54 protein-coding genes, 1 tRNA gene and 2 pseudogenes (1 of these 57 running past the window's edge) are annotated in these 57671 nt (G+C 38.6%); 30 read left to right on the top strand and 27 right to left on the bottom strand.

The features are described 5' to 3' along the window. Nucleotides 1-348, bottom strand: a 348-nt coding sequence (locus J582_RS10345) for a DUF1289 domain-containing protein (protein WP_032047830.1), incomplete at its 3' end; no start/stop codon positions are given. A 111-nt stretch (nucleotides 349-459) separates the two neighbouring features. Between J582_RS10345 and J582_RS10350 the strand changes: the two genes are divergently transcribed. After that, entirely contained in the window at nucleotides 460-1392 is a 933-nt protein-coding gene (locus J582_RS10350; RefSeq protein ID WP_031981732.1) for a rhodanese-related sulfurtransferase, read from the top strand. Nucleotides 1393-1514: 122 nt separating this feature from the next. Here J582_RS10350 and J582_RS10355 read toward each other — a convergent pair whose 3' ends face one another. Continuing rightward, entirely contained in the window at nucleotides 1515-2039 is a 525-nt protein-coding gene (locus tag J582_RS10355) for a YecA family protein (protein ID WP_001274941.1), read from the bottom strand. A 73-nt stretch (nucleotides 2040-2112) separates the two neighbouring features. Next, complete coding sequence (locus tag J582_RS10360; RefSeq protein ID WP_000099358.1) at nucleotides 2113-2319, bottom strand: PA3496 family putative envelope integrity protein; 207 nt, start codon at nucleotides 2317-2319, stop codon at nucleotides 2113-2115. Between the two features lie 358 nt (nucleotides 2320-2677). On the opposite strand from J582_RS10360, the gene rpoD reads away from it, so the two are divergent. The 6 genes from rpoD (at nucleotide 2678) to J582_RS10390 (ending at nucleotide 9236) form a co-directional block, all read left to right on the top strand. After that, complete coding sequence (gene rpoD / locus J582_RS10365; RefSeq protein WP_004712253.1) at nucleotides 2678-4564, top strand: RNA polymerase sigma factor RpoD; 1887 nt, start codon at nucleotides 2678-2680, stop codon at nucleotides 4562-4564. A 97-nt stretch (nucleotides 4565-4661) separates the two neighbouring features. Further along, complete coding sequence (locus J582_RS10370; protein WP_002051390.1) at nucleotides 4662-4949, top strand: YbeD family protein; 288 nt, start codon at nucleotides 4662-4664, stop codon at nucleotides 4947-4949. A 183-nt stretch (nucleotides 4950-5132) separates the two neighbouring features. Beyond that, on the top strand, nucleotides 5133-5786 hold the full coding sequence (lipB, locus tag J582_RS10375; protein WP_022575744.1) for a lipoyl(octanoyl) transferase LipB: 654 nt from the start codon (nucleotides 5133-5135) through the stop codon (nucleotides 5784-5786). 80 nt (nucleotides 5787-5866) lie between these two features. Beyond that, entirely contained in the window at nucleotides 5867-6400 is a 534-nt protein-coding gene (locus tag J582_RS10380; RefSeq protein WP_002051257.1) for a hypothetical protein, read from the top strand. Nucleotide 6401: 1 nt separating this feature from the next. After that, the gene (locus J582_RS10385; RefSeq protein ID WP_031981729.1) at nucleotides 6402-7586 is read left to right on the top strand and encodes an iron-containing alcohol dehydrogenase; all 1185 of its coding nucleotides are present in this window, start codon (nucleotides 6402-6404) and stop codon (nucleotides 7584-7586) included. A 264-nt stretch (nucleotides 7587-7850) separates the two neighbouring features. Next, on the top strand, nucleotides 7851-9236 hold the full coding sequence (locus tag J582_RS10390) for an APC family permease (protein ID WP_081404822.1): 1386 nt from the start codon (nucleotides 7851-7853) through the stop codon (nucleotides 9234-9236). 37 nt (nucleotides 9237-9273) lie between these two features. Here J582_RS10390 and J582_RS10395 read toward each other — a convergent pair whose 3' ends face one another. Then, the gene (locus tag J582_RS10395; RefSeq protein WP_002051305.1) at nucleotides 9274-9834 is read right to left on the bottom strand and encodes a flavodoxin family protein; all 561 of its coding nucleotides are present in this window, start codon (nucleotides 9832-9834) and stop codon (nucleotides 9274-9276) included. A gap of 115 nt (nucleotides 9835-9949) precedes the next feature. Between J582_RS10395 and J582_RS10400 the strand changes: the two genes are divergently transcribed. Continuing rightward, a complete protein-coding gene (locus tag J582_RS10400; RefSeq protein ID WP_016803845.1) occupies nucleotides 9950-10330 on the top strand; it encodes a winged helix-turn-helix transcriptional regulator in 381 nt (126 codons plus the stop codon). Nucleotides 10331-10388: 58 nt separating this feature from the next. Here J582_RS10400 and J582_RS10405 read toward each other — a convergent pair whose 3' ends face one another. The 7 genes from J582_RS10405 to rplU form a co-directional block, all read right to left on the bottom strand. Next, nucleotides 10389-10862, bottom strand: coding sequence for a tRNA (cytidine(34)-2'-O)-methyltransferase (locus J582_RS10405; protein ID WP_002051239.1), 474 nt, complete (start codon nucleotides 10860-10862; stop codon nucleotides 10389-10391). Between the two features lie 76 nt (nucleotides 10863-10938). Beyond that, on the bottom strand, nucleotides 10939-12312 hold the full coding sequence (gene cysG / locus J582_RS10410; RefSeq protein ID WP_031981726.1) for a siroheme synthase CysG: 1374 nt from the start codon (nucleotides 12310-12312) through the stop codon (nucleotides 10939-10941). A 67-nt stretch (nucleotides 12313-12379) separates the two neighbouring features. Beyond that, on the bottom strand, nucleotides 12380-13651 hold the full coding sequence (gene serS / locus J582_RS10415; RefSeq protein WP_004712237.1) for a serine--tRNA ligase: 1272 nt from the start codon (nucleotides 13649-13651) through the stop codon (nucleotides 12380-12382). 118 nt (nucleotides 13652-13769) lie between these two features. Next, a complete protein-coding gene (locus J582_RS10420) occupies nucleotides 13770-14558 on the bottom strand; it encodes an RsiV family protein (protein WP_031981725.1) in 789 nt (262 codons plus the stop codon). A 132-nt stretch (nucleotides 14559-14690) separates the two neighbouring features. Next, nucleotides 14691-15386: an outer membrane lipoprotein chaperone LolA gene (gene lolA, locus J582_RS10425; RefSeq protein WP_002051355.1), complete on the bottom strand. Its 696-nt coding sequence runs from the start codon at nucleotides 15384-15386 to the stop codon at nucleotides 14691-14693. A gap of 240 nt (nucleotides 15387-15626) precedes the next feature. Further along, nucleotides 15627-15884, bottom strand: a complete 258-nt coding sequence (gene rpmA, locus J582_RS10430) for a 50S ribosomal protein L27 (protein WP_000201632.1) — start codon at nucleotides 15882-15884, stop codon at nucleotides 15627-15629. An 18-nt stretch (nucleotides 15885-15902) separates the two neighbouring features. After that, nucleotides 15903-16214 carry a 50S ribosomal protein L21 gene (gene rplU, locus J582_RS10435; protein ID WP_000271409.1) on the bottom strand — a complete coding sequence of 104 codons (312 nt, stop codon included), beginning with the start codon at nucleotides 16212-16214 and terminating at the stop codon, nucleotides 15903-15905. A gap of 96 nt (nucleotides 16215-16310) precedes the next feature. On the opposite strand from rplU, the pseudogene J582_RS25875 reads away from it, so the two are divergent. From J582_RS25875 to J582_RS10475, 9 genes and pseudogenes are all read left to right on the top strand, one after another. Continuing rightward, nucleotides 16311-16610, top strand: a pseudogene (locus J582_RS25875) (hypothetical protein). Between the two features lie 46 nt (nucleotides 16611-16656). Beyond that, entirely contained in the window at nucleotides 16657-17634 is a 978-nt protein-coding gene (sdsA, locus tag J582_RS10440; RefSeq protein WP_002051259.1) for an All-trans-nonaprenyl-diphosphate synthase, read from the top strand. Nucleotides 17635-17648: 14 nt separating this feature from the next. Further along, nucleotides 17649-19709 (top strand): site-specific recombinase, encoded by a 2061-nt coding sequence (locus J582_RS10445; RefSeq protein ID WP_004885469.1) that lies wholly within the window; start codon nucleotides 17649-17651, stop codon nucleotides 19707-19709. Between the two features lie 184 nt (nucleotides 19710-19893). Beyond that, nucleotides 19894-20520 carry a phosphatase PAP2 family protein gene (locus J582_RS10450; RefSeq protein WP_002051172.1) on the top strand — a complete coding sequence of 209 codons (627 nt, stop codon included), beginning with the start codon at nucleotides 19894-19896 and terminating at the stop codon, nucleotides 20518-20520. 24 nt (nucleotides 20521-20544) lie between these two features. Beyond that, nucleotides 20545-21795 carry a multidrug efflux RND transporter periplasmic adaptor subunit AdeI gene (gene adeI / locus J582_RS10455; protein ID WP_002051558.1) on the top strand — a complete coding sequence of 417 codons (1251 nt, stop codon included), beginning with the start codon at nucleotides 20545-20547 and terminating at the stop codon, nucleotides 21793-21795. Nucleotides 21796-21807: 12 nt separating this feature from the next. Beyond that, the gene (gene adeJ, locus J582_RS10460; RefSeq protein WP_004885467.1) at nucleotides 21808-24984 is read left to right on the top strand and encodes a multidrug efflux RND transporter permease subunit AdeJ; all 3177 of its coding nucleotides are present in this window, start codon (nucleotides 21808-21810) and stop codon (nucleotides 24982-24984) included. Beyond that, the gene (adeK, locus tag J582_RS10465; protein WP_002051147.1) at nucleotides 24984-26438 is read left to right on the top strand and encodes a multidrug efflux RND transporter outer membrane channel subunit AdeK; all 1455 of its coding nucleotides are present in this window, start codon (nucleotides 24984-24986) and stop codon (nucleotides 26436-26438) included. The genes adeJ and adeK overlap by 1 nt, the downstream gene beginning before the upstream one ends. Nucleotides 26439-26547: 109 nt before the next feature. After that, nucleotides 26548-26898, top strand: coding sequence for a YbjQ family protein (locus J582_RS10470; protein WP_002051367.1), 351 nt, complete (start codon nucleotides 26548-26550; stop codon nucleotides 26896-26898). A gap of 7 nt (nucleotides 26899-26905) precedes the next feature. Continuing rightward, complete coding sequence (locus J582_RS10475) at nucleotides 26906-27340, top strand: YbjQ family protein (protein ID WP_002051467.1); 435 nt, start codon at nucleotides 26906-26908, stop codon at nucleotides 27338-27340. On the opposite strand, the gene J582_RS10480 is transcribed toward J582_RS10475, so the two are convergent. Genes J582_RS10480 through J582_RS10490 form a run of 3 tightly spaced genes read right to left on the bottom strand, consistent with a single transcriptional unit; the run spans nucleotide 27337 to nucleotide 29335 of the window. Continuing rightward, a complete protein-coding gene (locus J582_RS10480) occupies nucleotides 27337-27771 on the bottom strand; it encodes a nuclear transport factor 2 family protein (RefSeq protein ID WP_002051296.1) in 435 nt (144 codons plus the stop codon). The genes J582_RS10475 and J582_RS10480 overlap by 4 nt on opposite strands. Nucleotides 27772-27825: 54 nt before the next feature. Then, a complete protein-coding gene (locus J582_RS10485) occupies nucleotides 27826-28632 on the bottom strand; it encodes an SDR family NAD(P)-dependent oxidoreductase (protein ID WP_002051112.1) in 807 nt (268 codons plus the stop codon). Nucleotides 28633-28657: 25 nt separating this feature from the next. Next, complete coding sequence (locus tag J582_RS10490; RefSeq protein ID WP_031981722.1) at nucleotides 28658-29335, bottom strand: hypothetical protein; 678 nt, start codon at nucleotides 29333-29335, stop codon at nucleotides 28658-28660. 196 nt (nucleotides 29336-29531) lie between these two features. Here J582_RS10490 and J582_RS10495 point away from each other — a divergent pair, with 196 nt between their 5' ends. After that, entirely contained in the window at nucleotides 29532-32411 is a 2880-nt protein-coding gene (locus J582_RS10495; protein WP_031981721.1) for a valine--tRNA ligase, read from the top strand. 64 nt (nucleotides 32412-32475) lie between these two features. Here the strand turns inward: J582_RS10495 and J582_RS10500 are convergent, their stop codons facing one another. The 3 genes from J582_RS10500 to J582_RS10510 all read right to left on the bottom strand — a co-directional run bounded on the left by J582_RS10500 (nucleotide 32476) and on the right by J582_RS10510 (nucleotide 35213). Next, nucleotides 32476-33054, bottom strand: a complete 579-nt coding sequence (locus tag J582_RS10500; protein ID WP_031981719.1) for a methyltransferase domain-containing protein — start codon at nucleotides 33052-33054, stop codon at nucleotides 32476-32478. Nucleotides 33055-33191: 137 nt separating this feature from the next. Then, nucleotides 33192-34208, bottom strand: coding sequence for a hypothetical protein (locus J582_RS10505; RefSeq protein WP_031981717.1), 1017 nt, complete (start codon nucleotides 34206-34208; stop codon nucleotides 33192-33194). Nucleotides 34209-34307: 99 nt separating this feature from the next. Then, nucleotides 34308-35213, bottom strand: a complete 906-nt coding sequence (locus J582_RS10510) for an AEC family transporter (RefSeq protein WP_031981716.1) — start codon at nucleotides 35211-35213, stop codon at nucleotides 34308-34310. A gap of 116 nt (nucleotides 35214-35329) precedes the next feature. On the opposite strand from J582_RS10510, the pseudogene J582_RS0104555 reads away from it, so the two are divergent. The 3 genes and pseudogenes from J582_RS0104555 to J582_RS10520 all read left to right on the top strand — a co-directional run bounded on the left by J582_RS0104555 (nucleotide 35330) and on the right by J582_RS10520 (nucleotide 38664). Next, a pseudogene (locus J582_RS0104555) lies at nucleotides 35330-36213 on the top strand (LysR family transcriptional regulator). Nucleotides 36214-36518: 305 nt separating this feature from the next. Continuing rightward, on the top strand, nucleotides 36519-37706 hold the full coding sequence (locus J582_RS10515) for an ammonium transporter (RefSeq protein WP_031981714.1): 1188 nt from the start codon (nucleotides 36519-36521) through the stop codon (nucleotides 37704-37706). Nucleotides 37707-37965: 259 nt separating this feature from the next. After that, a complete protein-coding gene (locus J582_RS10520; RefSeq protein ID WP_022575733.1) occupies nucleotides 37966-38664 on the top strand; it encodes a phosphatase PAP2 family protein in 699 nt (232 codons plus the stop codon). Here the strand turns inward: J582_RS10520 and J582_RS10525 are convergent. From J582_RS10525 to J582_RS10545, 5 genes are all read right to left on the bottom strand, one after another. Continuing rightward, the gene (locus J582_RS10525; RefSeq protein ID WP_032047832.1) at nucleotides 38661-39995 is read right to left on the bottom strand and encodes a two-component system sensor histidine kinase PmrB; all 1335 of its coding nucleotides are present in this window, start codon (nucleotides 39993-39995) and stop codon (nucleotides 38661-38663) included. The two genes, J582_RS10520 and J582_RS10525, sit on opposite strands and share 4 nt — an antisense overlap. Nucleotides 39996-40020: 25 nt before the next feature. Beyond that, nucleotides 40021-40695 carry a DNA-binding response regulator PmrA gene (locus tag J582_RS10530; RefSeq protein WP_002051287.1) on the bottom strand — a complete coding sequence of 225 codons (675 nt, stop codon included), beginning with the start codon at nucleotides 40693-40695 and terminating at the stop codon, nucleotides 40021-40023. Nucleotides 40696-40709: 14 nt separating this feature from the next. Further along, nucleotides 40710-42359: a phosphoethanolamine transferase gene (locus tag J582_RS10535; protein WP_022575731.1), complete on the bottom strand. Its 1650-nt coding sequence runs from the start codon at nucleotides 42357-42359 to the stop codon at nucleotides 40710-40712. 187 nt (nucleotides 42360-42546) lie between these two features. Next, nucleotides 42547-43854 (bottom strand): DcaP family trimeric outer membrane transporter, encoded by a 1308-nt coding sequence (locus J582_RS10540; RefSeq protein WP_016805257.1) that lies wholly within the window; start codon nucleotides 43852-43854, stop codon nucleotides 42547-42549. A gap of 541 nt (nucleotides 43855-44395) precedes the next feature. After that, nucleotides 44396-45643 carry an MFS transporter gene (locus tag J582_RS10545; RefSeq protein WP_031981711.1) on the bottom strand — a complete coding sequence of 416 codons (1248 nt, stop codon included), beginning with the start codon at nucleotides 45641-45643 and terminating at the stop codon, nucleotides 44396-44398. A 127-nt stretch (nucleotides 45644-45770) separates the two neighbouring features. Here J582_RS10545 and J582_RS10550 point away from each other — a divergent pair, with 127 nt between their 5' ends. The 4 genes from J582_RS10550 to J582_RS10565 all read left to right on the top strand — a co-directional run bounded on the left by J582_RS10550 (nucleotide 45771) and on the right by J582_RS10565 (nucleotide 48832). Beyond that, entirely contained in the window at nucleotides 45771-46397 is a 627-nt protein-coding gene (locus J582_RS10550; RefSeq protein ID WP_004885444.1) for a lysophospholipid acyltransferase family protein, read from the top strand. 67 nt (nucleotides 46398-46464) lie between these two features. Continuing rightward, nucleotides 46465-47382: a patatin-like phospholipase family protein gene (locus J582_RS10555; protein WP_004705841.1), complete on the top strand. Its 918-nt coding sequence runs from the start codon at nucleotides 46465-46467 to the stop codon at nucleotides 47380-47382. A gap of 105 nt (nucleotides 47383-47487) precedes the next feature. Next, entirely contained in the window at nucleotides 47488-47949 is a 462-nt protein-coding gene (locus J582_RS10560) for an NfeD family protein (protein WP_004885442.1), read from the top strand. A 28-nt stretch (nucleotides 47950-47977) separates the two neighbouring features. Then, nucleotides 47978-48832 (top strand): SPFH domain-containing protein, encoded by an 855-nt coding sequence (locus J582_RS10565; protein WP_002051299.1) that lies wholly within the window; start codon nucleotides 47978-47980, stop codon nucleotides 48830-48832. Nucleotides 48833-48901: 69 nt separating this feature from the next. On the opposite strand, the gene J582_RS10570 is transcribed toward J582_RS10565, so the two are convergent. The 3 genes from J582_RS10570 to prpF form a co-directional block, all read right to left on the bottom strand. Continuing rightward, the gene (locus J582_RS10570) at nucleotides 48902-49270 is read right to left on the bottom strand and encodes an MmcQ/YjbR family DNA-binding protein (RefSeq protein WP_004885440.1); all 369 of its coding nucleotides are present in this window, start codon (nucleotides 49268-49270) and stop codon (nucleotides 48902-48904) included. Between the two features lie 59 nt (nucleotides 49271-49329). Then, nucleotides 49330-50241, bottom strand: coding sequence for a polyprenyl synthetase family protein (locus J582_RS10575; protein WP_000097114.1), 912 nt, complete (start codon nucleotides 50239-50241; stop codon nucleotides 49330-49332). Between the two features lie 159 nt (nucleotides 50242-50400). Continuing rightward, complete coding sequence (gene prpF, locus J582_RS10580) at nucleotides 50401-51588, bottom strand: 2-methylaconitate cis-trans isomerase PrpF (RefSeq protein ID WP_004885439.1); 1188 nt, start codon at nucleotides 51586-51588, stop codon at nucleotides 50401-50403. A gap of 378 nt (nucleotides 51589-51966) precedes the next feature. On the opposite strand from prpF, the gene J582_RS10585 reads away from it, so the two are divergent. Then, entirely contained in the window at nucleotides 51967-53322 is a 1356-nt protein-coding gene (locus J582_RS10585) for an amino acid permease (protein WP_002016863.1), read from the top strand. 97 nt (nucleotides 53323-53419) lie between these two features. Here the strand turns inward: J582_RS10585 and nudC are convergent, their stop codons facing one another. Beyond that, entirely contained in the window at nucleotides 53420-54199 is a 780-nt protein-coding gene (nudC, locus tag J582_RS10590; protein WP_031981710.1) for an NAD(+) diphosphatase, read from the bottom strand. A 288-nt stretch (nucleotides 54200-54487) separates the two neighbouring features. On the opposite strand from nudC, the gene J582_RS10595 reads away from it, so the two are divergent. Beyond that, nucleotides 54488-56011, top strand: coding sequence for a cryptochrome/photolyase family protein (locus J582_RS10595; RefSeq protein ID WP_031981709.1), 1524 nt, complete (start codon nucleotides 54488-54490; stop codon nucleotides 56009-56011). 4 nt (nucleotides 56012-56015) lie between these two features. Beyond that, nucleotides 56016-56156, top strand: a complete 141-nt coding sequence (locus tag J582_RS25890; RefSeq protein ID WP_077162469.1) for a DUF2256 domain-containing protein — start codon at nucleotides 56016-56018, stop codon at nucleotides 56154-56156. A gap of 85 nt (nucleotides 56157-56241) precedes the next feature. Here the strand turns inward: J582_RS25890 and J582_RS10600 are convergent, their stop codons facing one another. Beyond that, complete coding sequence (locus tag J582_RS10600) at nucleotides 56242-56496, bottom strand: TIGR03643 family protein (RefSeq protein ID WP_032047833.1); 255 nt, start codon at nucleotides 56494-56496, stop codon at nucleotides 56242-56244. 314 nt (nucleotides 56497-56810) lie between these two features. On the opposite strand from J582_RS10600, the gene J582_RS10605 reads away from it, so the two are divergent. Both J582_RS10605 and J582_RS10610 read left to right on the top strand, forming a co-directional pair. Further along, nucleotides 56811-56883, top strand: a tRNA-Arg gene (locus tag J582_RS10605). Nucleotides 56884-57035: 152 nt separating this feature from the next. Next, on the top strand, nucleotides 57036-57671 hold the 5' portion of the coding sequence (locus J582_RS10610) for a tyrosine-type recombinase/integrase (RefSeq protein WP_171073042.1). The gene runs 708 nt beyond the window's last position; only the first 636 of its 1344 coding nucleotides appear in the window; it begins with the start codon at nucleotides 57036-57038; its stop codon lies off the right edge, out of view.

Consider the following 57671-nt stretch of genomic DNA (forward strand, 5'->3'; position numbering starts at 1 on the left):
AATACCCAAACCACTTTCAGATGCAAGATGCTTATTTTTTTCACATATTTTTAAGGCATGATAGAGTTTACGGCCTTTACTCGCCCCTTCCATTAACCGAACACGCTTACTTAATATAAACCCTTCCACATGCTGGATATTTGCCTGTGGCAACATAGGCACCAAAATTTGGTCTAATTGATCATCTAAGCGCTTCCAGACAGCTAAACGCTGCTCTACTGTATAAGTATTCCATTGAATTACTTCATGGTTAAAACGGCGACAACCACGACATACTTGATCACCAAAAACTGTTGAACAACGCCCTGCACATGGGGTGAGAGAGAGCGTTCGATGATCATTACTCAAAACAAACTCCTTAAATAAACCATATACTTTTTATGGTTTTCTCGCTTATTACAAATTTTCGCGCTAAAATACGCGCCTTAAATTTCTATCTTAATACATTTGGAGTATTCCATGAACGCTACTGTAGAACAGCTTGCACCTGTAGAACAGCAAGCGACCGCAGGTTGGGTTGTTGCAGCACTATATCAATTTAAAGAAGTTCAAGATCCGGCCGATCTTCAACTACGTCTTTTAGACTTAGTGAAAACAATTAACCTTTGCGGAACTCTGATTGTAGCAGGTGAAGGAATTAATGGTACGGTTGCAGGAGACCGTGAGGCAATTGATACTATTCATCAATTTTTATTAAATGAAGGCTTCAATGCTATGGAATACAAAGAATCCCATAGCTCTGACAAACCTTTCCGTAAAATGAAAATTAAGCTTAAAAAAGAAATTGTGACTTTAGGTGTAGAAGTAAAACCTCGTGATTTAGTTGGTCACTATCTTGATCCTAAAGAATGGAATGAGCTTATTGCACGCGATGATGTCATCTTAATCGACACACGTAATGACTATGAATACAAAGCCGGCACTTTCAAAGGTGCAATTGACCCTAAAACAGAAACATTCCGCGAATTTCCTGAGTACGTAAAAAAAGAATTAGAACAACATAAAGACAAAAAAATTGCGATGTTCTGTACTGGTGGTATTCGTTGTGAAAAATCAACTTCTTTACTTCTTCAAGAAGGATTTAAAGAGGTTTATCACCTAAAAGGCGGTATTCTCAAATATTTAGAAGAAACACCAGCTGATGAAAGTCTTTGGGAAGGTGAATGTTTCGTATTTGACGGACGTACTGCGGTAACTCATGGAGTCGAAGAAGGCGCAAACATTAAATGTCATGCTTGTGGCTGGCCTTTAACTCCTGAAGAATCAGCGCTACCAAGCTATGAACATGGTGTTTCTTGCGTATATTGCATCGATAAAACGACAGAGAAACAAAAAGCTGGTTTCCGTATGCGCCAGTCACAAATTGCTGCTGCTAAGCGTAAACGCCTATAAAATTAAAAAGTAACTTCAAAAGGCATTTAGTTTTCTAAATGCCTTTTTTTGTTTCTACTAAATAAGTGCTAATAATAAAAAACGCCCTAGAAAGGACGTTATTTATTATTTCTTCTAATAAATTAATTTGGAGTATGGTACATCAAATATAATTCATTCAAATTATCTGGAATTTCTTCTGCCAGTTCATCCATTAACTGTCCATTGCGTCGGAAAGACTCCATTTGTGGATCTTCTTCATCAATTCCACTAAAAACCATGATCGGTAAAGTCAAATCAACCAATTGTTCTTCATACTCAGGAGCAAACCATGCTTCTTCATTTAAGAACATTGCATCAACAAACCCTACACTCCAATCGCCTAGGCTTGATTCAACATCAGCTTCTTCAACTTCAAATGGAAATTCAATCCCATTTTCATTTGCTAAATCTTGACGAATCGACTCTAGCCAAACCTTGATTTGCTGAATAATTTCTGCCGGAACCTTTTTCTGGTTACCTTCGAATAATTCATCTAACCAGCGGTCAAACTGAGGGCCTACTGCAATTGCACACAAAAAACCATGAGTTGCAGCAAAGTCTAAACCATACTCATTGTGGTCTCCATCTAGATATTCACTTAACTGGTCTAAATCTAATGCACTCATTGTGTTACCTGACTTTAAAAAGAAATTGACGATAGCATAGCACTTAAGCCGACGATGCCCTATTTAGTTTTGATTAGTCTTCATCATCAAGATCATCATCGTCTAAATCATAATCGAAATCTTTTAACTCACGCTCTAAACGGCGCTGTGCCAATAGATCATCAATTAATCTACGTTTTTCCAACGATTCTTTTGCACTGATTTTGCCTGATGACTCATCAAAACCGACATCATCATCATCGCCGTAGTTATCATCTAGTTCAAAATCTGTAGAAGACACTAAAACTACCTCATAATGAAAAAATGTGAATGGGTCTAGCCGCTATTTATCTGTCTTACTTTTCCTTGTCAAGTTTTATTTATATTTTTTTCATTTAATTGCTCATTTGTACTTTTTTTCGCCCAAAAAATTGTGTATTTATAAAACAGCACAGTCTTTTGATAATCGAAGATTTCTACAAATTTTTCTATGATTTAAACTTGAAAAAAATGATTTTAGCCCAATATTCAAAAAATAGTCGTGAATTCAAAGATATTTTTTATTTAACGGTCACCGATCAAAGCCGAAACATTTCAAGCAAATTGTGCTATCATGCACGGTTTTTCACTGCCACAGATTCAACAAAGAGTAAGCAAAGATGAGCGATATGCATTCCCCTACTTCTCAAGTAGCGGCTCTGATTAGCCGAGGCAAAGAACAAGGTTACTTAACTTACGCTGAGGTTAACGATCATCTGCCGGACTCGATTACTGAAAGCGAACAGATTGAAGACATCATCCAGATGCTTCAAGACGTTGGTATTCCTGTACACGAGCGTGCACCTGAATCTGACGATACCATGTTCGGCGAGTCAGCTGACGCAACTGATGAAGTTGCTGAAGAAGAAGCTGCTGCCGTACTTGCATCTGTTGAAAATGAGCCTGGACGTACGACAGACCCTGTACGTATGTACATGCGTGAAATGGGTACAGTAGAACTATTAACCCGTGAAGGTGAAATCAGCATTGCCAAACGTATTGAAGAAGGGATTCGTGATGTCCTGAACTCAATCGCTTACTGGCCAAATGCTGTTGAAGTTGTATTAAAAGAATATAATGATTTTTTAACTGGCGAACGCCGTCTTGCCGATATTTTATCTGGCTACCTCGATCCTGAAACTGATGAAGATATTCCTGAAGTTTTAGAAGAAGTTGAAGAGCTTGAGGAAGAAGACGAATCATCTACAAAGTCAACGAAAGAAGTTAAGCTTGATGATGACGATGAAGAAGAAGAGTCTGAAGGTGATGATGACTCTGAAGGCGATTCAGGCCCAGACCCTGAAGTTGCAAAAGTTCGTTTTGCTGAGTTAGAAGCTGCATGGGCTCAAACTAAAGCTGTGATTGAAAAACATGGCCGTAATAGCCCTGAAGCAAATGAAGCTCTTGAGTCTTTAGCAACTGTATTCATGATGTTTAAATTTACTCCACGTTTATTTGACATCATTTCAGAAATGATTCGCGGAACTCACGAGCAAATCCGTGCCAACGAACGTGAAATTATGCGTTATGCAGTGCGTCGTGGCCGTATGGATCGTACTCAATTCCGTACATCTTTCCCTAAACAAGAATCTAATCCAGCTTGGTTAGATGAACAAATTGCTAAAGCTCCTGCAGAAATCAAAGCTCATTTAGAAAAAGTTCGTCCAGATGTCTTAGCATTCCAGCAAAAGATTGCAGATATTGAGAAAGAACTTAATTTAAGCGTTGCTGAAATTAAAGATATTTCTAAACGTATGGCGATTGGTGAAGCTAAAGCACGTCGTGCGAAAAAAGAAATGGTAGAAGCTAACCTTCGTTTGGTAATTTCGATTGCGAAAAAATACACCAACCGTGGTTTACAGTTCCTTGACTTGATTCAAGAAGGGAACATTGGTTTGATGAAAGCCGTAGACAAGTTTGAATACCGTCGTGGTTATAAATTCTCGACTTATGCAACTTGGTGGATTCGTCAGGCAATTACCCGTTCTATTGCAGACCAAGCACGTACAATTCGTATTCCTGTACATATGATTGAAACGATTAACAAGATTAACCGTGTCTCTCGTCAGTTATTACAGGAAATGGGCCGTGAACCTACTCCAGAAGAGTTGGGCGAACGTTTAGAAATGGACGAAGTCAAAGTTCGTAAGGTTCTTAAAATTGCTAAAGAACCAATTTCAATGGAAACTCCAATCGGTGATGATGAAGATTCGCATCTTGGGGACTTTATTGAAGACCAGAACATCACTTCTCCAATTGATGCTGCGACTTCAGAAGGCTTAAAAGAAGCAACTCGTGAAGTTCTAGAAAACTTAACTGAACGTGAAGCTAAAGTATTGAAAATGCGTTTTGGTATTGATATGCCAACCGATCATACTTTAGAAGAAGTTGGTAAACAGTTTGATGTAACACGTGAACGTATTCGTCAAATCGAGGCGAAAGCATTACGTAAATTACGTCACCCTTCTCGTTCTGAACACTTGCGTTCTTTCTTAGAGAATGACTAAGTTCTGAAATCTTGAAATTTCGATACTAGTCCCCATTTAATAGAAAGAGCTACAAACGCCTGCGATGATGCAGGCGTTTCACATGATGAGGTTACTTATGTTAGACCGCACTCCATCTCGCGAACTCCGTGAAGACCTTTGGGTATTTCCAATGGACTATCCAATTAAACTCATTGGCGATGCGGGTGAAGAATTACGTATAGCTGTAGTTGATATTCTAGTAAAACATTTTCCTGACTTTGACCAATCAACGTTAAAAGTACAAGAATCTCGTACAGGCAAATACCATTCATTAACCGCACAATTACGTTTTGATGAATTGGAACAAGTTCATGCTTTATATGCAGACTTGGCTGCTTGTCCGCAAATAAGAACTGCACTTTAATTTTAAGATGCCATGACAACTTTAATGTCGTGGCATTTTTATTTATATCAATCTTATTATAAATAACGATAAATATTTAGAACCGTTTAAGCAAAATACTTTAAACTCATCAAGAGCATACTCTCATAACTCAAAGTTGAGAGACTGCCCTTCTGTTTAGTACATCGCACAGGAAAATGTTTAATGAGCCTTGATAAACCCACTTTGATTATTCGTCAGTGGAACGATTTACAAGATTATCAAAGCAAATTCGAATTGATGAAGAACCTGACCAATCAACGTGATGAAAACACACCCGACGAGCTATGGTTGCTCCAGCATCACGAAGTATTAACTCAAGGTCAAGCTGGAAAACCAGAACATATTCTAATTCCATCCAATATTCCTGTAGTTCAAACTGATCGTGGTGGACAAGTGACATGGCATGGACCTGGTCAACTGGTGGCTTACTTTATGTTTGATCTTAATCGGCTAAAGTGGAATGTGCGTACATTGGTTAGTTTTGCTGAACAATTTATGATTGATGTTTTAAAGAAATATAATATTGAAGCATATGCAAAACCTGATGCTCCAGGCGTATATGTAAATGATAGAAAAATTGGTTCCTTAGGTTTCAAAATTCGTCGTGGTCGTAGTTATCACGGTTTAGCCCTAAACTTGGACTGCGAATTAAATGGGTTTCAAACCATTAATCCATGTGGTTATGCAGGTTTAGAAATGGTTCGCATACAAGATTTAGTGACTCCATATCCATCATTTGAGCAACTTTGTCAGGACTTTATTGAGTATATTAAGGCTTCTGGGTACTTTAATGACCCTGAAGTCAAAATTGAATAAATGATTTTGAGATGGAATAAAAATAGATTAGAGTAATTACTCTAAATTTGCTTTTGCATAATTTTAAGAAGGGATAGCAAGTGATTTCGACAAAAGCTGTAAAGCCCACTCTGCAACTTGCCTACGTTAAGCTCATGATGGATGTTGTTGGTCGTGGCTTAGTCATGGCGAGTCAAGTAGATAGTGAAATACAAGAGGAAGTGTCCAAATTTCCTGTTCACTTTGTACTTTCAATGAATGTCTTCCCAAATGGACCAGCATTTTTTGCCCGAGTGACAGAGAACAAACAATTAGAGCTGCTAAAAAGAGCGGAAAAAAAACCTGATTTAACCATTACATTTAAGCATGTAACTCATGCATTTTTGGTTTTCTCATTTCAGGAAAGCACTGCTCAAGCATTTGCAAACGATCGAATGATTGCCGATGGTGATGTATCCGCAGCAATTCGTCTAGTACGCTGCCTAAACAAAATGGAATCTCTCATTTTACCGAAATTGGTAGCTTCACTCGCAGTTAAAGAATACCCAACCGAACTCACCCTAAAAGAAAAATTCAACGAAGCTGCAAATATTTATTTAAAAGTAGCTAAGTCTTACTTCAAGCGGAGCGCATAGCATGGCTAAACCATATTACGAATTCTTTTGTCCTGTAAAAGTCATTGCCGGTAATGCTGCTTTAGAACATATTCCGTTTGAACTCGCGACTTTAGGGGCAAAGCGTCCGCTTATCATTACCGATAAAGGCGTTCGCGCGAATGGCTTACTCAACCCTATTGAAGCTGCATTTAGCACGACTGATGCTGTCATTGGCCATGTTTTTGATGATGTTCCACCAGACTCAAGTCTTGAAGTGGTTCGTCTTGCAGCAGAAGCTTATCGTACAAATAAGTGTGACGCGATTATTGCTGTTGGTGGTGGCTCTGTTATTGATACCTCTAAAGCAACCAATATTTTAGTCTCTGAAGGTGGAAATGACCTTCTTCAATATTCTGGTGCACATAACTTACCAAAACCATTAAAGCCATTTTTTGTGATTCCAACCACATCAGGTACAGGTTCAGAAGTGACTATGGTTGCTGTGGTTTCTGACACACAAAAGAATGTGAAATTGGCATTTGCCTCATATTATTTAATGCCACATGCTGCAATCTTAGATCCACGTATGACATTAACTTTGCCACCTCACTTGACGGCAATGACTGGTATGGATGCGTTAACACACTGTGTGGAAGCGTATACTTGTATGGCTGCTAATCCACTCAGTGATGCCTATGCAAGTGCGGGTATCAAAAAGATTAGTGAAAATTTATTTAATGTTTTAGAAAATCCAAATGACTCACAAGGCCGTTTAGAACTCGCACAAGCTTCTACAATGGCAGGTATTGCATTTTCTAACTCGATGGTAGGCCTTGTGCACTCATTAGGACATGCATTAGGTGCAGTTGCTCACCTGCCCCACGGTTTATGTATGAACCTATTCTTACCTTATGTGCTTGAATACAACAAACAAGTCAATGGTCAGAAAATTGGTGAATTACTATTACCTCTAGCTGGTGCAGATATCTATGCGCAAACTCCAGCAACCCAACGTGCAGATAGAGCAATTACAACTATTTTAGCAATGCGTGATCGCTTATTTAGCTTAACCAAGTTACCACGTACCTTGCGCGAAACTGATAAGGTTACTGAAGCACAACTTGATGAAGTTGCAGAAAAAGCACTAAATGATGGCTCTATTATTTACAACCCTAAAGAAGCAAGCTTAAAAGATATACGCGAGATCTTACAAAAAGCTTGGTAATTTAAGTTTTAGCTATCTAAAGAAAAATCTAAGGGTCTGATTTTTATGATAAATCAGACCTTTTTTATATCTATGAATTTTTATTCATCATTTTCTTTGGAAATATGGCAAAAAATTTGCTAAAAAATCCACGAAAGTACTGACAATTTGCATCAATTTAGGATAGATTGGCGCACTTTATCTTTTATGTAGGGGGGATCGTTCGTCTCAAACGATCCTTAACACCAAGCTGATCCTTGATCAACGATTATGAGGATAACGCCGTTGACAAACTTATCTGGGACTAAACCAACAGCTAAACTTCAAAAGAATCTTGTGCTATGGCACATCATTATTATTGGTTTAGCTTATATTCAGCCATTAACTTTATTTGATACTTTTGGTTTAGTATCAGAACGAAGTGGTGGTCATGTACCTACTTCTTATATTTTTGCGTTAGTTGCAATTTTATTGACGTCGATCAGTTATGGACACATGATCAAACGCTATCCTTCTTCAGGATCGGCATATACCTACGCCCAAAAGTCAATTCACCCTAATGTTGGTTTTATGGTGGGTTGGTCATCTTGGCTAGACTATTTACTTTCACCACTCGTCAATATCATTTTGGCCGATATTTATTTAAGAGCATTGTTTCCGGAAGTAAATAATTGGTTATGGGTTATTGGCTTAACTGCATTAATGACTGTGATTAACTTATTTGGCGCACGTTTCGTTGCTCGTTTTAACAGTACAATTGTAGTTATTCAACTTGGTGTTATCTTTTACTTTGTTTATCAAGTATATACCTTGCTTACTCAAGGGGTATATGCTGATGGCACGCTGAATCCAGATAAAGCTGAACTATGGTCACTCACTCCTTTTTGGAATGATATGACTTCTATTAGTGCTTTGATTGGTGGTGCAACAGTACTGTGTTTTTCTTTTACAGGTTTTGATGCTTTATCTTCACTTGCCGAAGAAACAAAGGATGCTGAAAGAACGCTTCCAAAAGCGATTTTCTCAACAGCATTACTTGCTGGTGTCATCTTTATTATAAGTACTTACTTTATCCAGTTATATTTTCCAAGTAACCCAAATACTTATTTTAAGCCTTTAGATGAATCACAACCTGTGATGGTTGCAGCAATTGGCAGTATTGCCTTTAAAACGTTAGTTTTATATTTTGCTGTAGTTGCAGTTATGGCATCGGGTATTTCAGCACACGCTGGCGTATCTCGCTTAATGTATGTAATGGGTCGTGATGGGGTTATCAATAAAAAGTTATTTGGTCATATTAGCCCAAGACTACATACACCAACTTACAACATTCTTATCGTTGGTGTAGTTGCATTGTCTGCTGGCTTTTTAGACCTTGAACATATTGTTAACTTAATTAGTTTCGGGGCCTTAACTGCTTTTAGTTTTGTGAATTTCTCAGTAATTTCGCGTTATGCGCTTAGAGATGGTAAAAACAAATCTATTAAAGATATTATTAATTACATTATCGTACCAACGCTTGGCTTTGCCAGCGTGTTCCTAATGTGGTTGGAGATCGACAAGCTTGCTTTACAAATCGGCTTGGCTTGGGCAGTGGTTGGTGTAGGTTATCTTGCTTACAAAACCAAAGGCTTTAAATACAATGCTCCTCAACACAACGAGCATGAATAATAAAAAAGGCGCTTAAAGCGCCTTTTTTATGGACTTATTATCCAAATATTTTATTTACAATACCTTGTACGCGTTTTGCATAAAGTTTTGCTGTTTCCAAATCCCCTGTTGGAATCTCATCTACACTTGCGTCTGATGGCGACTGAACAAGTAAACCTACTGAACCACCTAGGTTATTAACATCTTCACGTTTTGCATTTTTAGTATTTGCTGGTAACAGACCCAAGCTCACCCAAATACCACCGTGTTGTGATGCTAAAGTTTGTAATTGGATAAGCGTAACTTGCTTATCACCATTTAGACTTGCACTGTTGGTAAAGCCTGCAAATACTTTATCTTCCCAACCACGTGTAAACCAAACTTTTGAAGTTGCATCAGCAAATTTTTTAAACTGCCATGGAGCTGTACCCATGTAAGTCGGAGCACCGAAAACAATACCTTTTGCATTGTTTAATGTTTCCCAATCTTGCTCAGTAATATTACCTTCCTGATCAATCTGGATAAGTTGAGCATTAATTTCATTAGCAAAAGTTTCAGCAACTACTTTCGTGTGGCCATAACCAGAGAAATATACAACCGCAATATTAGAATTAGACATGGGAGAAACCTGTGTTTTATTAAATTCTGTTTTATGATATATTTTAGAAACTAGGTGTCAATTAGTTACCAATTGGTAACTAGTATATTTTTTTAGAAATAAGTAGGTAAATGGTATGAATGAATGTCTAAAATACAATATTTTTCAACAACATTGCCCTGCTCGTTTATTTTTTGAAAAAATTGCAGATAAGTGGGTTTTACTCATCTTAAATATTCTTGAGGAAGAAACTCAGCATTTCAATTTACTCAAAAAGAATATTCAGGGCATTTCTCCTAAAGTCTTGTCACAAAAATTAAAAATGCTAGAAAGAGATGGTTTTATCGAACGTAAAATTCAAGACACTTCACCCATTCGTGTAGACTACTCACTTACACCATTGGGTCAGAATGTCGCATCAATGGCATTCCAATTAAAAGAATGGGCTGAAACAAACATTGAGCAAGTTTTAGCAGCACAAATTATGTATGACGAAAAAATACTAGAACAAGCTTAAATTAAAATTAGATCAAAAAATAAGGCCACCTAGGGCCTCATTTTTTGTATTTAGGAAACTAACCTAAATTTTTAAAACCTTGCTGACGCCATGCTTCGTAAACAATCACTGCAGTTGCATTAGACAAATTCAAACTTCTAGAGTTTTCAGCCATGGGTAACCGAATCCACTGCTCTTGAGGGAACATCAAGCGAACATGCTCAGGCAAGCCGCGTGTTTCTGGCCCCATCAGTAAAGCCACAGGTCGGTTTAAATCAACTGTATGCGGAGTTGCAGAACCCTTCGTCGTTAGAGGAAAGACATGCTCAACACCTTTTGACTTTAAGTCTGCGAGGCATGCTTCAATATTGTCCCAAATCTGCATTCTTGCCCATTCATGATAATCAAGCCCCGCACGTTTAAGCTTTTTATCATCAAGCTCAAAACCTAAAGGCTTAACCAAATGCAATTGAGCCCCTGTATTCGCGCATAGTCGAATAATATTCCCTGTGTTTGCAGGGATTTCAGGCTCGTATAGAACAACATGAATCACTTAATTACTCACTTAAATTACTTGTTGGTTAGCTTAGGCAATAATTACATCTCTTTTGTAGATAGTAATTGGCCTACTAATTCCACTGTAACTGTTCGCGCAAACGTACGACCTCACCAATAATTGTGAGAGTCGGCGCATGAATTTGATGTTCTGTCACTTTAGATGCAATATCAGCAAGTGACCCCACCACAACCTTTTGTTCAGGGGTTGTACCCTTTGAAATTAATGCGACTGGCATATCTGGACGCTGTCCGTGTGCAATCAGTTGCTCACAAATACGTTCCAAGCCCACCAAACCCATATAAAGAACTAAAGTCTGGTTCTCATATACCAGCTCATTCCAAGGAAGCTCAGGAGAACCTTCTTTTAAATGACCAGTTAGAAAACGTACACTCTGAGCATAGTCACGATGAGTGAGCGGAATACCAGCATAAGCTGAACAGCCTGACGCTGCCGTAATGCCCGGAACCACCTGAAATGGTACACCAGCTTGGAACAATTCTTGGATCTCTTCGCCACCACGCCCAAAAATAAACGGATCACCGCCTTTTAAACGACAAACACGCTTTCCTTGTTGAGCATATTCAACGAGTAAAGCATTGATCCCGTCTTGAGGAACAGAATGATTTGAGCGAGCTTTACCAACATATATTTTTGTCGAGTCTCGACGGCATAATTCTAAAATGGGTTGAGATACCAAACGATCATAAATAACTACATCAGCTTGTTGCATTAAACGCAAAGCTTTTAAGGTAAGCAGTTCAGGATCACCTGGACCTGCACCCACCAAATAAACTTCACCTTTAGGTGCTTTCCACTCCAGCAATGCTTGTTCAAGCATGCTATCTGCAACATCACGATTATCGTTAAAAACCTGCTCTTTTAAGGGACTTGCATACAAGTTTTCCCAAAAAATACGGCGTTCATCAGGATTAGAAATTTTTTCTTTAACCTGATTTCGCCATTTTCCAGAAAATTCCGCTAACTTCCCCATTCCATGCGGAATGGATGTCTCTAACTGTGTACGGATTTGACGAGATAAAACAGGAGACGTCCCATTTGAAGCAACCGAAATCACTAAAGGTGAACGGTCAATAATCGCAGGAACCATAAAGCGGCAATGTGGAATATCGTCAACACTGTTTACGAGTAAATTACGTACTTCGCATTGTTCGAAGACTGTTTTATTGACTTGCGGATCATTGGTCGCGGCAATAACGAGTCGATATGGTGGACTTAAAAACTTTTCAGAGAAAACTTCAACAAAATGCTGACCGCTTGTTGCTGTTACTAATTGCAAAAGCTGCTCTTCAATTTCAGGAGCAACAATATCTATTATTGCCCCCGCCTTAGCTAATAAGGTTGCCTTGCGTAAAGCAATATGCCCTCCGCCCACAATCAGACAACGTTGCTGCTGCAACTTCAAAGAGATTGGAAAAATATCCACCTTAAACCTCTACATCAATCATCTGATTATGTTTAAGCAAAAAACGTGCACAATTTAGATGCAAAGTTTAGTCAATAAAAGTTGCACCACCCATATATGGGCGTAATACTTCTGGAATCTCGATTGAGCCGTCTTCACGTTGGTAATTTTCCATTACTGCAAGCAAAGTACGTCCTACTGCAAGACCTGAACCATTTAGCGTATGCACTAATTCAGTCTTCTTCTGATCCATACGGAAGCGTGCTTTCATACGACGCGCTTGGAAATCACCCATATTAGAGCAGCTTGAAATCTCACGATATGTATTTTGGCTTGGAACCCATACTTCTAGATCGTAAGTTTTCATCGCACCAAAGCCCATATCACCACCACAGAGCAAAATTTTGCGGTATGGCAAACCAAGTGCCTGCAAAATGCCCTCAGCATGTGCAGTAAGTTCTTCAAGGGCCTGCATAGACGTTTCTGGTTTAACGATTTGCACCATTTCAACTTTATCAAATTGGTGCTGACGGATTAAACCACGTGTATCACGGCCATAAGAACCAGCTTCACTACGGAAACATGGTGTATGCGCTGCATATTTTAATGGTAAACGGTCTGCGTCAATGATTTCATCACGAACAAAGTTTGTGACAGGAACTTCAGCTGTAGGAATAAGGTAGTATTCTTTTTCGCCTTGAAGTTTAAATAAATCTTCTTCAAATTTTGGTAATTGTCCTGTCCCACGAAGTGAGTCAGCATTAACCAAATACGGTACATAAGCTTCTGTGTAACCATTCTTTAGAGTATGGGTATCAAGCATAAACTGAGTTAAAGCACGTTGTAGACGCGCTAAAGGCCCCTTCAATACGCTGAAACGTGAACCAGTGAGTTTGGTCGCAGTTTCAAACTCTAGTCCACCCATCCACTCGCCTAAATCAGTATGATCTTTGATTTCAAAATCGAACTGACGAGGTGTACCCCATTTTGAGATTTCAACGTTATCACTCTCATCCTTACCAGCTGGCACAGATTCATCCGGTAAGTTTGGAATGCTAAGTGCTTTTTGCTCAATCTCATTTTGTAGTTCTGATAAAGCAACTTCAGCTGCTTTAATCTCATCACCAATCGCCTGCATGCGTGCCATGATTTCAGAAGCATCGCCACCGGATTTTTTAATCTGACCCACTTGTTTAGCACCGGCATTTCGCTCTGCCTGTAACTTTTCAGTTTTTGATTGCAAGTCTTTACGGCGAGTCTCTAAAGACGCCCATTCTTGAACGTCTAACTGAACACCACGTTTTGCCAAAGCTGCATTAACGACTTCAATATTATTTCTGAGTAACTTAGGGTCGATCATAATTAATCATAATATGGGTAAAAAACTGGCTATAGTGTAAGCCCTTAACACTAAAAAATATAGTGATCATCTTCATATCGAATAGCTTTCACACAATTCTAAGAAGAGACCTCATATTTTACATGTTGTAGTTTGGCACACTCGGGAAATACTCAGGTTTAATGAACTTAGCTGCCTCAGAATATGGCAGTGTTAATTCAGTCATTCCTTCTGCATAAGAAGCTAACTCATAGACAGGATAGACAAAAACGATCCCATTGGCACCATAATAGTAATTATCACTTAGTTGCAGTTTTTCACGGCTAATATTGTGGTCTTGAAGCCAGTTCGTATTCGCATCAAAAAGTGCATCAACGAGTTGCTTTTCAACATCTGGCTTAAGGAGTTCCGCAACAGTAATGTGTTTTTTATTTAATAAATCAAAATTTACAAATTCTTGATGAGACATGCCATGTGCTGCACCCGCAGAGTATGAGTATGTCTGTAAGGCAAAGGTTGCAAGATTATAATTTTGTCCCAAATAACGGACATAAATTGCACTTTGACTTGAGCTCGGCTCCCCTTCTGGTACCTCGACAGGTTTATCAGCCAAGTTTGCAAAAGCATTCGGGTCTGCTTTTTTTATACGGTTCGTAAAATAATCATTAATCCATTTTTGGTTGGTTTGTACTGTCTGAAAATCATATTCAGTACAGCCATCTTCAAGACAAACTTTAGATTTTGGTAATTTGACTGGAATTACTTTTGCCTGAATCACTGGAACTTCTGCTTGTTTTTGTTCTTTTACTGAAGCACTAGATGCAGGTTGCTCATCTTTAGCTGCAGATTTTGGCTGACAACCACTTACTGCCGCCATGGCAGCCACCATAGGAAGAATGAAAATAATTTTCTTATCGTAAAGTCGCATGTTAATCCCCGTGTAATCTGTTTTATCACTATACAAAGCGTAGGAATAAGACGGGGTTAAAAAATGTATCTAGGATTGATATATAAAAAGAAAGCCACCCTTTTAGGTGGCTTTCTTAACGAAGCACAATAATTATTGATCAATAATATCTGTGCCTTTTGGTGGTGTAAAATTAAAAGTTGAAGCTGGAATTGAGGCATTCACTTTTACATTATTAAATTTCACGTAAGTGGTTTGACCTAAAGAATCTTGTAATACCATTAACGTAGGTGCTTTGTTGGCACCAAAACTAATAGTTAAGCTTTGGAAAGCTCCATCTTCTTTTTTCGGGAATAAAGTGAAATATAATTTAGATTTATCTGGCTGAGTCACTCGGTAAGACTTCATGATTTGACTAGTATTACCAGAGAGCAATAAAGCTGGAGTATCGGCTACTTGCGAATCTAAGCTTTGACGTACAGCTTGCTGTAAATCGGGGTCATAAATCCATACTGTTTTACCACTTGTCACAATAGTTTGTTTAGACGGGCTCACAGTTTCCCAATAAAATTTCCCCGGACGTTCAACTTTCATTGAACCTTTAAATGTCTGGTTCATATGCTGAGCACCTAAACCTTTTTTCTGTGCTACAGCTTTTGTATTTGCTTTGGTTGTTTGTTCAAAATCAGCAGTTAAACGCTGTAATCCTGATAACTGATTTACCAGGTTCCCAATTGCCTGTTGCTCCGGTGCTGCTACTGGTGCAGCAAACGCTGTAGTACTCATTACAGGAGCAAGCACTGAGGCGCTGAGTGTAATAGCACACATGGTTTTACGAAGCATATTCATGTCATCACCTTTTTAGTTGCTGTAAGATAACTTGTTCGCTTTTAATTTAACTCAGCCAAACAAGCTCTTCATTCAAGACTCATATTAACCGACAAACTCTGTGCTAATCATTGAGAAAATAAGATATTTTGTTATGTTGTTCATATAGTTTGTAGAATTTCATTCATCATGATGAAGATAAAATTAATGAAATTCCATAAAAAAAGCCCACAAAATGTGGGCTTTTTCTTAAGCTAAAACTTAAACAGTTTCAACTTTTACGTAGCGACGGCCAAATTGACCTTTCACTTCGAATTTTACTACGCCGTCAGCAGTAGCAAATAAAGTATGGTCACGGCCCATACCAACATTTGCACCAGCGTGGAATTCTGTACCACGTTGACGAACGATGATGTTACCAGCAGTTACAGTTTGACCACCGTAAACTTTAACACCTAACATTTTTGGGTTTGAATCACGACCGTTCTTCGTCGATCCACCGGCTTTTTTAGTTGCCATGTCTCTTACTCCTCGTGATTAGCCTGAAATACCAGTAATTTTCAACTCAGTGAACCATTGACGGTGACCTTGTTGCTTACGGTAGTGTTTACGACGACGCATTTTGATAATGCGGATTTTGTCGTGACGACCATGACCAATCACTTCTGCAGTTACTTTAGCGCCAGCTACAACTGGAGCACCGATTTGAATGTTGTCACCGTTTACAACCATTAATACATCATCAAATGTAATAGTTGCGCCAGATTCAGCCTTCAATAATTCAACTTTAAGGGTTTCACCCTCAACTACACGGTGCTGTTTACCACCGCTTTGGATTACTGCGTACATAACGTACTCCAATCAGCCCGTGTCGTCGTGCCGATAAAGGGATATATCGATCTTAAAACGAACGCCACTGGGGTTATACAAGGCGATAGATTTTAAGTGAAATTTGATCAAACGACAAGTGCTTTATCTTTATCTGGGCAATAGAGACCGCTATTCTTACATAATAAAAACAGCTTAAATTCGAATTTAGTACTTTTCATTGATTCTGAATGAAATTTAAAATACAGTTCCAAACACAACTTGCAACAAGAACAAGCTGTATTCATGTTGACGTTATTAAAATTTATTGTTTTGTCGGAAACACACCGTTTTGCCGAAATAAAGAACAAAGAACTCTTCATGAACATACAAATGATTCATATCAATTGCTTGTTTCCCTGTTTAATGCACTTTTAATTGATACACTAACGCCACTTATCACCAATACGGGGTTTTTCTTCATATGGTCATCGATTTTAAGCAAGACATTCTCGCTCCTGTTGCTACAGACTTTGCTGCGATGGATCACTTGATTAATGAAGGAATTAGCTCAAAAGTCGGCTTGGTCATGTCAGTGAGTAAACATGTCGTTGAAGCTGGCGGCAAACGTATGCGCCCAATCATGTGCTTACTTGCAGCACGAGCTTGTGGTCTGGACAACATGCAAAATGCACAGCGTCTGGCTGCCATTATTGAAATGCTTCATACCGCAACTTTAGTGCATGATGATGTGGTCGATGAATCGGGGCTTCGCCGTGGTCGTCCTACTGCCAACGCAACTTGGAACAACCAAACTGCCGTGTTAGTGGGTGACTTCCTTATTGCTCGCGCTTTTGACCTATTGGTTGATTTAAACAACATGACCTTATTAAAAGATTTCTCAACAGGTACATGTGAAATCGCTGAAGGTGAAGTATTACAGCTTCAATCTCAGCATCAACCGGATACAACCGAAGAAACATATTTAAAAATTATTCACGGGAAAACTTCTCGTTTATTTGAACTTGCAACTGAAGGTGCTGCCATTTTGGCTGGGCAAGAAGCTTACCGTGAACCTTTAAGATTATTTGCAGGTCATTTTGGAAATGCATTCCAAATTATTGATGATATTTTAGACTACACTTCAGATGCTGAAACATTAGGTAAAAATATTGGTGATGATTTAATGGAAGGTAAACCGACTTTACCGTTAATTTCAGCATTAGCACATTCAACTGGTGAAGAGCACGCTATTATTCGTCGTAGTATTGCGACAGGTGGGGTTGACCAATTAACCAGAGTAATTGAAATTGTGCAAAAGTCTGGTGCTTTAGATTATTGCCAGCGCCGTGCCCAAGAAGAAACAGAAGCAGCACTGCAAGCCTTATCAATCTTGCCTGATACACCTTATCGCCAAGCATTGATTAACCTCACTCGGCTTGCATTACATCGAATACAGTAGATATTATTTTGCCTATGCATATAAATTTTTCAGATCATTTTTTAAAAATCCAGAAACAGCTTGAAAACCCTCAAGCTGTTATCGACGAAAATATCCTCATTGACTTAGTCAATGCCTTACGGCCATCCGATCCTCACGATACGGATGAGATAGAGCAAAAAATACAAGCATTTATTGACAGCTTATTACTTACTCCTACCGCTCCTGCTCTTTTACAAACCTTTTTATTACGTTTAATTAATCAATATAAGCAAGTAAGCTTATATGCCGATAGCGGTATTTTGTCTTTAGATGGTTTCTGGAACCAGCTTGGGCAAAGACTTGGCGGCCATTTTCTACCGCTTATTGAAGATGCAAGCCAACTCAAAATTTTGATTGGAAAAATTTTCTATTTAGAAAGTGATTCAGTCTGGTTAAACAATGTTGATGACAAGGATTGGGCAACCTTATTCGGTCTAATTGGGCAAAGTAATAGTAATGTTGAAGAAAAACATGCCATTCAGCGAGAAATGATCAAGGCTATTACGGTTCTATCTTATCGTATTAGTGGTATTGGGCTTTATCCTGAATTTATTAATGCTCAGCCTGAGCTAACTGAATATGAGTCGCCGTTTTTAGTACAGAACCGTGAAATTATTGAGTTTATCGAAAAATATAAAAAACAAGATATTTCTCAAGATGACACTGTGGTAACTGTACCTCCAGATGCATCTCAAGCATTTGTAATGTTGGAACAATGTCGGGATGTCGTTTTAAAGATACGTCGAGCCACAAAAAGAATTGGTGTGAGTTTAAGTTTGACATATCTATTGTCTTTACTTGAACAATGTTTAGACCGAATTGAATTATTGCTCTATTTGGTTGTTGATAACAGCGAAGGACGTTACGTTTCTTTAGGAAACTTAATTTCGGACTTAACTAAAGCTCATTATAGTGAAAAAAGCGTCCGTTCTTTACTTAGCACGACTAGTGAGCTTATTGCCTTTCAAGTCACAGAAAATGCGAGCCGTACCGGTGAGCACTATGTAAGTACAGACACTAAAGGCTTTTGGGGAATGTACAAAGCCGCTGCCGGTGCAGGTGTCATTATTGCCTGTATGGCAACATTAAAGATTCTTGCTGCACGAATGACGATGGCGCCACTCATGCAAGCCTTTACGTTCAGTATGAACTATTCACTTGGCTTTATTCTGATTCACGTATTGCACTTTACCGTTGCAACAAAACAGCCAGCAATGACTGCTGCTGCACTCGCTGCGACTGTACAGCAACGTAAAGGTTCTAAAACTGCACAAATTGCAGAATTAGCAGCGCTTATTATCAATATTATTCGAACTCAGTTTATTGCTATTTTGGGGAATATCTCGATTGCGATTCCTACCGCTGCCCTCATTACCTTTGCTTGGCAGTTCTATCTTGATGAGCCCTTATTAACCCATACCAAAGCAACCTATTTATTACATAGTTTAAATCCTTTTACGTCATTAGCTGTTCCTCACGCAGCAATTGCGGGAGTCTGCTTGTTTTTATCAGGCCTGATTGCTGGATACTTCGATAACATGGCAGTTTACCGAAAAGTAGGGCCGCGTTTAAAAGCTCATCGCCGACTACGCAATTTATTTGGACAAGAACGTCTTAATCGTTTTGCAGAATATATTGAACGTAATTTAGGTGCACTTGCGGGTAACTTTCTATTTGGTGTCATGCTAGGAAGTATGGGAACAATAGGTTTTATTTTAGGTTTACCTCTAGATATTCGACATATTGCCTTTGCATCAGCAAACTTTATTCAAGGTTTAATGACTATAAACGGTAGTCCAGATATTGGCTTGATTATTGTTTCGTTTTTAGGCGTACTGTGTATCGGTCTCACGAACTTATTTGTGAGTTTCACTTTAACGATTATTGTGGCTCTACGCGCACGCCGAGTTCGCTTTGAACAATGGAAACCTTTGGCTAAACTGGTCATGACCCATTTTCTTACACGTCCGAGCGACTTCTTCTGGCCTCCAAAACAGCCTTTAGAATTAGAAGAAAATGCCCAAGCCAATAGTGGAAAAAAAGCAGAACACTAACTGTTTTGCTTTGTACACAAAATGTGATATCCGTCAATTTTGTTGTGATTGTTTTTCCAAATGTTAAAAAAATTTCAAAATGAATTTACGATGATCTATCAGGCTTGAAAAAAAGTGTACTGGCAAGTACACTTTCAACGGCGTTCAGTAGTACAAAACTACATGAATAAGCAAAGGTGTGTATATGCCCTATCTATTGCTTTGTATTGGTTGCGTTTTTTTAGGATTAGGTATTCTTGGTCTATTTGTGCCAAGTCTTCAATCTTTGGACTTGCTCACCGTTCAAACATTGAGTCACCATCGTTTAGATTATCTTAATACTATAACCACCTTTCTTGCACGCATAGGCGGCATGCCTTTTGTATGTTTTTTATCCTTTCTAATATGTGTATATTTAGCATGGTATAAAAAATATATTACTGTTATTTTCATTAGCTTGGGAGTTTTTGGCAGTATCACCATTGGTTGGCTGCTCAAATGGTGTGTTAACCGGCCTAGACCTCCTGAGGCATATCATATTGTTGAAAGTTATGGTGCATCGTTCCCAAGTGCACATAGTGTTTATGCATCAACACTAGCTTGTCTGGCAATGATTATGTTATGCCGTAAGCACAACATTAACTCTCCTTATATTGTTTTGATCTCCTGTCTTTGGTTTGTGTGTATGGGGCTTTCAAGAATATATGCAGGAGTTCATTTCCCAACAGACGTACTCGCTGGTTGGGGCATTGGTTTTATTTGGATTGCACTGCTTTGGCTCTGGTTATTACAAACACAAAGTAGGTTAAGTAGAAAACAAATATATTTTTAGATTTTATCTAAACGAGGTGGAACAATGATGTCGGCTAAGCTTTGGGCACCAGCCCTTACTGCTTGCGCATTAGCAACAAGTATCGCACTTGTTGGTTGTAGCAAAGGCTCCGATGAGAAACAGCAAGCTGCTGCTGCTCAGAAAATGCCGCCTGCAGAAGTAGGTGTTATTGTTGCTCAACCACAAAGTGTTGAACAAAGCGTTGAGCTTTCAGGCCGTACTTCAGCATATCAAATTTCTGAAGTTCGTCCTCAAACAAGTGGCGTGATTTTAAAGCGCTTATTTGCTGAAGGAAGTTATGTTCGTGAAGGTCAGGCACTCTATGAGCTCGACTCTAGAACGAACCGTGCAACGTTAGAAAATGCAAAAGCATCACTCCTACAACAACAGGCAAATCTAGCTTCACTACGTACCAAGTTAAATCGTTATAAACAACTTGTTTCTAGTAATGCTGTGTCTAAACAGGAATATGATGACTTACTTGGTCAAGTTAATGTTGCAGAAGCACAAGTTGCAGCAGCTAAGGCTCAAGTAACAAATGCAAATGTAGATCTTGGTTATTCTACAATTCGCTCTCCTATTTCTGGACAATCTGGACGTTCATCAGTAACGGCTGGTGCTTTAGTTACTGCAAATCAGACTAATGCGTTAGTGACGATTCAACAGTTAGATCCAATTTATGTTGATATTAATCAGTCTAGCGCTGAGTTGTTACGTTTACGTCAACAATTAAGTAAAGGCAGTTTGAACAACAGTAACAATACGAAAGTAAAATTAAAGCTTGAAGATGGTTCTACCTACCCGATCGAAGGCCAACTTGCTTTCTCTGACGCTTCTGTAAACCAAGATACAGGAACAATTACTTTACGTGCCGTATTCTCTAACCCGAATCATTTATTGCTTCCGGGTATGTATACCACTGCACAAATTGTTCAGGGTGTTGTTCCAAATGCTTATCTGATTCCTCAAGCTGCGGTTACACGTTTACCTACAGGTCAAGCTGTAGCAATGCTTGTTAATGCCAAAGGGGCTGTTGAGAGTCGTCCAATTGAAACCTCAGGTGTTCAAGGACAAAACTGGATTGTGACTAACGGCTTAAAAGCTGGCGATAAAGTCATTGTTGATGGCGTTGCCAAAGTCAAAGAAGGGCAACAAGTAACAGCAAAACCTTATCAAGCTCAACCAGCAAATCCTCAAGGTGCAGCTCCAAATGCTGCGAAACCGGCTCAATCAGGTAAACCTCAAGCAGAACAGAAAGCAGCTTCAAATGCATAAGGGGTAGATTGAATGGCACAATTTTTTATTCATCGCCCCATATTTGCGTGGGTGATTGCATTAGTCATTATGTTGGCGGGTATTCTCACGCTAACAAAAATGCCTATTGCACAGTATCCAACGATTGCACCACCGACAGTCACCATTGCTGCGACTTATCCTGGTGCATCGGCTGAAACAGTTGAAAACACCGTAACCCAGATCATTGAACAACAAATGAATGGTCTCGATGGTTTACGTTATATTTCTTCTAACAGTGCTGGTAACGGACAAGCATCTATTCAATTAAACTTTGAACAAGGTGTTGACCCTGATATCGCACAAGTTCAGGTTCAGAACAAATTGCAATCTGCAACTGCGCTTTTACCTGAAGATGTACAACGTCAAGGTGTAACAGTTACTAAATCTGGTGCAAGCTTCCTACAAGTTATTGCATTTTATTCACCAGATAACAGCCTTTCAGACTCAGACATTAAAGACTACGTAAACTCTTCAATTAAAGAGCCGCTTAGCCGTGTTGCTGGTGTTGGTGAAGTTCAGGTCTTTGGTGGTTCATATGCAATGCGTATTTGGCTCGATCCAGCCAAGTTAACAAGTTACCAACTCACTCCTAGTGATATTGCAACTGCGCTTCAAGCACAAAACTCGCAAGTTGCTGTAGGTCAGTTAGGTGGTGCGCCTGCTGTACAAGGTCAAGTACTTAACGCAACAGTGAATGCTCAAAGTTTGTTACAGACTCCTGAGCAGTTTAGAAATATCTTTTTAAAGAACACAGCATCTGGTGCTGAAGTTCGTTTAAAAGATGTAGCTCGCGTAGAGTTAGGTTCGGATAACTATCAGTTCGACTCGAAATTTAATGGTAAACCAGCAGGTGGTCTTGCAATTAAAATTGCTACAGGTGCTAACGCACTGGATACGGCAGCTGCTGTTGAACAACGTTTATCTGAATTACGTAAGAACTATCCAGCAGGTTTACAAGATAAACTAGCTTATGACACGACTCCATTTATCCGTCTTTCAATTGAAAGTGTAGTACACACATTAATTGAAGCCGTGATTTTGGTATTCATTGTCATGTTCCTATTTTTACAAAACTGGCGCGCAACGATTATTCCAACGCTTGCAGTTCCAGTGGTTGTATTAGGTACATTTGCTGTTATTAATATTTTTGGCTTCTCAATTAACACCTTAACCATGTTCGCTATGGTATTGGCAATCGGTCTTCTGGTCGATGACGCTATTGTTGTAGTGGAAAACGTTGAACGTGTAATGAGTGAAGATCATACTGATCCGGTTACGGCTACTTCACGCTCAATGCAGCAGATTTCTGGTGCGTTAGTGGGTATTACCAGTGTATTGACAGCGGTATTCGTACCAATGGCCTTCTTTGGTGGTACAACAGGTGTAATTTACCGCCAGTTCTCGATTACCCTTGTAACTGCAATGGTACTGTCGTTAATTGTAGCGTTGACGTTCACACCTGCACTTTGTGCGACTATTCTAAAACAGCATGATCCAAATAAAGAACCAAGCAATAATATCTTCGCTCGTTTCTTTAGAAGCTTTAACAATGGTTTTGACCGCATGTCGCACAGCTACCAAAATGGTGTTAGCCGCATGCTTAAAGGCAAAATCTTCTCTGGCGTGCTGTACGCTGTTGTAGTTGCCCTTTTAGTCTTCTTGTTCCAAAAACTCCCATCTTCATTCTTACCAGAAGAAGATCAGGGTGTTGTAATGACACTTGTTCAATTACCACCAAATGCAACGCTTGACCGTACAGGTAAAGTGATTGACACCATGACAAACTTCTTTATGAATGAAAAAGACACAGTAGAATCAATTTTCACTGTTTCTGGTTTCTCATTCACAGGTGTGGGTCAAAACGCTGGTATTGGCTTCGTTAAGTTGAAAGACTGGAGCAAACGTACTTCACCGGAAACTCAAATCGGCGCATTAATTAAGCGTGGTATGGCATTAAACATGATCATTAAAGATGCATCATATGTTATGCCGTTACAGCTTCCTGCAATGCCTGAATTGGGTGTAACTGCCGGATTTAACTTGCAGCTTAAAGATTCAAGTGGTCAAGGCCATGAGAAACTAATTGCAGCACGTAACACTATTTTAGGCTTGGCATCGCAAGATAAACGCCTCATGGGTGTACGTCCAAATGGCCAAGAAGATACGCCTCAATATCAAATTAATGTAGATCAGGCTCAAGCTGGTGCTATGGGTGTTAGCATTGCTGACATCAACAATACAATGCGTATTGCTTGGGGTGGTTCATACATTAACGATTTCGTTGACCGCGGTCGTGTGAAAAAAGTTTATGTTCAAGGTGATGCGGGTAGCCGTATGATGCCTGAAGACTTAAACAAGTGGTATGTACGTAATAACAAAGGTGAGATGGTTCCATTCTCTGCATTTGCTACTGGCAAATGGACATATGGTTCTCCACGTCTTGAACGTTATAACGGCGTATCATCGGTTAACATTCAAGGTACACCTGCACCTGGCGTGAGCTCTGGTGATGCCATGAAAGCAATGGAAGAAATTATTGGTAAGTTACCATCTATGGGCTTACAAGGTTTCGACTATGAATGGACAGGCTTATCACTTGAAGAACGTGAGTCTGGTGCTCAAGCGCCATTCTTATATGCGCTTTCATTGTTAATCGTATTCCTTTGCTTGGCTGCATTGTATGAAAGCTGGTCAATTCCGTTCTCGGTTTTACTTGTGGTACCGCTTGGTGTCATTGGTGCGATCGTATTGACTTACTTGGGTATGATTATTAAAGGAGATCCAAATCTCTCGAATAACATTTACTTCCAGGTAGCGATTATTGCGGTAATTGGTCTTTCTGCAAAAAATGCGATCTTGATTGTTGAGTTCGCAAAAGAGCTGCAAGAGAAAGGTGAAGATCTACTTGACGCAACCTTACATGCTGCAAAAATGCGTTTACGTCCAATTATCATGACAACCCTTGCCTTCGGTTTTGGTGTACTTCCGCTTGCACTTTCAACAGGTGCTGGTGCAGGAAGTCAGCACTCGGTAGGCTTCGGTGTACTTGGTGGCGTACTCAGCGCGACATTCTTAGGTATCTTCTTTATCCCTGTATTCTATGTGTGGATTCGTAGTATCTTTAAGTACAAACCAAAAACCATAAACACTCAGGAGCATAAATCGTGATGCAAAAAGTATGGTCTATTTCAGGTCGTAGCATTGCGGTATCTGCACTTGCGCTTGCTTTGGCAGCTTGTCAAAGCATGCGCGGCCCAGAACCAGTCGTGAAAACCGATATTCCACAGAGCTATGCATATAACAGCGCTTCTGGTACATCTATTGCTGAACAGGGCTACAAACAGTTCTTTGCTGACCCACGTTTGCTTGAAGTAATCGACTTGGCTCTTGCGAATAACCGTGATTTACGTAAAGCAACGCTCAATATTGAACGTGCTCAAGAGCAGTATCAGATTACGAAGAACAACCAGCTTCCAACAATCGGAGCAAGTGGTAGTGCAATTCGTCAGGTTACGCCAAGTCGTGACCCGAATAACCCCTACTCTACTTACCAAGTAGGTTTGGGTGTAACTGCTTATGAGCTTGATTTCTGGGGCCGTGTTCGTAGTCTAAAAGACGCTGCTTTAGATAATTACCTTTCAACACAAAGTGCACGTGATTCGACTCAAATCAGTTTGATCAGTCAAGTTGCTCAAGCATGGTTAAACTATTCGTTTGCAACGGCGAATTTAAGACTTGCAGAGCAAACACTTAAAGCGCAGCAAGATTCTTACAATCTCAACAAAAAACGTTTTGATGTAGGTATCGACAGTGAAGTTCCATTACGTCAGGCACAGATTTCTGTAGAAACTGCGCGTAACGATGTAGCGAACTACAAAACTCAAATTGCTCAAGCACAAAACTTGTTGAACTTACTTGTAGGCCAACCAGTTGCACAAAACTTGTTACCGACACAGCCTGTGAAACGTATTGCTCAACAAAATGTATTCACTGCTGGTTTACCAAGTGATTTGTTAAATAACCGTCCAGATGTAAAAGCGGCCGAATATAACTTAAGCGCTGCGGGTGCGAATATTGGTGCCGCAAAAGCACGTTTATTCCCAACCATTAGCTTAACGGGTTCAGCAGGTTATGCATCAACTGACTTAAGTGATCTATTTAAGTCTGGTGGTTTTGCATGGTCAATTGGTCCGAGCTTAGATTTACCAATCTTTGACTGGGGTACTCGTCGTGCCAATGTAAAAATTTCTGAAACCGATCAGAAAATTGCATTGTCTGATTATGAAAAATCAGTTCAGTCTGCATTCCGTGAAGTTAATGATGCACTTGCGACACGTGCCAACATTGGTGAACGTTTAACAGCTCAACAACGTTTAGTAGAAGCAACTAATCGCAACTACACACTTTCAAATGCCCGCTTCCGTGCAGGTATTGATAGTTACTTGACAGTTCTTGATGCACAACGTTCATCTTATTCAGCTGAACAAGGTTTGTTATTGCTTCAACAAGCAAACTTAAACAACCAAATCGAGTTATATAAAACTCTAGGTGGCGGTTTAAAAGCAAACACTTCAGATACAGTGGTACATCAACCATCAAGTGCTGAACTGAAAAAGCAATAAGCTTTAAATCACATTCTTATAAAAGCTCACTTCGGTGGGCTTTTTTATTGCAACCAATGTGAATATTTTTTATCTTGAAACCTTAATACATTTTGATTGATAAAAAACAATGTTATTAAGTAATTTAGAAAGCGTTCCAGGCCATCAAATTTTAAAACAACTTGATGTTGTATATGGCAGCACTGTTCGTAGTAAACATGTAGGCCGTGACCTCATGGCAAGTTTAAAAAATATTGTAGGTGGAGAACTCACAGGCTACACCGAACTTTTAGAAGAATCCCGCCAAGAAGCAATGGATCGCATGATTGCTAAGGCACAGCAACTTGGTGCTAACGCAATTGTTGGCATTCGTTTTTCAACTTCAAACATTGCCCAAGGTGCTTCCGAGTTATTTGTATATGGCACAGCAGTCGTTGTGCAGCCCCAAGCACCTCATTTACCCGATCCATTTAATGCATAGGTAGAAAATGGACAATCTTATTTTTCAGCTTGTTATTTTTCTTATTCTTTTCAGTATTGGTTGGGCTTTTGGCCGCCATATTGAACGAAAACATTTAAATGAACTTCTAGAAAAAGAGCAACAATTTGCACATATCAGAATTGATACCAATCGTTTTGCAACGAGTGATCAATTAGGCCATTTTATTAGCAGTAATGTAGTCATTTCTCACGACTACTTTAAATATGTACTGGCTTCTATAAAAAATGTTTTAGGGGGTCGGCTGACCAGTTATGAAAGCATTGTTGAACGAGCTCGCCGTGAAGCGATTATTCGTTTAAAACAGCAAGCCCATAATGTGGGTGCTAACCATATTATGGGAGTTCGGTTGAGTACAACCGAACTCGGTATGCAAGGCGGAATGATTGAAGTTTTTGCTTATGGTACAGCAGTCAAAGACTAGCACTGCCCCATAGCAGAAAAGTGAATACGTGGATTGCCAATATTTTTGGTTAAATGTTGGCAAATTCCGGTAATTTTCCATTTGTCCTGTTGTTTTGCCAAAGTAAAATAATAGCGACCAAAAGAATGAAAATAATCATTTTCAGAAAAACGGTAAATTTGATAATTACACTCTAACCATGCTCGGTCTTGTTCAATCCGAACAAGAGGATTACTCAAATTGTGCTGTAGTCGTAAATGCGACAAAGCCTGTTGCCGCGAACCTTTAAATTCATGACAAGACACCACACATAAAGGTTCTCCTCTAAACTGGAAATAGTCCACCTCAAGTTGATCGGCTAACAACTCATCAAACGCATCCCAATTTTTCTGGTCAAAGACCAATTGAAAACGCGTAACAACGTCTAAGATACGATGATAGTCTTGATCCATGGTGAACCTTCTATGTGGGTTTTTCCATCAATTTACCACGGCAAAATCTCTTTTTTATTTCACTTTTGTTTTTCGAATCATTTTATAGAGTAATTTCGGCGACATACGGGAAACCATCACACCTAATTTTTCTTTAGTACCACCTACCACAATATATTCTTGTCCTTGCATTAAAGCCTTAACTGAATGTTCTGCAAAAACATCGGCTTCTAGTCCATTTTCGATTGCTTCGTCTTGATGGCCTTGAGGTTGCCCTGCGCCATTTAACGCATTAAACGAAACATTAGTTTTTACAAAGCCCGGGAAAATAACCGAAACTTCAACACCCTGATCGGCAACTTCGGCACGTAAACTGTTGGCCCACATGTGAATAGCAGCTTTAGCAGCCGAATAACTTGCACGGTATTGCGTACCTAGAAGGCCTGCCACACTCGACACAAATACGACTCGGCCAGACTTTTGTTTAAGCATAATCGGCAGCACAGTTTTAGTTAGTGCCACTTGCGAGAAATAATCGACTTCCATAATGGCGCGTTCTGTTGCCATTGTGGTGTCCTGAATAAGAGCACGTTGACTTAAACCTGCATTATTAATAAGCCAGTCAATTCGTCCTTTTGCTTTTAAAATCTGCTCATAAGCCTCTTGAACTTGCTCTTGATTGGTAATGTCTGCAACTACCGATAAGTGCTGATCCGGATGGAGTAAACCAACGCGAACTTCTTCTAACTCTTCAAAGCGACGCGAAGTTAAAATCACTTGAGCCCCTTGCAAAGCAAACTCACCAGCTAAAGCTTTACCTAAACCGGAAGATGCTCCAGTAATCCACACCACTTTATTTTGCAAAGTATCAAGTTTGGCCATTTTGACTTCCTATTATCTTTTTAAATTATGCTGCTTGATGCATGAAGGCCAAAAAGTGATTGATATAATGAGTTGCTGTGGTCTGATCAACCTGCGTCCCCAATTTTTCCAAACGTTTATAGCCCAAATGCGTTGTCATATTAATGACCCCATTTAGGGTTTTGTCGACAACCAAATTAAATTTTAAACGTTTTTTAGGTTCACGTACTAGGCTTGTTACACCTAAATCCACAATTTGAATCAAGGTCTGAAAAGCCTCTTCTACGCTTTGCATATTGCCCGCACGTATTTGTTCAGTCAGTGTTTGGGCCTGTTGCACAAGTTGTGGTGTGATTGGATAAGTAATATAAACATCTTGCTCACGCTCTTTCATAAGTGATGTCATATAATCAACCAAAGGTAATAGCCGTTCATTGCCGAAAAAAGAGACTGACCAAGGCATATACTTTCGGAAAGTTTCTAAAATTTGTTGAAGAACTTTCTCGGACTCATGGCGCTGTTTTTCAGTCATGGTAGGGTTGTCTTGCTCATCCTTTAACAATACTGAGAAAACTTGCTCAATAATTTCACAAGATAAATCGGAAAGAACACTACCTAATGCTTTAGATTGGCTTTCTTTTACCCCTGCGTGTAATTTCTCTCGAATTGAAGCAAATTGGGTATAGGTTGAATCGGAAATCTTTAAAAAAACTTTGTAGCTCATATATCGCATCCCTTATCAATTCTTTTGTAATTTTTCTGCCGTGCCGCTACACGATTAAATTGTGATCCATGCTTCATAAATCTACCGTTTTTTGAAAAAAATACAAAACCGTTTATCTGTTTTCAGCACATTAATTTCGAGGCATTTTTTTGCTACAATAGATGCAATTTTTTATGCATATTCGATCTAAGCTACTATGACTGACGCTCAAACCGCTCAAAATATTGCCACCACCTACGATCCAACCGAGATCGAAAAGAAGTGGTACAAAACGTGGGAAGAACAAGGTTACTTCAAACCTTCTGGTCACGGTGAATCATTCTGTATCATGATTCCACCACCAAACGTCACTGGTAGTTTGCACATGGGCCATGGCTTTAACAATGCCATTATGGATGCCCTCACCCGTTATAACCGTATGATGGGTAAAAACACTTTGTGGCAACCGGGTACTGACCATGCTGGTATTGCAACTCAAATGGTTGTTGAGCGTCAACTTGGCTTACAAGGTGTAACTCGTCACGACTTAGGCCGTGAAAAATTCATCGAAAAAGTTTGGGAATGGAAAGAACAATCTGGCGGCACAATTACCAAACAAATTCGTCGTTTAGGTTCGTCTGTAGACTGGTCACGTGAACGCTTCACGATGGATGAAGGTTTATCAAACGCAGTTAAAGAAGTATTCGTTCGTTTGCACGAAGACGGTTTAATTTATCGTGGTAAGCGTCTTGTAAACTGGGACCCTAAACTTCAAACTGCTCTTTCTGACCTTGAAGTAGAAAGCAAAGAAGAAAAAGGCTCACTTTGGCACTTTAAATATTTCTTTGAAGATAAATCAGTTAAAACTCAAGATGGCAAAGACTATCTCGTAGTTGCAACGACTCGACCTGAAACATTACTTGGTGATACTGCTGTTGCTGTTCACCCTGAAGATGAGCGTTATGCACACCTTGTTGGTAAAAATATTGTATTGCCAATTACTGGTCGTTTAATTCCAATCGTTGCCGATGACTACGTTGAAAAAGACTTCGGTACTGGCTGTGTAAAAATCACGCCTGCTCACGACTTTAACGACTATGAGTTAGGTAAACGCAATAGCTTGCCAATCATCAATATCTTCAACAAAAACGCTGAAGTTTTAGGTGAGTTTGAATATATTGCCAAAGCTGGCGAACAAATTTCTAAAACCATTACTGCACCTGCAGACTATGCTGGTTTAGAGCGCTTCGAAGCACGTAAAAAACTAGTTGCTCAAGCGGAAGCGGAAGGCTGGTTAGACCAAATCCAACCGTATGACTTAAAAGCGCCACGCGGTGACCGTTCAGGCGTAATTATTGAGCCATTATTGACTGACCAATGGTACGTAAAAATTGCACCTCTTGCTGAGCCTGCAATTGAAGCGGTTCAAGATGGTCGTATTAAGTTTGTTCCAGAGCAATACAGCAACATGTACATGGCATGGATGCGTGACATTCAAGACTGGTGTATTTCACGTCAGCTTTGGTGGGGTCACCGTATTCCAGCTTGGTACGATGCAGATGGCAATATCTATGTTGGCCGTAGCGAAGAAGAAGTTCGCGCGAAAAATAACATCGCGGCCGATGTTGAGCTTAAACAAGACGAAGACGTACTTGATACATGGTTCTCATCTGCACTTTGGACATTCTCAACTTTAGGCTGGCCAGAACAAACGCCTGAACTCAAAACTTTCCATCCGACTGACGTGTTGGTGACTGGTTTTGACATTATCTTCTTCTGGGTTGCCCGCATGATCATGATGACCATGCACTTCATGAAAAATGACGATGGTTCATCTCAAATTCCATTTAAGACAGTTTACGTTCACGGCTTGGTACGTGATGGTGAAGGTCAAAAAATGTCGAAGTCTAAAGGTAACGTACTTGACCCATTAGACTTGATTGACGGTATCGATTTAGAAAGCTTAGTCGCAAAACGTACGACTGGCCTCATGAACCCGAAAGATGCTGCGAAGATTGAAAAATCAACGCGTAAAGAATTCCCAGAAGGCATTAATGCTTATGGTACTGACGCAGTTCGTTTCACGTTCTGTGCCCTTGCAAACACTGGTCGTGACATCAAGTTCGACTTAAAACGTGTTGAAGGTTACCGTAACTTCTGTAACAAAATCTGGAACGCAACGCGTTTCGTTCTGATGAATGTTGAAGGTCAAACCGTTGGTCAACAAGCTCGCCCTGATCTTTGGGAACTTCCAGAACAATGGATTATGAGCCGTCTGCAAAAAGCTGAAGCTGCTGTGCATCAAGCGTTTGCAACGTATCGTTTAGACCTTGCTGCTCAAGCGATTTATGACTTTATCTGGAATGAATACTGTGACTGGTATGTTGAGTTAACTAAACCGGTTCTGAACGATGCAGAAGTTTCAGAAGAGCGTAAAGCTGAAGTACGCCGTGTATTGCTTGCTGTCATGGAAGCTTCATTACGTTTGGCTCATCCATTAATGCCGTATTTGACAGAAGAAATCTGGCAAACACTTGCTCCAATGCTTGGTCAAGGCGGCCCAACGATTATGACTGCTCAATACCCTATTCCTGAGCAAGCAAAAATCAATGAACAAGCTGAAGCAGATATGCAATGGCTTCAAGGCTTGATTGGTGCAGTACGTAACATTCGTGGTGAGTTAGGCTTAGGTAATGCACGCTTGTTGCCAGTATTACTTCAAAATACATCTGACGCTGAACGTGAACAAATCATTCGTATTGAAGCATTGTTCAAAGCATTGGCTAAAGTTGAAAGCATTGAGTTCTTGAATAAAGACCAAGAACCACCTTTATCTTGCTCTAGCGTTGTTAGCCATGCATCGGTATTTGTACCAATGAAAGGCTTAATTGACCCTAAAGCTGAGCTTGCTCGTTTGCAAAAAGACTTGGATAAAATCCAAAAGCAACACGACCAAATCGCGGGCAAACTTGCAAATGAAGGCTTTGTGTCTAAAGCACCGGCAGCGGTTGTTGAAGGTGAAAAAGCGAAGCTTGCTGAGTTTGCTGCGCAGTTAGATAAAGTTAAAGCGAATATGGAGCAAATTGCTGCGCTTTAAGCTTTTTAGTTAAATGAACCCAGAATCTGTGCAAGCAGGTTCTGGGTTTTTCTATATTTCAAAATTACTTTTTTTGTAGAATCACCATATGAAGATGCCATGATTTTATATGACCACTCAATAAAGGAAGATTTTCACTCATTTCTTTATGAAACAATAAATTAAAATCATATAAGAATAGACCAACTATATCTTGATAAGTAAATCCTATAAATTTTGCAGTTTCTCTAGCAACCCATTCATCTTGAGTCCCCAATAAATCAGCTACCAGAATTCCGCCTTCAGGAAGCGCATTTATAATTCGTTTAATTACACTATAAAAATAGCTTGGATCGCAAAAGAATAGACTTGATGAAGCAATAATTAAGCTTGCAGACGGGAAATTAAAGTCTTCAAAAGATTCATGATAGAAAATAAATTTAGAGTCATCTTTGAATCGCTCAGTACAAACTTTTTGCGCATCAATTGAAATATCAAAAGCATGAACATTAAATCCCTTTGAGAGTAGATAAGCAGATTCATTGCCAGCGCCACAGCCACAATCGATAGCAACTAAAGGTAAGTTAGGAAAATAACCTAAAGCCTTCTCTAAAATAGGTCTATGTTTAAGTTCTTTTGATAATTGAATAAATTTTTCATTCATAAATCCGATCTTTTAATTTTTATAATTTCCACACTATATTTTATAAAGAATATAACCTCAACGATTTCTTATTTCAGAATTTATTCCTTATCAAATCATCGGTAGCCTCATGGCTGCATATAAAGCCTAGAAGCTAATTAAAGCGCCTCATGCCCCAACAACATCTCTACCCCACTCACTTTTTTCATATGCTTTAAACGCTCTTTTTCCCATTTCACCTGCTGCTTTAACTCAGCACAATCAGCATCTATAGCTTTATACACATCACTAATGTGTACATGCTCTGCTTTTACATTCTTGGCTAACTGAAAAGAATCTAAGATCTCAGCAATTTGGCTTTCAAGCTGCTGACTTTGTGCATCTAAAGCCAGTTTATAAAACCGTAACTGCTCAGCAGATAATTCTTTAGCACCTAGCCCTTTATTCTGTTCAAGCTGTAACTGGAGTTTGAGTAAATAAAACAAATCCTGCTTTTCGTAGGCCTGACTTGCTTGTTGAAACAACTCAGTTTTTTCCTGTTTCTTTGTTTCATCTTGCTCACGGTCTGGGTGAATCATCGCGGCAATTTTTAAATAAACTGTTTTGAGTGACTGCGCTGCCATTTGCTCAGCTTGTTCACGTTTCTGTTGTTGTCTTTGCTGTTTGGCTTGTTCCCGCGCTTGTTGTTGCTCGGCAGCGTACTTTTCAAAGTCTTCTTCAAGTTCTGAACCTTGCTCAGCACTTTCTCCATATTCAAATTGTATTGGCTGAGTTTTTTTATTCTTTTTTACCGATTCCCCTGCATGCTGCTGATAAAAAGTATCGATCTGATTCACTAAATCCAACTGTTCAGCAGATAGCATTTCGGAGCGCTTCAACATTTGTGCAAGCTGAGCAATTTTTTCATCGAGTTGTTGTATATCCGCTTTAGAAAACTCGTGGCTATGCAACATATTCCAAAGTTGTTCTAACTGTTGAAATAGCACTGTATGCAAATCTCGATACACAGGCATCAGTTTTTGCCGAATGTGCTGTTGAATATCAGCTTGTGCATTTTGCCATGTGCTCAGGCTAACTTTTTGCTGTTCTATTTTATTAATCAGGCGATTCAGTTTTTTCTGCTGTGCAGACGGTTCAGACCTTTGCTGCAAGCTCACTTTGAGATCAAAGGACATACTACTCATCCACCTGAAAAAGAAAAAAGTGTAGCAATAATCAGATGAGGAAGGTAGCCAAGCATTCTTTAAATATGAGTCAGCCTAAAGATTTATATCTTAAGAAATCCACCAAATCACTAATGGCAAAGTCACGGCGGCGCATAACGTTTGAAAGCTAATCACGGCTGCCATAAGCTGACTATCGCCACCCAAAACTTTGGTTAAAATGTATGAAGCTGAAGCAGTCGGTAGCGCAAAGAAAATGACTAAAATCTGTGTTTGCAAACTTGGTAAACCAAACCACGTACATACCGCGTAAGCCAATGCAGGCACTGCTAAAAGTCGTGCAAACGTGTCTGCTGCCAATACCACAATGTCTTTTTTAATTTGCATAAACTGCAAAGCTGTGCCAACACATAACAAACCTAATGGCAAACTCGAAACAGAAAAAAGCTTAATAAACTGAGTAAAGCCTTCCCAAATCGGGATATGAAGCGCATTGACTGCTGCTCCGATCACACATGATGCAATTAAAGGGTTTTTAAGCAGTGCAATCAAAACAGGTTTAATTGCCATATGTTCTTTAGAAGTTAAAGCAAGCACCGAAATAACATTTACCAGTGGAATGCAAAGTGCCAATAAAATTGCCAGTATTGCCATTCCTTCACTTTTAAAAAGTGAAGTCACTAAGGCCAAACCAATATAAGTATTAAAGCGAACCATACTTTGTACATGCACACCAAAACGTGCAGGCGGTATATGCCAAAACATTCGGAGTATGTATAAAAAGGCGGTTACAGCTAAGACCACAATCAACATCGCAATGATGGCTGTGCTTAAGCTCTGTAAGTCAATTTTTGCAGTCGAGAGCGTACTAAAAAGCAAAGCGGGAAACAAAATATAGTAATTAAGCTTCTCTGCCCCAACCCAAAACTCATCGCTGAAAAAATGATATTTTTTAAATAAGTATCCCGATGCAATTAATGCAACTAAAGGAAAAAGAGATAAAACAATGCTATTCATTTCTTTACTCGAGTTTTGTTAGGGCTTGCTGCTTTGGCAATTAGCTTGGCTTACTCATATATTAAAGATAATGAAAACTCATGATAAAATGAGTTTTTACTCATAACAAATACAACATGACCTTTACCCAACTTGAAATTTTCGCACTCATTGCTGAACTAAAAAGTTTCACTGCGACCGCTGAAAAGTTGGGCATTTCACAGTCGGCAGTTTCCCATGCGCTTAAATCATTAGAACAACAATGGGGTATTAACCTCATTTCAAGAACTCAAAGCGATATTGAACTCACCACGACAGGTCAGCAGTTATTGACCCATGTAAAAGAGCTACTAAGTATTTCCGATACATTAGAAAAAGAAGTGGCTGCCATCCACGGTTTAAATGAAGGAACATTACGTATTGGTTCTTTTGGGGCATCATCCTCTATTTATCTACTGCCTGAAATTTTAGAAACCTTTCGGCAGCGCTATCCTAAAATCGAAATTTATATTGATGAAGGTGAAGATAAAGAAGTTGCTCAGTGGTTATTGGAACGGCGCATAGAGGTTGGTTTTTAATTATGCCAGATGAGCGATTCGATACATTCCCTTTAATCGAAGATCGTTTTGTTGCCTTAATTCCGAGTGGTTACCCGCTAGCGCAGCAACTCTATATTGATCCAGCACATCTAGAAAACTGCCCTTTTATTATGACAATGGCTGGTAGTCGACATCAGGTCGAATTAATTTTAAAAAACTTTAATGTGAAACCAGACATTAAATTTTATGTTTCCCAAATTCTAAGTATCGTCAGTATGGTACACAACCAGTTAGGAATCTCAATAGTCTCTGATATGGTCATCACCAAAGAGTTACTCTCACTTTATCCAAATGTAGTTAAACGCCCTTTTAAACCAAACCTTAAACGCTCTATTGGCCTTGCAGTAAAAAACAAGAAACATATCAGTCCAGCCGTAAAAGCATTTATAGAGGTTGCTCAAGAGGTTTGGTCTAATAAATAATTTAGTAGAATTTAATTCGTTTTATATTTTAATAACGTACTCATTTGGGTCATTTTATAAACAAATTAGATGACTTTTATCATAAAAATGTGCCATTGCAGCCTATTTTAAGCAAATTAACGCACCATTTATCGCCAAAAACTAATTTCACAATCCAAATTGGTGCGCTTATTGCATATTCACTTTTATGCAATTGAGTTTGTTTCGGCAAACTTAGGTTTTTAGGTTCCTTAAATCTATTTTGGTGCAATTTACAGACCCAGATTTGTTCCAAAATGGAATTTAGCACTTTTTTCGAGCATGCTATGCAAAATGTAGATCTATTTTTCTTGTTACTTGGTGCAGTTTTGGTTCTTGCCATGCACGCAGGTTTTGCATTCTTGGAACTTGGTACAGTTCGCCACAAAAATCAGGTGAACGCGCTTAGTAAAATTCTGACTGACTTTGCCCTCTCCGCAATCGCATATTTCTTTGTTGGTTATTACATTTCTTATGGCCAGCATTTCTTCCATGATGGTACAAGCCTCGCAAGTGATCATGGTTACAACTTAATGCGCTGCTTCTTTTTACTGACTTTTGCTGCGGCAATTCCTGCAATTATTTCAGGTGGTATTGCAGAACGCGCCAAAATGCGTTCACAAGCAATAGCAACGCTCGCTTTAGTTGGTCTGGTCTATCCTTTTTTTGAAGGTATGGTCTGGAATGGTAACTATGGTCTACAAAAATGGTTAGAAATAACTTTTGGCGCAGCTTTTCACGACTTTGCTGGTTCAGTTGTAGTCCATGCAATGGGTGGCTGGATTGCACTCGCTGCGGTTATTTTATTAGGTGCTCGTTCTGGTCGTTATAAGAAAGATGGTCGTGTAAGTGCTCACCCTCCTTCTTCAATTCCATTTTTAGCACTTGGTTCATGGATTTTAATCGTGGGCTGGTTTGGCTTTAATGTAATGAGTGCTCAACGTCTTGATGCTATTTCTGGGCTAGTTGCTATTAATTCACTTATGGCAATGGTTGGCGGAACGATTACAGCAAATGCAATTGGGAAAAATGACCCAGGTTTCTTACATAATGGTCCACTTGCCGGTTTAGTTGCTATTTGTGCAGGATCTGACATTGTTCATCCCGTGAGTGCACTTGTTATTGGTGGTATAGCTGGTGCCATGTTCGTATACCTCTTTACCTATACTCAAAATAAACTCAAAGTAGATGATGTACTAGGTGTATGGCCTTTACATGGCGTTTGCGGTGCATTCGGCGGTATTGCAGTGGGACTATTTGGTCAAAAATGGCTAGGTGGTTTAGGCGGTGTATCATTTGCCTCACAGCTCATTGGTACAGTACTCGCGATTGCTATCGCACTTGCTGGCGGTTTTATTGTTTATGGCATCCTTAAAGCGACCATTGGTATTCGTTTATCTCAAGAAGATGAGTTTCGTGGTGCAGATTTGTCTATTCATAAAATCTCTGCCAACTCTGAAGAAGGCATGTTTTAATTCAATGATTATGAAGCAGGATTTAAATATTCTGCTTCATATACCTCTTACAAATAAAACCTCTTAGTTTAAAAATAACTTTCCTTGATTAAAAACTACACTTTTAGTTTTCCATACATTCAATTTAATATATTGAAAAATATATTAAATTGAATATTTTTCTAAGATTTAAAGATGAAATCCTGTTTAGTTTAAGAACAATTTAAGTTTTATTTTATGTAATGCCTTCAATTCACGCTTAAATTGATGTTAAAACACAATGAATCAACAAAAACATTTTTTTCAGCTTCAGCTTATTTTTCTTGCTATCAGCTTTTTTATACTTTTATTTGTATTCCCAGTGGGTGGAAAAATTGATATGTACCTCATCCAACCTTGGATTGATTCAACTGGTCAATTTTTTAATCGGGAAAATTGGTATCTCGAAAGGCTTAATCATCAAATCGTAAAAGACATTATCACTGCGATTTATGTCATCTTTTTTGGTCTGTGGCTTGCTTCATTTAAAGTAGAAAAGTTAAAAATCTATCGCTGGCAATATGGTTATATGTTTTTTGTCAGCATGATTGGTAGCGGTGTTGTTGGTTTATTAAAATCACAATCTGCTCATGCCTGCCCTTGGAATATGGTTCATCCTAATAGTTTAGGTGGCTATATTTGGGACTTTACAGCAAAACATGGTCATTGTTTTCCAGGTGGTCATGCCAGTGCTGGATTTATCATAATGACCGGTTATTTTGTTTATCGTCTTGAACAACCAAAACGAGCTTATTTTTATTTATTTTCAGGCATTTTATTAGGATTTATGATGGGTTGGGCACAAATGATGCGAGGAGCACATTTCCTAAGTCATAACTTATGGACAGGTTGGGTTGTTTGGGCAGTGAACATTTTCTTTTATGCGATTTGTATTCATCGCTTTGAGTTCGAAAAACAATTAAAACAAGAGCTTAGTTAAGCTCTTGTTTCATGTAAATGTAAAACCTTAGGTAACTTCACTAAAACTGAAAGACCACCAAGTTCTAAACTTTTATCGAGAGTTAGAGTTCCACCAAGTCTTTGAGTTGCACGGTCTACAATTGATAAGCCTAAACCACTTCCCACTTCAAGATGATGGTGTACTCGATAAAAACGTTTAAGCACCTTATCGTAATTTTCAGGATCTATACCTGCGCCACTATCTTCGATTTGAATACAAGCAAAGTTATCTGGGTCGGTATAAACTGAAATGTTAATTACCCCCTGATGTGGTGTATATTTAATTGCATTATCAATTAAGTTAAAAATAATCGAATGTACGGTAGGTTCAATACTATGCATCTCGACAGGGTCATTTCTAACAAAGCCTAAATCAATTTCTTTTTGCATGGCTAAATTAACCAACTGCTCAACACAATTTAAAGCCACATCATTGAGCTGAAAATAGCCAGTAGGTTCAACCATACTTAAAGTTACATCTTGCTTTGCCAACGCCAAAAGCTGCGTCACTAAATGCTGAATACGAGCTAAACCTTTGCTTAAGTTTTGCAACAATTCATGCTCAGGAAACTGGCTTAACAAAATCTTGGTTTGTAAGTTCAATGCAGTAACAGGTGTTCGTAGTTCATGAGCAGCATCAGCAATGAATTGCTTCTGTTCATTTTGTGCTTTAGAAATACGGTCAAACAGACGGTTCATTTCATCAATGGTAGGCAAAAGCTCTTGAGGATAATCATGCACCTCAATTGGTGTTAACTCCTCAGAATCACGCTCCATTAACTCATTTTTAAAATCATCTATTGGTTTTAAACCACGACTAATAATGGCAGCCAAGGCAAATATCGCGAAAGGTAAAATAATTAAATAAGGAATGAACATACTGCCTGCAAGCTCCCATGCGAAAGCTTCACGAACCCGCTCTTGTTGACTGACCTGAATTTGGTAGTCTTTCAACGGTAAAACATATGTTCGGACTACACCTTCAGCGGTTTTATGTGAATAAAAACCAGCTTGTTGAACAGGAGGAACCAAGAAGTGCAGATGATGAGATAAATTCGCTTGGTCTTTATAAGCCCAAATATCTAAAAATAAATCTTCTTCGTGGTAAGTTCGATGTAAATCAAACTTACTACTTACTGTTTTTAAGGGATACTCAGCCGTTCTTTCCGCTAAATACTGCATTTGAGTATCTAGAATTTCATCGACTTCCTGAAGTGCAACCTTATAAGCACTAAAAATTAAAATACAACTTAAGATGACACTGAAAATTGAGGTGCCCCAAATCAGTCGTTTTTTTAATGAATAATGCACGTTCATGAAGTCCCGAAATCTTAAATTATGATTGCCCTAAACGGTAACCCAGTCCTCGGATAGTTCGAATAAAGTCTTTACCCAACTTAGCCCTTAAATGATGGACATATACCTCAATTGTGTTGCTGGTCACATCACTATCAAAGTCATATAACTTATCTTCCAAATTAGCTTTTGAGAAAATTTTATTTGGATGACTCATAAGCGGAATCAAGATTGCCCATTCACGATTCGATAAATCAATACGTTGCCCTTTAAATGTTGCAATGTGCTGTTCAACATTTAAAACCAGATCACCGCTTTCTAGTAGTTGATCTTGGCTTGCAAGTTGAGCCTCTACGCCACTACGGCGTAATAAGGCATGAATACGAGCGAGTAATTCATCAAACTCATAAGGCTTAATTAAGTAATCATCTGCTCCCAAATTCAAACCATCAACACGGTTTTGCAGTTGGTCACGTGCAGAGATAATCAAGACTGGTGTTGCTGCTCTTTGACGGATCTGCTTTAAAACTTGCATACCATCCATCATTGGCAATCCCAAGTCTAAAAGAATGAGATCAAACTTATTCTTTGCTAATTGGGCCAAACCATCTAAACCGTTATTGACCCATTCCACCTCAAATTGATGATATTGCAGCAACGTCGTTGTTGATTCTGCAATCATAAAATCATCTTCAATCATCAAGATTTTTGTCATGTTCTAGGCTCGCTTTAGTTTACATGGGCACAAGAGTGCAACATGTCCAGTTGAGGGTTGATGACCTGAGTTTGTACATCCAGCAAACTTAACAAACTTGGGAATAGATTATCCTGACTTAACTTTTGTTTAGTTTGTTGGTTTAAACAATTTACTTGAGCAAGATTATGTTGTTTCCAGCCATCAGAGAACCACATAATCATTGGAATATGTGTTTGTTGGCTCGGTGCGATTGAGTAAGGCGAACCATGCAAATACATACCATGCTCACCTGTCGATTCTCCATGATCAGATAAATACCATAAACCTGTTTGATAATTCGATACTTCTTTTAAAGTATTGATCATTTGGCTTAATACATGGTCTGTATACACGATTGTATTATCATAACTATTTAATAGCTCAGCTGGTGAACAACCCTGTATCGCATTAGTATCACAAGTTGGTTTAAATGGTTGATATCCCTCAGGTGCCCGTTTGTAATATGCTGGCCCATGGCTACCCATCTGATGTAATACAACTAAACGTGGACGTTTATCGTCTTTCGGAATAGAGGCCAAATACTGCTTTAAGCTATCAATGAGAATACCATCAAGACATTCACCATCTTTACACCATTTTTGCTTTAAGTCTTCTGGAATCTGGTATTGTTCAACACGATCACATGCACCTTTACAACCCGAATTGTTATCAATCCAAGTCACTTGATAGCCTGCGCGTTTTGCAATATCTAGTAAGCCTTCACGATGGCTTGCCAATTGCTCATCATAATCAGCACGTGGCATACCAGAGAACATACATGGCACAGAAACTGCTGTTGCCGTACCACATGAACTCACTTGAGAGAAATTTAAAATATCTTGTTTAGAAAGCTCTGGATTTGTATTTTTAGCATACCCATTGAGCGAGAAACTTTCTGCACGTGCAGTTTCGCCCACTACAAGTACCATGAGTTTAGGTAAATCTTTTTGAGTTTGCTGAACTTGATGGGCATCTTCACCATACTTCACAAGAGGAAGATTTTTCTTAGGCGCTTTTTTACGATAATAAGACATCACCGAAGAAATAGTGTTTTGAGGAGAGATCATTCCTTTTAAATCACGATGCTCTCTAAATATTGCTGCAAAATCAACATAATATGCAAACAACAAACCACCTACAACGGCAAATGCAAGAGCGATTGAAAGTACTTTTTTAAGCAAAAGCGGAAGTATTCTTTCTGATTTGAGTTTTACCTGAGTAATTAAAAAAATAGGTAAAATAACAAAGAAGATTGTCCAGAGCCCAAAACGCAAAGAAAGTAAATCTGTAGCTTCAGCAACATCTGTTTGAGCAATATTCTGAATCTGATCAGGTGAAATAATGACACCTAAAGTATTTACAAAGTACGAGCTAAAACCACCAATAAATACCAGTAAAATGGCAAAAATTTTGGCCGTCCATTTCCAGTTTAAAATTTGTAAAGCCGCATAATAGGTAGCAACAACAATCACTACAGTAGCCGCTAAAAAAAAGGTCGCTTTTATACCTAAATATGGCGTTAACAAATGAACTTTTTTATAAAAACCAAAATTTAGAATTGCACCTAACCAAATGGCTATAATGAAGTTGAACATAAACAGGGAAATCTGCTTATTTCTTAATGTAGAAAAAAAACTCAGCATCTCTGGTTACTACGACCTTTTTTTATGATGCTCTACTGTAAAAATTGAAACTTAAAAATGACTTAAATAATAGAATGATCGGTATAAACCATTTTTAACGGCTTTACGCTACTTATTTATTTCAATTAAAAAAATGAGTCGAGACTCATATGAATCTCGACTCAATTAGCTAAGAAGCATTGAGAAATTAGAAGCTATACTTAGCCATTAAACCAATACGGTTATCTTTATAAGACTGGCCAGCAAACGTTTCACGTTTACCATTGACATATTCAAGGCCTAAATCAATTGGTTTAACAGGTGTATAGATGAAGTTAATCCATGCTTGCTGAACTTTTTCATTACCAGCTGTATATACTTTTGCATAATCAGTGCCGTCATCAGCAAACTCTGCACCGTACGCTAAAGTTGAACGCAAGTTAGGTAAAATTTTATAAGTACCACCTACTTGTACAGCAACAAATTTATTTTGCTCAATATCTTTATTAGGAGCTACAGCATAAGCAGCATTACTGCCATATAAATAGCTACTATCACCAACTACATATGAAACATCAGCAAAAACTTTTAAAGGATCAGAAACTTTAAAGTCTGTACCTGCAGCAATACCCCAACCAGTTTTATTATCATCACCAAGTGATGATTTATAATTTTCTACTAAAGCACGAGCTGATGCAGAACCTTTACCGTCTGCATAACCTTGAGTAATTTTAGCAGTTAATACAGGTAAGCTATACTTGATGCTATCGCCGGCTGTTGCTGAAGTACTATCACCTTTTTCAGCAGAAACAAACAATTGTGTAGTTGGACCCAACTTGTAGCCATAGCGTACTTGAGGAACACGTTTTGTACCACCACCAACGTTTGTCGAGAAATCGATCATTTCTGGTGCATGAGTTGACAAGAAGTTAGACGTCGTTTGACCAAATAACCAGTCGTTATACGTTAAATAAGCATGACGAATACGTAATGAGCCATTCGAATCTGTTGTTGAGCCAGCAAAATCGACTTCGAGTTTACCGCCTACCTTAGCATCGCCAACAGGTGTATTAAAATCTAAACCAAGACGTGTGGTTTTAGCAGTCGAACGTAATTTATCTTTTGTTTTACCATCAGTTTTACTAACATCACCAAAGTCGTTATCGGCACCTTCGATAATATAGTTAGCATCACCACGAACGAAACCATAAAGGTTCACATCAGCACCAGCTTTAGATTTAAAACCTGCTAATGGAGAAGCAGGAGCTGCAACAGGTTGAGGCTGTGCTTTAACTTCAGCTAACTGCACTTGCTGTTGTTGCTGTACTTGTTGCTGTTGCTGCTGTACTTGGCGCTGTTCTTTAACTAATGCTTTTAATGCTTCAACTTCTTGACGAAGTTTTTGAATTTCCTCTTTTTCAGAGGTTGCCGCATTTGCCCCACTCATCATTAAAGCTGTTACTGTAATAGCTAAACTTTTAACAACAAACGATTTACGATTAAGGAATAGATCCATCAAAAACTCCTAAAAATATATTTTATGTTGCTTATCCATGCCAAGTTGATTCGGTGACCATTGAGCACTAAAAAATCAACTATTCTCCAAATTTGATTGCATTAATTTTATTACCGCAATCAAAACCAATTTTAACGCTGGGTAAGATTAAAAATTCCAAATCAAAAGAAGCAAGACATACTTTTGTTTACAGAACTTTTACCTTGACTTCATGTTGTAACGAATCCTACACAACTCTCTTATCTTATAGAATGATTAAATCATTATTTCATTATTCTTTTTTAGACTTTAGGCTAATAAACCGTCTAAGTGAATATTTTTTTACCGACGTTGCTTGATTCACATAATTTTTCTTGTTACTTCCATCCTTTTTTCCTTTCTAGCGTCCATTTGCTACCCAAACAAGATGGCACAATTAATAAGCCATTTGAATAGCTAAAAATATACATTTTTAAAAGAATGAGTAAAGTTATAAGCACAACTTTTTAGCTTAACTTAATATGAATTAAGTTTCTTTATTTCATCAGCTTAATATCACTTTTTATACAGCTTTTGCTGCCTTCCATACGTAAATAGGAATTAAAAATAGTACAGCAATAGTGACAATAGCTATCAAATAATGGAAATAACCAAGTACATCTCCAATGATTCCACTCAAGGTATAAAGTCCCCCACTTACAGTCGCCATAATCGAAACCTGAAAAGTAAAATCGGTACCCGCATAGTTCTTTCGACTGTAATGCATAACCAAGGTTAGCATTACAACCAATAGCATGGCAGCAAAAGCATCTTCCAAAGCATTTACAGAATAGATAAGCCATGTATTTATTTTTATCTTCTGCTCATAAGCATAGGCCAAATAAACATACGCACCTAAACTCATGATTTTTAATATTGAAAAACTAATTAAGGTAGCTGGTCTAGAAAAATACTTTAATACCCATCCTGCAATAAATGCCCCCACTAAAGCAGCTACAGCACCTAGCATAGTGATGTAAACACCAATTTGGGTAAAGCTTAATCCCATATCAACCATTAAGGGTTTAAGTAATGGCCCGGCTAAGCCATCTGCCACTTTAAAAGTGATAAGTACCATTAACCAAGAGCGAAGCTCTTTATTTTGAGAAAAATAACTCAAATAAGACTTAATTTTTATCAATAAATTTGGCTGGCTAGATTGATTGTCAGAATGAGAAGTATGAGGAGGTTCTTTGAATAGTAAAACAGGTAGAGTATTGATAAATACTAAAGCAGCTAATAATAAAAAAGTTGGCTGCCATGACAACCAATCTAAACACCATAACACAGCTCCCCCACCTACAATAAAACCAAGCCGAGAGCCTACAACTTGAAATGTATTTCCCCAATGTTGCTGATCATGTTGTAATAAATTGACAGCTAAAGCATCGGTTGCAATATCTTGAGTTGCGCCCGTCGAGTTCATAAATAACAGTGCAATAAAAAATATAAATAAGTACAAAGGCTGATCTAAAGCCTGAATAGGAAAAAAAGATAAAATACAAATTACTGCCACCGTTAAAAGCTGAGTGGGTAAAATCCAGCTACGATAATGACCTAAACGGGAAATTGCGTGTCGATCCACCCACGGTGCCCAAAATATTTTGATTGACCAAGGCACCATAAGCAGCCCAAAACCACCAATATGCGCGAGTGATACACCTTGAGCTCTTAATATTACGGGCAAAGCATGGGTCATAAAACCCACAGGTAGACCTTGCGCCCAATATAAGGAAAATAGCAAAAGATAAAGATTTTGCTGTCGAAACATATATACCTACTTTTATTTCTTTGTGCGGTAATAACATGAAATACCATGCGTAATCTTACATTTTGCCAATGAAGCATAGATTTCAAAAGATTAAGATAAAACAAAGGATGATTTAAAACTTAAAAATATGGAACAACATTTCCCTAAGCTACCTCCACAGGTCCCTCAACGTGGTAATGCTTTAAGTCGAGCATTATTTAAAAAACTTTTTTTGGCTCAAGGCTGGACTATAGAAGGTGAAGTTCCTAACTTTCCTAAGGCTGTAGCCATTATTTCTCCTCATACATCCAATATTGATGGCTGGTATGGTTTTTTAGCTATTTTTGGGCTTGGCATTCAAATTACAGTACTAGGTAAAGACAGCTTATTTAAGCCTCCTTTTAAACGTGTTTTAGATTGGGCAGGTGTTATTCCGGTAAAACGTGACTCTGCCAATGGACTGACTGAACAGGTGGTTGCAACCATTCAGGATTATGACAAGATCTGGATTGGAATGGCGCCAGAAGGCACACGTAAGAAAGCAAAAAAAATGAAGAGTGGCTTTTACCATATTGCTGCAAAGGCTAATATCCCAATTGTGATGTTCTCTTTTGATTATGATCGCAAGACTATTCACTGCTTAGGCTATTTAACTCCTAGCGGAAATTATGATGAAGATCTCGCCAAAATTTTTGAGCGTTATGATGGAAAAATATCACCGAAAAATCGTAATTGGCTTGCAGAACCTTTACAAAATCTTGTGAAAAAAACCTAGCAAAAATTGAACGAATCTGGTCTGATGGGCCATCTTAATTTATCTTGCTATAGATTGTTTTTCAAAGATGAAAATTGCTCAATTTGCCAGTATCGGATTTATCTCTTTAGCCTTATTTGGCTGTGATAAATTCAGCAAAACACCAACACCGACCACTTCAGTTAAAGCACGCGAACCAGTTATTGCACTTGCCTTAGGCGGCGGTGGAGCAAAAGGATTTTCACATATTGGTGTTATCAAGGTCTTAGAATCACATGGTATTAAACCTAAAATTGTTACGGGTACAAGTGCCGGTAGTTTTGTAGGAAGTATCTATGCCAGTGGGCAAACACCTTATCAGCTCCAAAATCTTGCACTTAAATTACAAGAATCGGATATTCGTGATTTAACGCTTAATCGCCAAGGTATTATTCTTGGGCAAAAGCTACAAGATTATGTGAACCGTAACGTGGGCAATAAGCCTATTGAGAAATTCCCAATTCGTTTTGCAGCAGTAGCAACCCGTCTTGATAATGGTCAAAAAGCTGACTTTATTAAAGGTAATGCAGGTCAAGCAGTACGTGCGTCTTGTAGTATTCCAAACGTGTTTGTACCTGCCACTATTGGCAATCAAAAGTACGTAGATGGCGGATTAGTTAGCCCAATTCCTGTAAAAACAGCACGTGATATGGGTGCAGATATTGTGATTGCGGTTGATATTTCAGCACGTCCAGCAGGAAATCGCCCAGCGAATATGTGGGGATTACTTGATCAAACCATTAATATTATGGGTCAACAAAGTATTAATGAAGAGTTAAAACTAGCAAACGTAGTCATCCAACCTAAAGTTGGGCACTTAGGTACACTCGATTTAAAATCAAGTAATGAAGCTATTTTAGAGGGTGAGAAAGCTGCTCAAGGCCAAATTCGTCAAATTGAAACTGCAATAGCGAATTTCAAAAAATCTCCAGCCGCATTTAAGCCAGCTCCACGTCCTAAATTTTAATTGAGGTGGTTTTTTTCTATCCACACTTACTATCATCTGCTACAGTGGTAAAAGTGATATGAGATCACTTTTACCCATCATAAAGATATATAAAAGAGCAGATCTATGGAGTTTGTTGTAGAACCTTGGCACTGGTTTGTATTGGGTATCTTACTTATTCTTTCTGAGCTGATTATCCCTGCTTTTGCCGCTCTCTGGTTTGGTATTGCAGCCATTATGGTTTGCTTTCTCTATTGGTTATTTCCAGATATTAGCCTTACAACCCAAATTGTATTGTGGATTATTTTATCGGTGCTATGCACCATTCTTTGGTTCAAATTTATTAAACCCTTATCGATTGATAGAACTAAAGCAGGTTTACCTCGTGAGGCCACCATTGGACAAATTGGTATGGTGATTCAAACCGGACTTGCTCATGACCAAATTATTGTCCGTTTCCCTATGCCTATTTTAGGGGCCGATGAATGGAACTGTCGCAGCACTAGCCCTGTGAAAGTCGGTGATCGAGTCCGTGTCATTGATATTTCGGGCAATGACTTAATTGTCCAGCCCCACAGTACTTCATAAACATTAAAGATAAAGAGAGGTTATTTTCATGCCAGTTGGTACCATTATTGTTTTAGCCTTTTTGGCTTTTGTAGCAGTTACTATTTTTAAAGGGGTACGTATTGTTCCTCAAGGTTATAAATGGATTGTTCAGCGTTTAGGGAAATATCATTCCACGCTTAATCCAGGGTTGAACTTCGTTATTCCTTATATTGATGACGTAGCTTATAAAGTCACGACTAAAGATATTGTGCTTGATATTCCATCTCAAGAAGTGATTACCCGTGACAATGCTGTATTGCTTATGAATGCAGTAGCTTATATCAATTTAACAACCCCTGAAAAAGCAGTGTACGGTATTGAAAACTATACATGGGCCATTCAAAACCTTGTACAGACTTCATTACGTTCTATTGTGGGTGAAATGGATCTAGATGATGCACTGTCTTCACGAGATCACATTAAAGCTAAACTAAAAGCTGCAATTTCTGATGATATTTCGGATTGGGGTATCACTTTAAAAACTGTAGAAATTCAAGATATTCAGCCATCTTCAACCATGCAAGCTGCTATGGAAGCTCAAGCTGCTGCTGAACGTCAACGTCGTGCTACAGTGACTAGAGCTGACGGTGAAAAGCAAGCTGCAATTTTAGAAGCAGATGGTCGTTTAGAAGCATCTCGCCGTGATGCAGAAGCACAAGTTGTCTTAGCAGAAGCATCTCAAAAAGCGATTGAAATGGTAACAAGCGCAGTCGGCGATAAAGAAACACCTGTCGCTTATCTATTAGGTGAACAGTACGTTAAAGCAATGCAAGACATGGCTAAATCGAGCAATGCCAAAACTGTTGTATTACCTGCTGATGTTTTAAATACAATCCGTGGCATTATGGGAAAGCATAATTAATTTAACTGCTTTCAATAAGTCATTGAAATAAAAACGGCGACCTGATGGTCGCCGTTTTCATATTGAGTATTATTGGTTGTTTAATCTTTTTTGATCTTTCAAAGGTAGCTTTTTTACGACTAAGTCATAAGAATCGCGAATCAAATCTTGAAGTAAATCACGAGTTAAGTTTTTATGCGGAGTAATAGAGATCCAGTGTTTTTTATTCATGTGATACCCCGGAATAATAAAAGGATAAAGCTCCTGATATTCCTGACTTTTATATGGATCACATTTAACAGTAATCATTTTTGTGCCCGTTCCTTCCCCTACTAATAAAAACACCTTTTCTAAAATTTTAAAGACGTCGCATTCAGGTCCAAAGGGTTGGCTTTGCTCACTAAAAGGAAGATTACACGCAATCTCTATTGCAACTTGATGGAGCTGATCACCATTCATTCTTATTTCCTTTATTCATTGAATATGAATACAAGCAGGATTATTAATTTGATTTTATATTAGTTGGTACGGGCTAAAAGGAATTGTGAAATCTCAACTAATTCTTTTGCATTTTCACCAAAATGCGCTAAAGCCTCAAAAGCTTGATCATGCAACTCTTTTGCATAAACCTGTGCTTGCTCAAGTCCCATTAAAGCAGGATAAGTCGACTTTTGTACTTGTTCATCCTTACCCGCAGTTTTACCTAAAGTTTCAGTGCTTGAGGTAATGTCCAAAATATCATCTTGCACCTGAAAAGCCAGTCCAATTGCTTGTCCATATTGGCGTAATTTCGGAATTGCCTGATCTGTTCCAGAGAAAATTGTCACTGCACCCATCATAATGGCAGCCTGAATAAGCGCTCCCGTTTTATTACGGTGGATATTTTCTAGTTCGTCTTGAGAAATTTGTTTAGCTTCAGCTTGTAGGTCTAAAACCTGTCCACAAACCATTTTAGAGCTGGCTGTTGCTAAAATTTGAATTTGCTTTAATACAATTGCAGCATCAGTTCCCTGCCCTTGTTCATCAAACAAACGACTCCCTAAAACCTCAAAAGCCATCGACTGTAAAATATCACCTGCAAGTAAAGCGGTATCTTCACCAAATGCTACATGGCAAGTTGGCTGACCACGACGAAGTAAATCATTGTCCATACAAGGCAAATCATCATGCGCTAGGGAGTAGCAATGAATAAGTTCAACCGCAACTGCCGCACGGCGAGCAGCCGCAAAATTTGGATTGTCTTGTAAAGAAGCTGTGGCGTAACACAAAGCTGGACGCACACGTTTTCCACCAAGCATAACTGCATGGTGTACTGCGCTTTTTAAAGGTTCAGGAATTGAAAATGCGGCGAGTGTTGTCAATAAATCTTGTTGAATACGTTGTTGAGCTTGTTTTAAAACATCCGCATTAACTTGAGAGAGTGATGACACAGTCGCCTCGTAAAATCAGTAGAGAAATTTTATTGAATGTGATGAAACATTCATGTGCTACATCATACACGATTCACTGTAAAAAGTGCGTGATGAGTTATGGATGTCAGAAGTAAAAAAGCCTCTCTATGGGAGAGAGGCTTTTCATTTAAATGACTTTTAGAAACTGTCACCCGGAACGCGTACCCAACCTTCCATTAAGACACGTGCACTACGGCTCATAATGGCTTTTTTCACTACCCATTGACCATTTGTAAGTTCAGCTTGAGCACCAACACGTAATGTTCCCGATGGATGTCCAAAACGCACTGCTTCACGCTCGCCACCACCAGCTGCTAAATTTACCAATGTACCCGGAATGGCAGCAGCCGTACCAATTGCTACCGCTGCTGTTCCCATCATGGCATGGTGAAGTTTACCCATCGACAAAGCACGAACCAGTAAGTCGACATCATTTTCTGAAACGTTTTTACCGCTTGAAGCTGTGTAATTTTTCGGCTTAGAAACAAAAGCAATTTTTGGTGTGTGCTGACGTGCAGCTGCTTCTGAAATATCTTTAATTAAACCCATTTGCACAGCACCATATGCACGAATTTTTTCAAAACGTGCTAGCGCTGCGGCGTCACCATTAATATGATCTTGCAGTTCTGTACCTTGGTATCCTAAATCTTCTGCATTTAAGAAAATGGTTGGAATACCGGCATTAATAAATGTGGCTTGGAAACTGCCAATCTCAGGCACGTCTAATTGGTCAACAACATTCCCTGTCGGGAACATATCACCGCCCTCTTCACCATCATCGGCTGGGTCTAAAAACTCAATTTGAACTTCTGCAGCAGGGAAAGTCACTCCATCCAGTTCGAAGTCACCAGTTTCTTGAACTTGACCATTGGTGATAGGTACATGAGCAATAATGGTTTTTTGAATATTTTTTTGCCAAATTCGAACAGTACAGAGACCATTTTCAGGAATTCGATTTTCATCAACCAAACCATTTGAAATCGCAAATGAACCAACCGCAGCAGTTAAATTACCGCAGTTACCACTCCAGTCCACAAAAGGCTGATCTATTGAAACCTGTCCAAATAAATAGTCTACATCGTGATCTGGCTGTGTGCTTTTAGCGAGAATAACGGTTTTACTGGTACTTGAAGTCGCTCCACCCATTCCATCAATTTGCTTTCCATAAGGATCTGGGCTACCAATGACACGTAGTAAGAGTTGATCTCTTGCTTGACCTGCCACCTGAGCTCTTTCCGGCAAATCATCAAGTTTAAAAAATACGCCTTTACTGGTTCCACCACGCATGTAAGTTGCTGGAATTTTAATTTGCGGTACTGAGCTCATATCAACTGTTATCCTTACTCTTGTGTTTTTATATCTCGAAACAAACAGACTTGTTTAGTCATGCACTTCATCTTAAATCGTTTTGTGATCTAGAGATAGCGTTATGCTTTTATACATCAATCGTATTGACGCAGACTTATTTTGAGAATTTAGATTCATGCTCGCAATGACCGAATTAAGCAAAATCATGAAAAAAAGAGTCTATCAAAAATATATTTTTAGAATATTTTTTAATCATTTTTAAATTATTAAAAGCAAGTTAATGATTTTAAATATTTTTTAGTGTTACTTTTCAGTCACCGCTTGTTAATTTGTAGTCTAGGCTAAAATAAATCCATCTATTAGAATAATTTACTTATTCATAGTGAGTGAAGACCTTTGACCAACGAATCTTCTACACTGCAACGAGGACTAAAAAATCGACATATCCAATTAATTGCTATGGGTGGAGCAATTGGTACCGGATTATTTTTAGGCTCGGCGCAAGTGATTCAATCTGCGGGACCATCCATTATTTTAGGATATGCCATTGGTGGCTTAATTGCTTTTTTAATTATGCGCCACCTGGGAGAAATGATTGTTGAAGAACCTGTTGCAGGATCGTTCAGCCATTTTGCTTATAAGTACTGGGGAAAATTTCCCGGATTTTTAGCTGGATGGAATTATTGGATGCTCTATGTTCTGGTTGCGATGAGTGAACTCACCGCGGTAGCCAAATATATTAATTACTGGTGGCCTCATATTCCAGCATGGACGTCTGTCTTATTTTTCTTTGTCGTGATTACGGCAATTAACCTTACAAACGTCAAATTTTATGGTGAGTCCGAATTCTGGCTCGCTATTATTAAAGTTGCTGCTGTTATCTCTATGATTGTTTTTGGCCTTTATTTGCTATTTACAGCAGATGTGGGTTCAAGCATTTCATTTAGTAACCTGTGGTCTCATGGTGGATTTTTTCCAAATGGCTTTAGTGGCCTCTTCTACATGTTGGCTTTCTTGATGTTCGCCTTTGGTGGTATTGAACTGATTGGTATGGCTGCGGCAGAAGCAAAAGATCCGAAAAAGACCATTCCAAAAGCAATTAACCAAGTTGTTTTCCGTATCTTGATTTTCTATATCGGTTCACTAGCGATCTTACTTTCATTAGTGCCGTGGAACCAGTTAGATCTTGGCGGTCTCGATAAAAGTCCATTTGTTATGATTTTTAGCCAAATGGGTATTGGTTGGGCTGCACATTTACTGAACTTTATTATTTTAACCGCGGCCCTCTCTGTTTATAACAGTGGGATGTTTGCCAATAGCCGTATGCTTTACGGTTTAGCTCAACAGGGTAACGCGCCAAAAATTTTCAAGAAAGTAAATAAACAAGGTGTACCTGTACCAGCAGTTTTGTTATCTGCATTACTTATTTTTGGCTGTGTTCTTTTAAATTACTTTGTACCTGAGGATGCTTTAAGTCACTTAATGTACATTGTAGTTGGAGCATTGGTATTGAACTGGGCGATGATCAGTATGACTCACCTTAAGTTTAAATCAGCAATGAAAAAACTCGGTCAAAAAACTCACTTCCCTGCACTTTGGGCACCATTTAGTAACTATTTGGTTTTAGGTTTCATTGCTGTTGTACTTTACATTATGTGGAGCCAAGGCTTTAAAGAGTCTGTAATGATGATTCCGATCTGGATTGTTCTTATGTTTATTTTGTTTAAAGTACTCAATGCTAAAGAACAATAATCTGAACATTTGTATTTAAAATATGAAAAAAGCCATTGTCTCGACAATGGCTTTTTTATTTAAGACGATAAGATTAAAACCATATTTGAATGTCTATTTAGAGCCATTGTTTCGTATCATCAGCCACAGGTGTGCCATGAATAACATGCATAATCATTGCATGCGCAATACTGCCCTTAAATGGAATTTCAGGTAACTGATCAAGTTTGAAAAATTGAGCATCACTCAGTTCTTTCTCCTGAATTTCAATTTCGCCCGCTTCATATTCAGCTTTAAAAGCCAACATTAAGTTACTCGGAAATGGCCATGGTTGACTCGCCAAATACTGAATATTCTTAATGTGCAATCCAACTTCTTCTAATGTTTCACGTCGCACAGCATCTTCTAGTGTTTCCCCTACCTCGACAAAGCCAGCGATTAAACTATACATCTGGGTTGTATTTCTGGCATTTTTAGCCAGCAAAATCTCGTTCTCTCCACGTGTAATAATAGTAATCACACAAGGGTTAACTCTAGGATATTGACTAAAACTACATGCTGGACAAGTCATAGAATATTCAGTCTTATGCTGCTGGGTTTTATGCCCACAACGGCTACAAAACTGATGATTACGACGCCACTCTAGTAACTGAAAAGCACGACTCGCCTGTTCAAACTGCGGTTTAGTCCAATATTGTAAGAGTTGGCGAATAGGTATGAACTGATATCCATTTGGTATAGGTTCACCTTCTTGGAAATCTCTTGCTATTACTTGAGGGTCTGCTTGTATATGTAAATCATGTTCCTGCTGTTTAAGGCAAGGCAAATTAAAATTCGCATCAACCAAAAGTTGTTGTTGCTGAAAAATATAAGCAATAGGAAGGTTGTTGGTATCCATTTATATACTCGAGTGAAGAACCTTTCGACGGCCTCTATAGCTTCTTCAAAAGGATCAGACTTAAAACATATTTTTCAAAAATCTTACGCATACTGGCAAACATCTTCAATTTATTTAATTTGTATCTTTTTGATTAAAATCACATTTTATTCACGCATGCTATGCTTTTAAGTTATATCTATGACTTTATAGCTAACTGACCAGTGATGAACTTAGAAGCACTGCTTCACATAAAATTGATCTCTAAAAATTTAGACTAGTTTTAGTCCCATCTCATGAAGCAAAAATATGCGATTTGGTTTAATTCTGGGTGATCAATTAAATCACCAACTCGCAACGCTCAAGTATTTAAACCAAAATGAAGACATTATTTTGATGGCTGAAGTACTTGAGGAAACATCTTATGTTGCTCATCATCCACAAAAAATAGCGCTGATTTTTAGTGCAATGCGACACTTTGCAAAAGAATTAAAAGCACAGGGCTGGAAAATCCGTTATCACACATTTAAGCGCGAAAGTCATATAAAAAAGTTAGTCGACTTTATTGCTTTGCAGCAACAACACTTCTCGGCAAATACTCTCATCGTTACCCAATGTGGTGAGTATCGCTTACAGCATGAAATCGATACTTCATGGTCTAACTCACTAAAACTACCTGTTATTTGTTTAGAAGATGATCGTTTCTTTTGTACCGTAGAACAATTCAAGCAATGGGCAAACAAATATAAAACGCTAAGGATGGAATACTTTTACCGAGAAATGCGCAAGCAAACTCACTATTTAATGCATGACCAACAACCCGTAGGCGGGCAATGGAACTTTGATCAAGCCAATCGAAAAGCGTGGTCAGGCAATCCACCTTTGCCACCAAAATTAACCTTTGAGCATGATCAAATTGATATAGATGTTATTCAACTGGTCAAGAAAGAATTTTCTCAACATATCGGCAATATCGATTCCTTTCAATGGGCAACAACCCGTCAAAATGCCTTACTTGCTTTAGACCATTTTATTTCTAACAACCTACCCCACTTTGGCGATTATCAAGATGCCATGGTTTATAGTTCAGATTTTATGTTTCATAGTCTGCTCTCGCCTTATTTAAATTGTGGATTGTTATTGCCACAAGAGGTGTGCGACGCTGCTCAAACAGCCTATTACAACGGACAGGCCCCCTTAAATGCAGTAGAAGGATTTATTCGCCAGATATTAGGATGGCGGGAATATGTGCGTGGAATCTATTGGTTGTCTATGCCTGACTATAGCGATCAAAATACCCTTCATGCCAGCATGCCGCTACCACAATATTACTGGACGGGTGATACAAAAATGGCATGTATGGCCGAGTGTTTCAGAAATACCTTTGAACATGGCTATGCTCACCATATTCAGCGTTTAATGATTACAGGCAACTTTGCGCTTTTAGCTGGTGTAAATCCATCTGAAATTTGCGAATGGTATTTAGCAGTTTATGTCGATGCTTATGAATGGGTCGAATTACCGAATACTTTAGGCATGGCGATGTATGCAGATGGCGGCATCATGGCAAGTAAACCCTATGCTGCATCAGGTAATTACATACATAAAATGTCAAATTATTGTCAGCACTGTACATATAACGTCAAAACCAAAACTGAACCAGACAGTTGTCCATTTAACAGCTTGTATTGGTATTTTATGAGCCAGCATGAGGCCATATTTCGTCAAAATCCCAGAATGGCGATGGTCTACAAAAACCTTGATCGTATGAAAGATAAAGCTTCTGTTATGCAGCATGCACAGTTACTTATTCATCAACTTGATGAGCTTTAAGATCATGAAAAAACAGCATCTACCCCAGAAAATATGTGTCTATTGTCAACGCCCTTTTGACTGGCGAAAAAAATGGGAGCGTTGCTGGGAAGAAGTAAAATATTGCTCTGAAAGATGTAAACGACAGGCTCGCTCAAATAAGTAAATATTTCACGCGATTGTTTTAACTGATTCAACACTACTCTTCATTGTTGAATCAGTTGTCTTTCAATTGATTATATTTGATGCTCTTAAGCATATTTATACTGGCGAGAACAGTAAGCTCTTTCAACTTCTGATGAACGTAATTGCTGATGCTTGGTTTTACGCCCTGCCATACGCTTGCGCCAGAGTTTAAAACTGCTCGATTTTAAGTTGTATCTCATTAAACGAATAACTTCACTTTCACGCAAGCCATACTCTCGCTCAATTGCTTCAAATGGGGTTCGATCTTCCCATGCCATTTCAATAATTCTAGATAAGTCATGTTCATCAATTTTTTTCATGTTATGCCCTTTTAAATTATGCTGTAACCAAATCTGATTCTTTAACAAACAACCTTTCGGAAATAGCTTCACTGACCCGATTGCTTGCTTTGAATGTTTTCGTGTTTTGCTTCAGATCATAGAAAGGCAAACATGAATTTTTTGTGATTTTTTTGCTTTATAAACTCTATTTTTTTATATAAGACATAAACAGTTCTAAAACCTTTGAGTGGTTTAACTTTTTATTAGCCACTATGGCAAAATTTTTAATACCTAAAACATGAAAAAAGCCATTGCCTTAGCAATAGCTTTTTTGTTTATAATCATAAAATTATGCGCCCTTAGCTTAACTGGATAGAGCAGTTGCCTCCTAAGCGACCGACGTGGGTTCGAGTCCCGCAGGGCGCACAAACCTAATAGCAAAATATAAAATAATTTAGTTAAAATTATTTTATATTCAAATATATAAATTTTAATCATAGAAGAATATAGATAAATATATAAGGATATAGTTGCAATGTTTAAGGATATGATTGAGGATATATGGAGTTCTACTCAATATGTATCCTTATTCTGCTATGGCTAAGAAAACTATTCCGCTATCCGACTCCAAATGCACTGGTGCAAAGCCGCAGGAAAAGGATTATTCCTTATACGATGGTCATGGGTTGATTCTATTCATTCGTAAAAGTGGCTCAAAAGTATGGCGATTTAAATATAAAAGAGCTAATGGTAAAGATGGCTTAATGACTTTGGGCAACTTCCCTGCTTTAAGTTTAAAAGCTGCCAGAGATAAGCGCCGTGAATTGGAGACACTATTAGCTAATGGAATAGATCCAATTGAATACAACGAAATACAAAAGGCTAAACTAGACAATAAATATAATTTTGAATCTATAGCTCGAGAATGGCATACAGCATATAAAAGTACTGGACGTTGGGGAACTGAAACAGCAGAAAGGGCTCTTAAGAATATGGAAGAGTATGTTTTCCCAAAACTTGGGAAAAAGCCTATTGATGCAATCAAGCCAAAAGAACTAATTCAAGTAATCAAAAGTATTGAAGACTTAGGTTATACCGAAGTTGTAAAAAAAACCCGGCAACGGCTAACAAGTATTTTTGCATTTGCAATGTCGAAAGGATTTATTGAAAGTAATCCAGCCTATGGTCTTCAAGATATTTTCATCCTTTCAAAG

It is taken from the genome of Acinetobacter sp. 1566109, from assembly GCF_000582255.1.
Classification (GTDB): domain Bacteria; phylum Pseudomonadota; class Gammaproteobacteria; order Pseudomonadales; family Moraxellaceae; genus Acinetobacter; species Acinetobacter nosocomialis.

Excerpts from the sequence above, each read along its gene's own strand:
- rplU (WP_000271409.1), bottom strand. The coding sequence starts at position 16,214 with ATGTACGCAGTAATCCAAAGCGGTGGTAAACAGCACCGTGTAGTTGAG.
- adeJ (WP_004885467.1), top strand. The coding sequence starts at position 21,808 with ATGGCACAATTTTTTATTCATCGCCCCATATTTGCGTGGGTGATTGCA.
- adeK (WP_002051147.1), top strand. The coding sequence starts at position 24,984 with ATGCAAAAAGTATGGTCTATTTCAGGTCGTAGCATTGCGGTATCTGCA.
- J582_RS10385 (WP_031981729.1), top strand. The coding sequence starts at position 6,402 with ATGGCTAAACCATATTACGAATTCTTTTGTCCTGTAAAAGTCATTGCC.
- J582_RS10505 (WP_031981717.1), bottom strand. The coding sequence starts at position 34,208 with ATGTCCTTTGATCTCAAAGTGAGCTTGCAGCAAAGGTCTGAACCGTCT.
- J582_RS10370 (WP_002051390.1), top strand. The coding sequence starts at position 4,662 with ATGTTAGACCGCACTCCATCTCGCGAACTCCGTGAAGACCTTTGGGTA.
- J582_RS10490 (WP_031981722.1), bottom strand. The coding sequence starts at position 29,335 with ATGAGCTACAAAGTTTTTTTAAAGATTTCCGATTCAACCTATACCCAA.
- J582_RS10560 (WP_004885442.1), top strand. The coding sequence starts at position 47,488 with ATGGAGTTTGTTGTAGAACCTTGGCACTGGTTTGTATTGGGTATCTTA.
- J582_RS10510 (WP_031981716.1), bottom strand. The coding sequence starts at position 35,213 with ATGAATAGCATTGTTTTATCTCTTTTTCCTTTAGTTGCATTAATTGCA.
- J582_RS10500 (WP_031981719.1), bottom strand. The coding sequence starts at position 33,054 with ATGAATGAAAAATTTATTCAATTATCAAAAGAACTTAAACATAGACCT.
- J582_RS10470 (WP_002051367.1), top strand. The coding sequence starts at position 26,548 with ATGTTATTAAGTAATTTAGAAAGCGTTCCAGGCCATCAAATTTTAAAA.
- prpF (WP_004885439.1), bottom strand. The coding sequence starts at position 51,588 with ATGAGCTCAGTACCGCAAATTAAAATTCCAGCAACTTACATGCGTGGT.
- J582_RS10450 (WP_002051172.1), top strand. The coding sequence starts at position 19,894 with ATGCCCTATCTATTGCTTTGTATTGGTTGCGTTTTTTTAGGATTAGGT.
- J582_RS10445 (WP_004885469.1), top strand. The coding sequence starts at position 17,649 with ATGCATATAAATTTTTCAGATCATTTTTTAAAAATCCAGAAACAGCTT.
- rpoD (WP_004712253.1), top strand. The coding sequence starts at position 2,678 with ATGAGCGATATGCATTCCCCTACTTCTCAAGTAGCGGCTCTGATTAGC.
- J582_RS10495 (WP_031981721.1), top strand. The coding sequence starts at position 29,532 with ATGACTGACGCTCAAACCGCTCAAAATATTGCCACCACCTACGATCCA.
- J582_RS10570 (WP_004885440.1), bottom strand. The coding sequence starts at position 49,270 with ATGAATGGTGATCAGCTCCATCAAGTTGCAATAGAGATTGCGTGTAAT.
- J582_RS10565 (WP_002051299.1), top strand. The coding sequence starts at position 47,978 with ATGCCAGTTGGTACCATTATTGTTTTAGCCTTTTTGGCTTTTGTAGCA.
- J582_RS10535 (WP_022575731.1), bottom strand. The coding sequence starts at position 42,359 with ATGCTGAGTTTTTTTTCTACATTAAGAAATAAGCAGATTTCCCTGTTT.
- lipB (WP_022575744.1), top strand. The coding sequence starts at position 5,133 with ATGAGCCTTGATAAACCCACTTTGATTATTCGTCAGTGGAACGATTTA.
- J582_RS10600 (WP_032047833.1), bottom strand. The coding sequence starts at position 56,496 with ATGAAAAAAATTGATGAACATGACTTATCTAGAATTATTGAAATGGCA.
- serS (WP_004712237.1), bottom strand. The coding sequence starts at position 13,651 with ATGATCGACCCTAAGTTACTCAGAAATAATATTGAAGTCGTTAATGCA.
- J582_RS25890 (WP_077162469.1), top strand. The coding sequence starts at position 56,016 with ATGAAAAAACAGCATCTACCCCAGAAAATATGTGTCTATTGTCAACGC.
- J582_RS10515 (WP_031981714.1), top strand. The coding sequence starts at position 36,519 with ATGCAAAATGTAGATCTATTTTTCTTGTTACTTGGTGCAGTTTTGGTT.
- sdsA (WP_002051259.1), top strand. The coding sequence starts at position 16,657 with ATGGTCATCGATTTTAAGCAAGACATTCTCGCTCCTGTTGCTACAGAC.
- J582_RS10540 (WP_016805257.1), bottom strand. The coding sequence starts at position 43,854 with ATGGATCTATTCCTTAATCGTAAATCGTTTGTTGTTAAAAGTTTAGCT.
- J582_RS10550 (WP_004885444.1), top strand. The coding sequence starts at position 45,771 with ATGGAACAACATTTCCCTAAGCTACCTCCACAGGTCCCTCAACGTGGT.
- J582_RS10400 (WP_016803845.1), top strand. The coding sequence starts at position 9,950 with ATGAATGAATGTCTAAAATACAATATTTTTCAACAACATTGCCCTGCT.
- J582_RS10595 (WP_031981709.1), top strand. The coding sequence starts at position 54,488 with ATGCGATTTGGTTTAATTCTGGGTGATCAATTAAATCACCAACTCGCA.
- J582_RS10480 (WP_002051296.1), bottom strand. The coding sequence starts at position 27,771 with ATGGATCAAGACTATCATCGTATCTTAGACGTTGTTACGCGTTTTCAA.
- J582_RS10475 (WP_002051467.1), top strand. The coding sequence starts at position 26,906 with ATGGACAATCTTATTTTTCAGCTTGTTATTTTTCTTATTCTTTTCAGT.
- J582_RS10350 (WP_031981732.1), top strand. The coding sequence starts at position 460 with ATGAACGCTACTGTAGAACAGCTTGCACCTGTAGAACAGCAAGCGACC.
- J582_RS10395 (WP_002051305.1), bottom strand. The coding sequence starts at position 9,834 with ATGTCTAATTCTAATATTGCGGTTGTATATTTCTCTGGTTATGGCCAC.
- J582_RS10420 (WP_031981725.1), bottom strand. The coding sequence starts at position 14,558 with ATGCGACTTTACGATAAGAAAATTATTTTCATTCTTCCTATGGTGGCT.
- J582_RS10520 (WP_022575733.1), top strand. The coding sequence starts at position 37,966 with ATGAATCAACAAAAACATTTTTTTCAGCTTCAGCTTATTTTTCTTGCT.
- J582_RS10555 (WP_004705841.1), top strand. The coding sequence starts at position 46,465 with ATGAAAATTGCTCAATTTGCCAGTATCGGATTTATCTCTTTAGCCTTA.
- J582_RS10485 (WP_002051112.1), bottom strand. The coding sequence starts at position 28,632 with ATGGCCAAACTTGATACTTTGCAAAATAAAGTGGTGTGGATTACTGGA.
- J582_RS10355 (WP_001274941.1), bottom strand. The coding sequence starts at position 2,039 with ATGAGTGCATTAGATTTAGACCAGTTAAGTGAATATCTAGATGGAGAC.
- lolA (WP_002051355.1), bottom strand. The coding sequence starts at position 15,386 with ATGAATATGCTTCGTAAAACCATGTGTGCTATTACACTCAGCGCCTCA.
- rpmA (WP_000201632.1), bottom strand. The coding sequence starts at position 15,884 with ATGGCAACTAAAAAAGCCGGTGGATCGACGAAGAACGGTCGTGATTCA.
- nudC (WP_031981710.1), bottom strand. The coding sequence starts at position 54,199 with ATGGATACCAACAACCTTCCTATTGCTTATATTTTTCAGCAACAACAA.
- J582_RS10545 (WP_031981711.1), bottom strand. The coding sequence starts at position 45,643 with ATGTTTCGACAGCAAAATCTTTATCTTTTGCTATTTTCCTTATATTGG.
- J582_RS10530 (WP_002051287.1), bottom strand. The coding sequence starts at position 40,695 with ATGACAAAAATCTTGATGATTGAAGATGATTTTATGATTGCAGAATCA.
- adeI (WP_002051558.1), top strand. The coding sequence starts at position 20,545 with ATGATGTCGGCTAAGCTTTGGGCACCAGCCCTTACTGCTTGCGCATTA.